Below are 56189 nucleotides of genomic sequence, written 5' to 3' on the forward strand. Positions count from 1 at the left end.
CAGCGCACCGACTTCGACAAGCTGATCGTCGACATCGAGACCAAGCAGGCCATGCGTCCCCGTGACGCCATGGCGTCGGCCGGTAAGACGCTGGTCGAGCTGTTCGGGCTCGCCCGTGAGCTCAACATCGACGCCGAGGGCATCGACATGGGCCCGTCCCCGACGGACGCCGCCCTCGCCGCCGATCTGGTGCTGCCGATCGAGGAGCTCGACCTCACCGTCCGCTCGTACAACTGCCTGAAGCGTGAGGGCGTCCACTCCGTGGGCGAGCTCGTCGCCCGCTCCGAGGCCGACCTGCTGGACATCCGCAACTTCGGTGCGAAGTCCATCGACGAGGTCAAGGCGAAGCTGGCCGACATGGGCCTGGCCCTGAAGGACAGCCCGCCCGGATTCAACCCGACCGCCGCCGCCGACGCCTTCGGCGCGGACAACGACGCCGACGGCGGCTTCGTGGAGACCGAGCAGTACTGAACACCGCGCCACCAGGCCCGTCACTCCGGTTCCGGTCTCGAACCGGGTGCACGGGTCGGCGCGGATCCCTCGTAAGGGCCTCCCCGGTCGGGTCGGGGTAGTGCCCGACCGAAGGGATTCGGGGGGTGCCCTGGTCGTCGCTGGACGCGATCGGCGTCACAGATCGAGGACCAGGCGCCCCCCGCATGAGCGGGACACACAGATGAGCATGGTGTCGCCGGCGGCACGCTCGTCCTCGGTGAGCAGCGAGTCACGGTGGTCGGGCTTGCCGTCGAGTACGTCGGTCTCGCAGGTGCCGCAGGTACCTTCCCGGCAGGAGAAGTCGACCGCGATTCCCGCCGCCTCGACGGTCTCGAGCACCGAACGGTCCGCCGGCACGGTGAGGGTGAGCCCGGAACGGGCGAGCTCCACCTCGAACGCCTCGGCCGGGGCGCCGTCCCCGTCCCCGGCCTCGGCCGTCCGGGCCGGAGCGAACCGCTCGACGCCCAGCGTGCCGGGCGGCCAGCCCGCACACTGCTCCTGAACCGCTTGCAGCAAGGGTTCGGGACCGCAGGCGTGCACCAGGGTGTCCGCCTCGGGCACGCCGAGGTGGGCGGCGAGGTCCAGCAGGCCGAACTCGTCCTGCGGACGGACGAGCACCCGGTCCCCGTACGGGGCGAGGCGGTCCAGGAACGCCATGGAGGTCCGGGTACGGCCCCCGTACAGCAGACGCCAGTCGGCACCCGCGGCCTCGGCGGCCTCGACCATGGGCAGGATGGGCGTGATACCGACGCCTCCGGCGATGAACAACTGGCGGGCGGCGGGCCGCAGCGGGAAGTTGTTCCGCGGCCCGCGGACCCGCACGGTGGCGCCTTTGCGGAGATGGTCGTGGACGTACGCCGAGCCGCCCCGGCCCTGCGGCTCGCGCAGCACGGCGATCTGCCAGGCGTCGCGGTCGGCCGGGTCTCCGCACAGCGAGTACTGACGGATCAGTTCGCCCTCGTCGCCGTTCCCGCTGGTCCCGCCGTTCAGCAGTACGTCGATGTGGGCGCCCGGTGTCCAGGCGGGCAGTGTTCCGCCGTCGGGGCGGCGCAGGGTGAGGGAGACGACGTCGTCCGCTGCGAGGGTGCGGGCGGCCACCGTGAGGGTCGTCGGGGCCGGGGGCAACTGGTCGTTCATGATGGTTCAGCTCCGGGGTTCAGGCCTGTGTCGGCACATGCAGCAACAGCGCGTCGCCCTGGCCGCCGCCCCCGCACAGGGCCGCCGCTCCGCTGCCGCCTCCACGCCGCCGCAGTTCCGCCACGAGGGTCAGCACCAGCCTGGCCCCGGTCATGCCGACCGGGTGCCCGAGCGCGATCGCGCCGCCGTTGACGTTCACCTTGTCGAGGGGGACGTCCAGCTCCCGTACAGAGGCCAGGGCCACTCCGGCGAACGCCTCGTTGATCTCGAACAGGTCCAGGTCGGCGGCCTTCAGCCTGCCGTCCCGGGACAGGGCGTCGCGGACCGCGCCGGCCGGCTGGACGAGCAGCGACGGATCGGGGCCGGCGACCGTGCCGTAGGCGCCGATCTCGGCGAGCGGGGTCAGGCCCTCCCGCCGGGCGCGTTCCGCGCTCATCACGACGACGGCCGCGCCGCCGTCGGAGAGCTGCGACGAGTTGCCGGCGGTGATGGTGCCCGCGCCGGAGAAGGCCGGCCTCAGGCGCCCGAGACTCTCGGCGGTGCTCGTCGGCCGTACGCCCTCGTCGGTGTCCACCAGCGTCTCGCCCCGGCGTCCGGAGATGGTGACGGGGGCGATCTCCTCGGCCAGCGCGCCCGACTCCTGGGCGTGGGCGGCCCGTTGGTGGGACAGCGCGCTGTACTCGTCCTGTTCCCCGCGGGTCAGGGCGAACGGCTGCTGATAGCGCTCGGTGGCCGCGCCCATGGAGACGCCGTCGAAGGCGCAGACCAGGGCGTCGCGGTCGAGGGCGTCCTCCACCGCGGCCGAGCCGTACTTCCAGCCGGTGCGGGATCCGCGGAGCAGGTGCGGGGCGCCCGACATGGACTCCATGCCGCCCGCGACGACCACCTCGTGGCGGCCCGAGGCGATCATGAGGTCGGCCAGGGCGATGGCGTGCAGCCCGGACAGGCAGAGCTTGTTGACGGTGCTCGCGGGGACGGAGAACGGAATACCGGCCTGGATCGCGGCCTGCCGTGCCGAGTTGGGACCGGCCCCGGCCTGCACGACATGGCCCATGACGACGGCTTCCACGGCCGCCGGGTCCAGGTGGACTGCGGCCAGGGCCGCGCCGATGGCATGGGCGCCGAGGTCGACCGCGGACAGGGTGCTCAGGGCGCCCATCAGCTTGCCGACGGGCGTCCTGGCTCCGGCGACGATGACGGATCCGGGCATGGCCGGGACCTCCTGGAGTGTGGGACGACTGGAATGTGGCGGGACGGTCAGGCGACCGCGTCGACGGCACGTTCGGCGACCATGTGGGCCGTCTCGTTGACCGAGTGCAGAACGATCCGGCCGCCGGGCATGCGCCGCACGCGGCTGACGGACGTGTAGCCGGGGTGGAACCAGAACATCGTGGGCAGGCCGAGCACCGTCGCCAGATAGGTGTTGGTGATGCCGCCGTGGCACACGACCGCCACCCGGCCGCCGGGTCGGGCGTCGAAGATCGTGTCCATGGCCCGCACGGCACGAGCCCGGAAGGCGTCCCAGTCGAGGTCGGGCACGAAGTCCTCGTAGCGTCCCTCGGCCAGCGCCGCCGCCCGGGGATCGTCCGTGCCGATCTGCTCCGGTGGCGTGTAGGGCTGGGACACGTCCGTGTCCCACTCGCGCAGGTCGTCGAGGACGGTGGCGGTCATGCCGGTGAGGCGTTCCAGGGGCGCCGCCGTCTCGCGGGCACGTCGGAACGGGCTGGAGTAGAGGGCGTCGATGTCCTCGTGCGCGAGCCAGTCGGCGAGGCGTTCGGCCTGGGCGGCGCCTTCCGGCGACAGCCCCGGGTCGAACACGCCCGACGTGGGGAGGCCGTGCCGGATGAGGAGGAGTTCGGTCATGGACGATCCTTCGTACAGGTCGGGGGAGGGGAAGCTCAGCCGGCGATGGTCCGTTCCGAGCTCCAGTAGGGGCGGCGCATCGCGCGTTTGTCGAGCTTGCCCATCGCGTTGCGCAGGAGTTCGGGAACGAACTCGTACGACTTCGGGCACTTGTAGGCGGCGAGGCGCTCGCGGCAGAACCGGTCCAGCTCGTCGGCCGGCGGTTCGTCTCCCGCCGCCACGACCAGCGCCCGCAGCGCCTCGCCGAAGTCCGGGTCGGGCACGCCGATCACCGCGAGTTCGACGACCGCCGGATGCTGCCTCAGGACCGCCTCGCTCTCGGCCGGATACAGGTTCACGCCGCCGGAGACCACGACGTCGGCGGCCCGGTCGGTGATGAAGATGAAGCCGTCCGCGTCGACATAGCCGATGTCGCCGAGCGTGAAGACGCCGGGGGAGAGATAGGCGGCCTTGGTCTTGGCAGGGTCCGCGTGGTAGCGGACGCCCTGGTCGTCGGGTGCCCGGAAGGCCAGCAACCCGCGTTCCCCGGAGGGCAGTTGCTCGCCGGCGTCGTCCGTGACCAGCACCTCGAACGGGGGCCGGACCCGCCCGACGGAGCCCGGGTGCGCCAGCCACTCGGTGCTGCTGATGCGGGCCACCGTTCCCGCCTCGCTGGCGCCGTACGACTCGGTCAGCACCGGCCCGAACCAGTCGATCATGGCTCGCTTCACGTCCGGGGGACACGCGGAGCCGGTGTGGGAGACCTGCTCCAGGCTGGACACGTCGTACCGGGCGCGGACCTCGTCCGGGAGGGCGAGCAGGCGCTGGAAGTGGGTGGGCACCATCACCGTCGAGGAGACCCGCCACTGCTGCACCCGGCTGAGGAACGTCTCCGCGTCGTATCTGCCGAGGACGACCACCGGCTGACCGGCGGCGAGGTGGCGCAGCGAGGTCAGCGGCGCGTTGTGCTGGAGGGGGCCGCACACCAGGTGGGCTCCCGGCGGGAATCCGGGCCGGGCGGACATCGCGGCGAGGTAGGCGGAGCTGTCGGCGACCGGGCCGCCGACCCAGCGCACCTCGGTGCCGCGCGCCCGTCCGGTGGTGCCCGAGGTGTAGACGAGCGGGGGCCGGGCGGGCCTGTCCGTCGGGAGGGAGCGCCCGGCGGGGGCGGCGGCCAGCCACAGTTCCCAGTCGAAGGCGTGCCCGGTCTCCGGGGTGCCGTGTGTCACGACCGGCAGACCCAGTTCCCGGGCCGCGTCGAGGGCGGCGCCCGCGCCGACGGGTCCGGCGATGATCCCGGTCACGCCCGCGTCGATGATCTGGTCGACGAGCTCGCCCGACGTGAGGTTCCGGGACGCGGCCACGGTCCCCACTCCGGCGCGCAGACCCGCCAGATGGGCCACGAGCGTCGGGATGGCGTTGTCACCCAGGACGGCGACCCGGTCGCCCTGGCCCGGCGCGAACTCCAGCAGCCGGACCGCAGCCCGCGCCACCTGGTCGGCGAGGGCGGACCAGGACAGCACGCCCAGGTCGTCCGCCAGGGCGGGTTCGTCGGGTGTCTCCTGGGCGCGACGGTCGAGTGGCAGCAGCGACATGGCTCCTCCGGCGGCTCCGCGGGCCTCTCCCGATTCGAGGGGAGAGGGGATGCGGAGACTGTAGCGTTTATCAAGAAAGTACGGAACACTCTGATCCCAGACGGAGGTATTCCCGCATGTTTCAGCGGGATAGGCGCGCACCGCCACTCCCCGTTACTGCATCTGTCGTCTGGTAAGTGACCGAGGAGGAGTCATGTCCCAGCCCGATCCGGACGCATGGCGAACACAGGTCCGGCAGTGGCTGGCCACCGTGCTGGAACCGGCGCGAGCACCGGAGGCCGCTGCGGAAGCCGCCGATCTCGCCGTGTTCCACAACCTCCCCGAGGACGAGGAACGCCTGCTGCTGGAGCGCTGCCGCGCCTACCAGCGGGCCCGCTTCGACGCGGGCTATCAGGCGCTGACCCTCCCGGTGGACAAGGGCGGCGCGGGCCTGACCGCCGCCCACGTGGCCGTCTTCGCGCAGGAGGAGTCCGCCTTCGAGGTGCCGCCGTCCACCGAGCTGATCAGCGTCACCGTGCGACTGGTCGCGATGGCCGTCTCCCTGTTCGGGACGGACGAGCAACTCCACGAGCACGCCCGGGCGTTCCTGCGCACCGACCTGCTGGCCTGCCAGCTCTTCAGCGAGCCCGGTGCCGGATCCGACCTCGCGGGCGTGCGCACCCGCGCTCGCCAGGAAGGGGGTGGGGGCACCTTCCGGTCGAGCGAAGCCGAGAGTGGGGGAGAGTGGGTGATCGACGGTCAGAAGGTGTGGACCTCGGGCGCCCAGTTCGCCGACTACGGCCTGCTGCTCGCCCGTACCGACCCGGATGTCGTCAAACAGGCCGGCATCACCGCGTTCCTGGTCCCGATGGACGCCCCCGGGGTGGAGGTGCACCCCATCCGGCAGATGAGTGGCGGCGCCTCCTTCAACGAGGTGTTCCTCAGCGGTGTTCGCGTCCCGGACCGGCTCCGGATCGGGCGCCCGGGCCAGGGCTGGGAGGTCGCCACCACCACCCTCGCCTTCGAACGGACCGCCTCCGGAAGCGGCAACCGACGCAAGGGCGGCACCTTCACGGACGTGCTCGCGCTCGCCCGCTCGCTCGACCGCACCGCAGACCCGCTGGTCCGCCAGCGCCTCGCCGACCTGTACGTACGTGCCGCCCTGCGCGCGGCCACCGTCGACCGGGTCGCCAGGACGAGCGCCTCCGGCGGCCGGCCGGGGCCCGAAGCGTCGTTGACCAAGCTCATGGCCTCCGACCTGCTCACCCGTACGGGACAGGTCGCCGCCGAGCTGCTGGGAGCGCGCATCAGCGCCGACACCGGGGAACCCGGCACCTTCGCCTGGACCCAGCATCTGCTCGGTGCCCCCGGCTACCGGCTGGCCGGAGGCACCGACCAGATCCAGCGCAACCTGATCGGCGAACGGGTGCTGAAGCTGCCGCCGGAGCCGCGGGTGGACCGGGCGCCGTTCTCGCAGCTTCCCGGCAACTAGAAGACTCATCTCACGAAGGAGTGACATCGATGGATCTGGGACTGACAGGCGCGAAGGCGCTGGTGACCGGCGCGAGCCGGGGCATCGGCCGGGCGATCGCCGGAACACTGGCGGCCGAGGGCTGCGCGCTGGCCCTGTGCGCCCGGGGTGAGGAAGGTCTGGCCAAGGCAGCCGCCGAACTGCGCGGCGAGGGGGCCGTCGTCTTCGCGGAGGCGGTCGACGTCACCGACCCGGCCGCGCTCGCGGGCTTCGTGGAGCGGGCGGCCGGTGAACTCGGCGGGCTCGACCTGCTGGTGTCCAATGTGTCGGCGGGCAACGTGAAGGGCCCCGAGTCCTGGGAAGCCAGCCTGCGCGGCGATCTGATCCCGTTCGCGGGACTCGTCGAGGCGGCCCTGCCGCATCTGGAGGCCTCCGACCGGGCCGCCGTCGTGGCCATCGGCACCACCAACGCCTCCGACACCGCGCGCCCGGCCGGCGCGAACTCGTACTCCGCCCTCAAGGCGGCCGTCGTCCAGCACGCCTCGGCCCTCGCACACTCCCTCGCGCCCAAGGGCATCCGCGTCAACACCGTCTCGCCCGGCCCGATCGACTTCCCCGGCGGCGCCTGGGAGACCATCCGTACCAGCCGCCCGGAGGTGTACGAGGAGGTGCTCGCCAAGCTGCCGATCGGCCGTTACGGCAGCGCGGAGGACGTCGCCGCCGCGGTGGCCTTCCTGCTCGGGCGGACCGGCTCCTTCGTTGTCGGAGTCAACCTCGTGGTGGACGGCGGGCTGCTCACCCGCGTCCAGTACTGAGCCGTGGCGGGCCCGGCCGGCCGCCTGGACGCCGTGCTCGTCTGCGGCGGCCGGTGGCACGACTTCGACCACGCGCGGCTGCGGCTGCTGGAGCTGCTCGGCGAGCATCCTCGGGTGCGCACCACGGTGTACCAGGACTACGACTGCGTGCCCGCCCTCGATCGGGCCGACCTGCTGGTCACCTACACCTGCGACGTCCGGCCCCGCCCGGCGCAACGGGCCGCACTGGCGCGGTTCGTCGAGCGGGGCGGGCGCTGGCTCGCCCTGCACGGCACCAACTCGGTGATCGAGGTGACCGGCTCGTCGACGAGTGACGGGCCGCGGGTGTTCACGACTCCACGGCTCCTGGGGGAGCTGGCCGAAGTGCTCGGCAGTCAGTTCCTCGCCCACCCGCCGATCGCGCCGTACGAGGTGCGGGTGACCCGGCCCGACCATCCGCTCGTCGCCGGGATCGGGCCGTTCACGGTCACCGACGAGCTGTACGTGTGTGAGCTGCACGGGGAGCTGGAGGTGTTGCTGCACGCCGAGTACACGGGCCCGTGCCGCGGCTTCGCCGAGGGCGACACGGCGGCGCTCGACAACGCGCCGCGACCGGTGCTGTATCTCAGGCGGCACGGTCTCGGCGAGGTCTGCTACTTCACCCTCGGCCACTGCCGGGGGCGCTACGACATGCAGGACCTGGGTGTGGGCGACACCGGGCGGGTGGATGCGGGGCCGTGGCAGACGCCGGAGTTCCTGACGGTGCTGCGGCGGTGCGTCGAGCGGGGGGTGGCGGCCGGTGGGTTTTCGCCCCCGCCGCCCCTACCCGTCCCGTCCCTGGGGGCTGCGCCCCCAGACCCCCGCTTTCGGCCCTGAAGGGGCCTCGTCCTCAAACGCCGGACGGGCTGAATATCCAGCCCCTCCGGCGTTTGAGGAGCGGGGGTTCGGGGGCAGCGCCCCCGAGGACGGGATGGGACGGGTAGGGGCGGCGGGGGCGAAATAGTCGCTGGGCCCCCGAGCCGCGCTCAACCGTGCGGCAGCACCACCGCACGGCCGTTGTGGCCGAGTGCCATCGGTAGCGGGTAGGGGAACTGCTCCTCCGGCCAGCCCATCACCGCCAGGTCGGAGTGGCAGATCCCCGCCGCCGTCACCTTCAACAGCACCTGGCCCGGGCCGGGTTCGGGCACCGGTACCTCGACGACCTCGGGGGCGTGCCCGATCCGCCGGTACTGCACAGCCTTCATCCTCAACTCTCCTTACTGGTGGCGCTGGTGTCCGGTCGGGTCCCCGTCCTGCGGCGCAGCACCGCCGGCAAGGCGATCCGGCCGCCCGTGAGGACCAGCGCCACGATGAGGACAGAGCCGGTGAACAGGCTCGCGGCCCATTGCGCGCTGGTGGCGAGGCCGAGTCCGGTGATGCCCGTGCCGAGCAGGAGGACCGCCAGGACCGTGCCCCAGGCGTTGAAGCGGCCCGCGCGCAACTGGGTCGCCCCGACGAACGCGGCGGCGTAGGCCGACAGCAGATACGGGGTGCCCGCGGTCGGTGAACCGGAGCCGACCGCGGACGCGAAGACGACGCCGGCGAAACCGGAGAGCAGCGCGGAGGCCACCAGGGTCAGGAAGCGCAGCCGGTCGGTGCGCACGCCCTGCAGCCGGGCCGCGTCGGCGTTGAAGCCGGTCGCGTACAACCGGCGCCCGGTGGCGGTGTGTTCCAGCAGGAACCAGATGGCGAGGGCGGCGAGCAGCAGATACAGCACCGGCAGGGTGACGCCGCCCACGTCCAGCTGGGCGATGCTCGCGAACGGCTTGGCGAGCAGCTGCACACCGGTGATCGAGCTGTCGTTGGTGACCATGGTGATCAGGGACTGGATCAGCGCGCCGGTGGCCAGGGTGGCGATGAACGAGTCGACGCGCAGCACCACCACCACGATTCCGTTGACGACTCCGACCAGCAGCGCGGCGGCCATCGCCAGGGCGATGGCCGTGCCGGGCCCGAGTCCGGTGGAGACCATGAAATGCGCGGTCAGCACGCTGGTGAGCGACATGGTGAAGGCGATCGACAGGTCGAAGACCCGTGCGGCCAGCGGCGGTACGACGCTGAGTGCCACCAGGCCCGCCACGGCGTTGCCGTTCAGCACCTGCTTGACCGTGATGGTGGTCGGGAACGTGTCCGGCGCCCACACGGAGAAGAGCACGACGATGACCAGCCACACGTACACGGCGCCGATGTTGCGGAACGACAGGGCAGTCACCGCCCGTCGGACCACTGCCTCGGGCATGGGCACAGCGGTGCTCTCCGGAGCGGACGGCGGGAGCTCCGCCGCCCGGGTCGGGGTGGACGTCATGTCAGCCGGTTCCTTCCAGGGCGTATGTCAGCCGGTGCGTTCCAGTACGCATGTCACTCGGTTCCTTCCATGGCGTGCACGAGGGCCGACTCGGTGATGTCCCGGCCGCTGATCTCCCGTGCGATCCGGCCGTCCCGTACCACCAGGACGCGGGTGCACAGCGCGAGCAGGTCCTGTGTGTCGGAGGACGCCACGATGACGCCCATGCCCTCGTCGGCCTGGCGCTCTATCAGGTCGTACAGCTGGAGGCGGGTGGCGATGTCCACGCCCGCCGTGGGCTCGCACAGCGTCAGTACGGGTGGGCGCTGGGCCAGACAGCGGGCCATGACGACCTTCTGCTGGTTGCCGCCGCTGAGCGTGGTGATCCTGGCCCCGCGACCGGCCGTGCGCACGCCGACCCGCCGGATCCAGTCCTCCGCCAAAGCGGACTCGCGGCGGCGGCGCAGCCGTCCGGAACGGGCGCGCAGCCGGTCGAGGAGCGGCAGGGTGAGGTTCTCGCCGACCGAGAAGTCGCCGATCACCCCCTCGCCCGCCCGGTCCGCCGGGACCAGGGGAAGGCCCAGGCCGTGGGCGTCACGCGCCTCGGTCCACCGCTCCGAGCGTTCCGGCAGCCGCAGCCTGCCGCTGACCCGCCCGGAGTGGGCGCCGCACACCGCGTACGGCACGATCTCGTGGCCAGAGCCGACCAGGCCCGTGATGCCGAGGCGCTCACCCCTGGCCAGATCGAAGCCGACGCCCCGCAGCGGACCGGCCCACAGGTCGCGGACCTCCAGTACGGGTTCGGCGGCGACACCCGAAGGAGGCGCCGGACGGTGGTCGGTCTCCATCTCCTCGCCCGCCATCAGCTCCGCCAGCGTGCGCGGAGTGAGTTCGGAGACCGGGCGGGTGGCGATCCGGCGCCCGCCGCGGATCACGGTGACCCGGTCGGCGAGCGCGAAGATCTCGTCCATCCGGTGCGAGACGTACAGCACGCCGGCCCCGGCGTCGCGGACCTCCCGCACGATGTCGAACAGCCGGGCCACCTCACCGGGGGGCAGTACGGCGGTCGGCTCGTCGAGCACGAGGACACCGCGCCGGCCCTCCCAGCCCTGGAGCGCGGCGGCGATGGCCACCACCGTGCGCTGGACGGGAGTAGCCATCGACAGGGGCCGGCGTACGTCGATGCCGAGGCCGAACCGCTCGACGAGGGCGCGCGTCCGTTTCTCCATCTCGGGCCAGCGGATGTTGCCCAGCGCCGTGCGGGCGAAGCCGTGACTGAGGGCGAGGTTGTCGATGGCACTCAACTCGCCCACCAAGCCCAGCTCCTGGTGGACGAAGCGGAGCCGGTCGTGACGGGAGGCCGTGACCTGGCCGAGGTCGAAGGGCTCGCCGTCGAGTTCGGCCACCGCGCCCGGCTCCGCGTGGTGGTAGCCGGCGAGGATCTTGATCAGGGTGGACTTGCCGGAGCCGTTGGGCCCGATCAGGGCATGGATCTCGCCGGGCGCGACCTCGAGGTCGACGTCGTCGAGGGCCTGGGTGCCGCCGAATCTCTTCGACAGGGCGGCCACCCGCAGCACCGGACCGGTCCGCACGGTCCCGGTCAACTCAGTCCCCACAGCGCCTTGAACTGCTTCTGGTAGTCCTCGACGATCGGGAAGTCGCCGTCGGCCGAGGGCAGGTTGTCCTTGGTGACGAGCAGGTTGGGCAGGGCCGCCTGCTGGTCCACGTCCATGGACTGGCCGGTGAAGTGCCGGGCCAGCGCGTCGGCCTGGAGCCACGCCGTCTCGTGCGAGTTCAGCGCCATCGCGCCGTCGGTGAGACCGCCCTGGATGTACTGGTAGTTCTGTGCGTCCCCGACGTTGACGACGATGCGCTTACCGGTGACACCGGCGGTCTTCAGCGCGGCCGGCACGCCCACGTTGAGCAGACCCAGCGAGAAGACGACATGGGTCACCTTCGGGTGCGAGCGGAGGTACGACACCACCCGGTCCGGCATGTCCTTGCCCACCGAGGTGATCGGCACGTCCACGTTGTCCAGCCCACAACCGGTGCACCACTCCTTGTACTTGGCCGCGAAGGCGTCCTTGACGGGTTTGAGGATCGTGTACGCCGGCAGATCGAAGTACACGGTGTCCGCCTTGGCGCCGCTGTTCGACACCACCCATGAAGCGAGCATCTGGCCCTGGATGCCGACGTCGTCCGGTCCGTTCTTCAGCAGCGAGATGCCGTCGCCGACCACGTCGTCGGCGTTCGACTGGATGACGGGGATGTCGGCGGCCTTCAGCTGCTCCAGTTGCTTGGCGTAGACGGCACGCGGGAAGCCGGAGGCGATGACGGCGTCCGGCTTGTCGCGCAGGGCCTGTTCGTAGGCGGCCTGGACGGACTCCGGGGTGCCCTGGGTGGCGATCTGCTTCACCTGCCAGCCGAGTTCCCCGGCTGCCTCGGTGAAGAAGTCGGCGAGATCCTTGCAGGACTGGACGCCGCAGAGGATGAAGTCGATCTTCTTGCCCTTGGGGATCGGCTTGCCGACGGGCTGGGTCACGGAGATCGCGGCCGGGCGCTCGGAGAACGTCGCCAGGGCCGCGCGGGCCGCCGTCAGGCCGGGGGAGCCCGGCGCCGCCGCCTGCGTCGAGTCGGCGGCGGGGGTGGTACCGCTGCCGCACGCCGCCAGGGTGAGCAGGGAGGTGACAGGGACGATCGCGGTGAGCGCGCGGCGGACCGCGTGGCGGGGTCTGGAACTCATCGTTGAGTACTCCCGAGGTGTGCCGCCTGCGCTGCCGAGACCCGCGTCGCTTCCGCGATGCTTCCGCGTTCGCGGCGGTCGGCTCGGTCAGGCGGACCGATTCTGTGGTGCTCCGGGCGGGAACGCCGCGGGGCTGGGCCGGGACGGAAAGAGGTCGTCCCAGGACGAGAAACTTTTGAGGCACTACAGCCTCAAGTGGGTCGGAGTGTGACACGCCTCAGTGGGCTTGGGGAGAGGGTCGCCGCAAGAAATTCCATGATTACGCTGGAATCTGGTCATGACCTCGGGGGGAGCGGGCTTCGTCACCGGCAGGAGTGTTGCTCCCGGCCGCGACTGGTAACTACACTCACTCTAAAGTTTCTGCCGGAGGAGAGATGATGGACGCAACATCGGAGCCGGCCACCGCACGGTGCCCCGGGCCCACCGTCCAGGACTACCTCGACCAGGACAGCCGCCCCGTTCCCCCCGCCCTGCGGTTCGAGCGGAACGACCACCTGGGCAGCGAGGACATCGACACCGCCCGCTTCACGTCCCGGGAGTGGGCCGAACGCGAGATGCGGCAGGTCTGGCGGCGCGTGTGGCAGTTCGCCTGCCTGGAGAGCGAGATACCCGAGGTCGGCGACCACGAGGTCTACGAGATCGGTGACGACTCCCTGATCGTCGTCCGCACGGCCCCCGACGAGATCCGGGCCTACGTCAACGTCTGTCTGCACCGGGGCCGCAAACTGCGTACGAGCGGCGGCAACGTCGGCGAGTTCCGCTGCTCGTTCCACGGCTTCGCCTGGAACCTCGACGGCACGATGCAGACCCCGCCCTGCGCCTGGGACTTCCCGCACGTCACCCCGGAGAAGTTCGCCCTCCCCGAGGCCCAGGTGGCCACTTGGCGCGGGTTCGTCTTCATCAACATGGACCCGTACGCCGAGTCCTTCGACAGCTACCGCGGCACCTTCGACGAGTACTACATCTGGCCGCTGGAGAACCGCTACAAGTCGCTGCACATCGCCAAGGTGCTGCCCTGCAACTGGAAGGTCGCGCAGGACGCTTTCATCGAGTCCTTCCATGTGATCGCCACCCACCCGCAGATGCTGCCGTGGCTCGCCGACGCCAACTCGCAGTACGACGTCATGGCGGACCAGCCGAACTGGAACCGGATGATCAACATCCAGGGCGCGCCCAGCCCGCACGTGGCGGAATCCGTCACGGAGCAGGACGTCCTGGAGACCTTCTACGACTCACGCGCGTTCTACGCCGCCGCCCAGGGCCGCGACCTGGTGATGCAGGAGGGCGAGGAACTGCCGGCGGTCCCGCCCGGCGGCACCGCCCGCCAGGTCCTCGCCGAGCGGATGCGCGCACAACTGGCGGCCACCTCGACGCAGGACTTCTCGACGACTCCGGACACCGAACTGATGGACGCCATCAACTACTTGCTGTTCCCCAACTTCAACCCCTGGGGCGGCGCGAAGTCGAACATCATCTACCGGTTCAAGCCCAACGGCCTCGACCCCGACTCCTGCACCGCCGAGATCATCTTCATGTCGTCCCCGAAGCAGCCCGGCGAGACGCCGCCTCCGGCGAAGATCCGCTGGGTACCGGAGGACATGCTCTTCGCCGACATCCCCGAACTCGGCGTGCTCGGGCCGGTCTTCGACCAGGACTGCGAGAACCTGCCCTACGTCCAGCAGGGTCTGAAGGCGATGCGCAAGCCCGGCATCACACTGGCCAACTACCAGGAGAGCCGCATCCGCCACTTCAACCGGACGCTCGACCAGTGGATGGACAAGTGACCCACCGGGTGGCGGTCAGGCCCCTGGGCGAGGAGCTCGAAGTCCTCGACGGAGAGGACCTGTTCACCGCCGCCCAACGGCTCGGCTACCGCTGGCCCACCGTCTGCGGCGGCAAGGGCACCTGCCGTACCTGCTTCGTCCAGGTGGAGGAGGGCGCCGAGAACTGTTCCCCGGTGGGCCCGCTGGAACGCGAGGGCATCGAGGCCCTGCGCAGGCCGGTGGACGGCCTGACCCGGCTCGCCTGCCGGCTCAGGGTCGAGGGCCCGGTGACCGTGACCAAGCGCGGCGTACGCCGCCGAGTGCAGGAGTGAGGCCCCCGTGCCCAAGCAAGTGATCCACCCGCTCACCGGGCATGTGTACCGGCTCACCGAGGACGGACTGGTCGAGGTGACCGACCCCGGGACCGGGGCGCAGGGCGTCTTCGACTTCCAGGCCCGGTGGCAGTCGGGCGAACTGCGCCACGCCGACCTCCAGATGGCCGGCTGGGTCGGCCGCCTCGCCCAGCGGCGTACGCCCCCGCAGCCGGAGCAGTGATCCCGTGACGCGGCCTCGTACGACCCGGGTGGTCTGTCTGGTGCGCCGGCCCGCCGGAGAACCCCTCACCACCGACTTCGCCGTCGAGGAACGACCCCTGCCACCCCTGGGCGAGGGGCAGTTGCTGGTGCGCAACCTCTACATGAGTGTCGACCCGTCCATGCGCGGGCGCCTGGAGAGCACCGAGAAGCACTACACGCACAACTTCACCCCGGGCTCGCCGCTCGACGGCCGCGCCCTCGGCGTCGTGGAGGAGAGCCGCTGCGCCGCAGTGCCGCCAGGCACCTACGTACGCCACCAGCTCGGCTGGCGGCAGCGGGCCGTGCTGGACGCGGCGGACACCGACGGCGCGGGGCGCATCGACCCCCGACTCGCCCCGCTGCCCACCTGGTTGGGGCTGCTCGGGCAGACCGGGTTCACCGCCTACGTGGGTCTGACCCGGATCGCGGAGCTGCGCCCCGGCGACACCGTGCTCGTCTCGGCGGCGGCAGGCGCCGTTGGCACCGCCGCCGGCCAGTTCGCGCGGCTGCTGGGTGCGGAACGCGTCGTCGGGACCGCCGGAGGGCCCGACAAGTGCGCCCTGCTGGTGAAGGAGTTCGGCTACGACGCCGCCGCCGACTACCGTGCCGAGCCGGTGCGTGACGCGCTGGCCCGACTGGCGCCCGACGGCATCGACGTGTACTTCGACAACGTCGGCGGTGAGCAGCTCGCCGCCGCCCTGCACGCGCTGCGCACGGGTGGCCGGGTCGCCCTGTGCGGCATGATGTCGCAGTTCGGCGGTGACCGACCGGCCGGCCAACGGTCCGCCGACATCAACCAGTTGATCCAGGCGGTCCTCAAGCGGCTCACCCTGCGCGGCTTCATCGTCCGCGACCATGACGACCTGCGGCCGGAGTTCGAGCAACGGGTCGCGGGCTGGCTCGCCGAGGGCCGGATCACCGCGCGCGAGACGGTCGTTGACGGCCTGGAGAACGCGGCGGGGGCGCTGCTGTCCCTCCTCGGCGGGGGCAACGTCGGCAAGATGCTGGTGCGGTTGGCGGACTGAAACGGCTGAAGCGGCGCCCCCATCGGGGGCGCCGCTTCAGCCGTTTCAGCGCATGGGCCGGGACTCGGCGACCGTGTGGACCTCCAACGAGACGCCCACCCGGGTCAGCCCGGCCGACGCCGCCCTGAACTCCTTCATGTGCGGGGTGCCGAAGTGCTCGTCGAGGGCCAGTTGCGAGACCCACCGCTCATACACCCTGATACGCCGCTCGTCGCCGGGGTCCGCCGTCATGGCGTAGTCGAGACAGCCCGGCTCCTCCTCGCGGGTACGGTGCCCCAGTGCGACGAGATGCCCCAGCATCGTGTCGCGGTCGCCGGGCTCGTAGTCCATCCAGCCGGCGACGATGATTTCCTCAGCCATGGGAGTCACGCGTTTCCTCTCGCGATCGTGACCGCGGACCCGCCGCTGACGGGGAAAGCAGCGACGGGCCCGCGGAGTACTCAGCTGCCGAGCGGCACCGGGACACTGTCCACGGTGACCGTGCCCCGCTCGCCGTCGACCGTGATCACCATGCCGTCCCGCAGCCGTCGCGTCCCGCTCTCGACGGAGATCACGGCCGGGATGCCCAGCTCACGGCAGACCACCACGGCATGGCTGTTGAGCGCGCCCACATCCACGACGGCCGCGCCGGCGACCAGGAACAGCGGGGTCCAGGCCGCGTCCGTGATCGGCGCGACCAGCACCTCGCCGGGCTCCAGCGCCTCGCACGAGGCCGGGTCGGTGACCACCCGCACCCTGCCGGTGTACGTGCCGTGGCTGCCGCCCACACCGCCGAGCACATCGCCCTCGACGGCCGCCGGGGTGCGTTCCTCGGCGCGGCGCGGCCAGGTGTCGACCTCGGTCTGCGCGTCCTCGGCGACGAAGAACGGCGGCTCCAGCTCGTACAGGCCCGCGTACTCCTCGAGCCGCTGTGCGATGACGGGACCGAAGGACTCCGGGGCGGCGACATAGTCGTCGAGTTCGGTGTCCAGCAGCATCATCACGTCCTCGGGCCGGGCGAAGAGCCCCGCCTCGACCCCGCGGCGACCGAGTTCCCGTACGGCCATGCGGATCTCGTTGACGACGGTGACGCAGTTCGCCTTGGTGCGCTCGCGGGCCGGGATCCACACCTGGGAGGCGTGCATGCCGGCGTCGAACATGGGCTGCGTCTCCTCGGGCAGCGCGGCCCGGATCTCCCGCGCCGTCCGCTCGCGCCCCTCGGTCAGCCGTGTCCGGCGGGCGGCCGGGGAGTCGTCGTCGGCGCTGTGCCGGATCCGGTCGACCAGGGCCAGCGCCTGGACGGGCGCCGCCTCCCAGGACAGCGCGTGGATGTCCCACTCGTTGGGGCCGCGGTCGCCGGACTCCGCGAGGAACTCCTCGAAGGAATCACGGAACGCCTTCAGGTCCCCGGTCGCGGCGTCGAGCGCCTCCTCCACCGCGGCCGTGCCACGGTCGAACAGCGCGGTCAGCTCGGCCGAGGCCGACACCTGGCGGGACAGCGTCCACAGCCCCGTCGAGGGCGAGGCGGAGTCGACGTCGCCGAGACCGCCGATCAGGTCGAGCATGGCGCCGGGGCGGTCCACGCTCGCGCACAGCGGGCCCAGGATCGCCGGTCCGACGGACGCGGGCAGTGACGACTCGACGTGCCGCTGGAAGGTCGTCTCGACCTCGTCCAGCAACGACCTTGCGTACGCCACCAGTTCGGCGTCGGACAGCGCTGTCAGGTCGGGGCGCGAGTGGCGCAGGGCGCGCAACCGGACCCGGTCCGCGTCGGCCTCCGGGAAGCCGGCCTGGCCGAGCATCCGCCCGAGCGTCGCGCCCGCCTTGCCGGTCAGCTCCTCGTCCTGGTCGTCAGGGTGCGCCACGTACACCGGTGTGTCGGAGCGCTGACCGACGAAGGCCGCGTCGATCTGGTCCGCCGTCTGGCCCATGCGGATGCCGAACAGCCGCATGTGGGACAGGTTCAGATAGAAGTGGCCGCCGAACATGCCGACGAACGGCGGCCGTGGGCCGGCCACCTCCTCCTCGCGGTAGATGCCGAACCCGACGAAGCCGTTGCGCCAGCCCTGCAGGCCGCGCCCCCAGACCAGCGTCCAGCCCAGCGGGCTGGCGGGGTCCGGCAGGGTCTCGCCCGCGTTGGCCCGGGTGTAGTGCGGCAGCCGCTCACTGCGCTGCCAGTCCGTGATCCAGCTCTTCATGACCGAGGTCTCCCGCCGTCCGTACCCGCGCCTGGCCCGTCTGCCGCTGCCCCGCCTACCACTGTGCCGTACCGCCGTCGACGCTGATCAGCGTGCCGGTGATACCCGAGCCCGCCTCGCTCGCGAGCAGCGAGGCGACCGCCGCGACCTGCTCCACCGTGGTGATCTGCTTGGTGGCGGCATGCTCGGCGAACCGGCCCAGCCACTCCTCGTACGAGATGCCCTCGGCCTCCGCCGCGGCGGGGCCCGCGGCCCGCATGAGGTCGGTGTCGACGGCGCCGGGGCAGATGGCGTTGCAGGTGATGCCCTGGGTGCCGTACTCGAAGGCGGTCGCCTTGGTCAGGCCGTGGATGGCGTGCTTGTTGGTGATGTAGTGGCTGATCGCGGGCTTGTTGGCCTGTTTGCCCTCCACCGACGAGATGTTGATGATGCGGCCCCAGCCGCCCTCCAGCATCTTCGGCAGTGCCCGGCGGGTGCCGTAGAAGTAGCCGTTGATGTTCAGGTTGAGGGCGTCGTGCCACGCCTCGTCGCTGAGCTGGTGGATCGGGGCGAAGCCGGAGCTGCCGCCCACGTTGTTGACCCAGATGTCGAGCCTGCCGAAGCGCTCGGCGGCGAAGTCGGCGAGGCCCTCGATGTCCTCCTGGCTGTTCGCGTCGCAGGGGTGGAAGACGGCCCGGTCCCCGGCGCCCATCTCCTCCAGGGCCTGCTTGCCCTTGACCTCGCTGCGGCCGCTGACCACGACCGTCGCGCCGTCGGTCAGGAAGGCCTCGGCGATGGCGCGGCCGATACTGCGCGTGCTGCCCGTGATCACCGCGACACGTCCGTCGAGGCTGCCCGTAGCCACCATGGTGTTCTCCCGCGAGTCTTGTTGGTTGCTCACCTGGCGGCTCTGGGGGCTGCTGTGACGCCACTGTCCAGGTGCTGGTGAATGGTGCGGTGCAGGTGCTGGAGTCCGGGCTCGTTGCGTCCGAAGACGAAATCGGTCCCGGCCAGGGCCTTCAGGCCCTGCTGGACTCCGTAGGTGGTCGCGTAGTCCTCGTCACGGACCACCTCGTGGAACCACTCGCCGAACCTGTCGGCGACCTGGCGTTCCTCGTCGGTGACCGCCGGTTCCCGCAGCAGGATGATCTGCTGGGTCACCGACTCGGTCGCCGTCCGGGGGAGCACCAGGGACACGGCGATCTTCTGGCGCCAGCCGCCGGCGATCGCGAGGCCCGGGAAGAGCCAGTAGATGGGGCCGACACACTCCCCGGGGTCCCGCTGGTCCGGCGGCAGGTCGACCGCCTGCGCGATGGGGCGCAGGGCGGGCGCGATGCGCTGGTGGGGGCCCCAGGTGTCGTGGGCCATCATGTTGGAGAGGTTCGTCTCGAACACCGTCTTCGGGTGCAGCGAGGCGAAGTGGTACGTCTCCAGATACCCGTCGAGGGTGACCTTCCAGTTGGGACTGGTCAGGGCGCTGGTGGAATAGTGGTGGCACTCCGCCAGCCGGAGGCCCTCGAGCAGCGGCAGCAGATCGCCCAGCCAGTCGTCCAGGTCGGGTTCGGCCGCCGGGTCCAGTGAGACGAAGACGATGCCCGCGCGTTCCCCGGCCGGGAGCCGGACGAGGCTGCGGCCCTCGCGCGGAACCTCGCCGAAGGTCTTCTCGGCGTACACGCCCCGCAGCTCCCCGGCCAGGTCGTAGGACCAGGAGTGGTACGGGCAGGTGATCCGCTTCGAGACCCCGCAGCCGGGTTCGAGGAGCTTGGCTCCCCGGTGCCGGCACGCGTTGATCATCGCGTGCACGGTGCCCTGCCGGTCGCGGGTGATCAGCACGGGGATGCCGAGCACGTCGATCGCCTTGTAGGTGTTCGGCCCGGGCAGCTCGGCCGACATGGCGAGCGGAAGGGGGACGCTCCGGTGCACGGCGTCCGTCTCGCGCTGCCAGCGGTCGGCGTCGAGGTAGTTGGCCACGGGTTCCGTCCACTGGCCGTCCGCCTCGTGCGTGGTGTTGGCGAGGTAGTGCGCCATCACCCGCTCGACGAGCTCGGCGGCCTCCCGCCGCATCGTCTCGGACGCCGCGTCGGTGGACCGGTCCTGGCTGATCCACGACGAGTATTCGGGGGTCGGGGCAGCAGACGGTGCCGAGGCCGGCGACCTGAGCTCAGTACCTGGTTCCCGAATCTCCGGCGAACTGGTCTGGACCACGATGTCCTCACAATCCTTCCAGCCGCGAGCCGGTGACCGGCTTCGGAATGCGACGGCTGGGTTGTGTCCGAAACGACAACAGGACTTAGTGTGCTCTGTCAATAGAAAGTGTCGAAGTCGTCGCCCGGTGTTCCATGGGGGTGGGTGTGATGGTCATGACCCTGCCGTTCGAGGTGGGAGTGGTGGTACGGGATGTGCGGCCGATGGAGCGCTTCTACTGCGAGGTGATCGGCTGTCGGGTCGAGCGCCGCTCACGCGTGCCGGAGTCGATCGGCGGTCCGGCCGGGCTCGGCGGCGAGCTCCTGGTGGTCTGGCTGAGGGTGCCGTCCGGGGGGTGCGTCAAGTTGATCCTTCCCCGGTCGGACCAGGCATCGGTCCCGGTCTCAGCGTATGCGCCGCCCTTGTCGGCCGGGCGTCCGGGGCTGGCGTATCTCACCTTCCATCTGGACGACTTGGACCCGGTGGTGGCTGCGCTGCGGGCCGCGGGTGCCCGGCCTCTGTCGGACCCGGTCGTCGTCCTCGCGCACGGCCGGCGGATCAGCTTCTGGGCTGATCCGGAGGGCAATGTCGTGGAGTTGGTGGACGCGCGGGGCGGCAACCCTGGTCCTGGGCGTAGTAATTAGAGACGCTGTTCAGTAAGGTGCCCCAAGCTGGTTACTGTAGACCAGCACAAGTAAGTCCGATTGCTTGGCAACCTCCCTCGGACGAAGGGGCGGACGATGGCTCAACGAGCGTCGACGGCGTCAAAGAAATCCCCGCAGGTCAACCCGCAGGTAACCCCGCAGGTGAACCCGCCGGTCAACGAACAGATCAGCCCGCGGGTCATCAAGGACCTGCACGAGCGCATGGTGCGCATCCGGCTGTTCGAGACCGAGGCGGGCAAACTCATGGAGGCGGGCAAGCTGCCCGGATTCCTGCACCTCTATGTCGGCCAGGAAGCCGTGGCCGCCGGAGTGATGACAGCCCTGCGCGACGACGACCAGATCACCTCCACCCACCGTGGCCACGGACACGCCGTGGCCAAGGGTGTCGGCTTCCGCGAGATGTACGCGGAGCTGTACGGCCGGGTCACCGGCGCCTGCCTCGGCCGCGGCGGCAGCATGCACATCAACGACCTCACCCGCGGCATGCTCGGTGCCAACGGCATCGTCGGAGCCGGTGTCCCGATCGCCGTGGGCGCCGCCTTCGCCGCCCGCTACAAGGGCGAGGACAACGTCGCCGTGACCTTCTTCGGTGACGGCGCCACCAACATCGGCGCCTGGCACGAGGGCGCCAACATGGCCGCGATCCTGGGCCTGCCCGTGGTCTTCGTCTGCGAGAACAACGGCTACGCCGAGTTCACCCCGCAGTCCGGGCACATGCTGCTCACCGACGTCGCCGACCGGGCCGCCGCATACGGCATGCCCAGCGTGATCGTCGACGGCATGGACGCGGTCGCCGTCCACCGAGCCGCCGTCGAGGCCGTCGAACGGGCCCGGCGCGGCGAGGGCCCGATGATGATCGAGGCCAAGACCTACCGCTTCTTCGACCACCAGGGCGTCAAGGGTCTGCGGCACCCCTACCGCTCGGACGAGGAGGTCGCCGAGTGGAGGACCCGCGACCCCATCGACCTGATCGAGGCCCGTGCGGTCGCCGACGGCACCGCGACCCGCGCGGAGCTGGACGACGTATGGCAGCGCACCCGCGACGAGATCGCGGAAGCCGTCGCGTACGCCGAGGCGAGCCCGCTGCCCGACCCCGCCGACCTGCTGCTCAACGTCTACTCGGGATGACCGCCATGACCGTTACGACCACCACCGACGAAGCGCCGGCCGTCGCCACGCGCAAACTCACCTACGTCAAGGCCTTCAACGAGGGCCTCGCGCAGGCCATGCGCGAGGACGAGAACGTGTTCGTCGCAGGCGAGGACGTCGCCGGATACGGCGGAGTGTTCCGCATGTTCGACAACCTGCTCGACGAGTTCGGGCCCCGCCGCATGATCGACACCCCGATCTCCGAAGCCGCCCTGGTCGGTCTCGGTGTGGGAGCCGCCGCCCGGGGGCTGCGGCCCGTCGTCGACCTGATGTTCATGGACTTCATCGGCGTCTGTCTGGACCAGATCGTCAACCAGGCGGCCAAGATGAAGTACATGTTCGGCGGCGCGCTGTCCGTGCCGCTCACCATCACCACCGCCTCCGGGGCCGGCCTCGGCGCGGCGGCCCAGCACAGTCAGAGCCTGGAGGCCTGGCTGGCCCATGTGCCCGGCCTCAAGGTGGTGATGCCGAGCGACGCGTACACCGCCAAGGGCCTGACCGTCTCGGCCATCCGGGACGACAACCCGGTCGTCGTGATGCTCAACAAGGTCCTGCTCGGCAGCACCGGTGAGGTGCCCGAGGAGATCTACGGCATCCCGCTGGGACAGGCGCACACCGCGCGGCAGGGCTCCGACGTCACCGTGATCGCCCTCGGCCGCATGGTGGGGGAGGCCCTCGCGGCGGCCGACGAGCTCGCCGCCGAAGGCGTGGAGATAGAGGTGATCGACCCCCGGACCGTGCAGCCGCTGGACACCGAGACGATGTTCGCCTCCGTCCGCCGCACCAACCGGGTGCTCGTCGTGCACGAGGCCGTCACCTTCGGCGGGCTCGGGGCGGAGATCGCCGCCCAGATCCAGGACGTGGTCTTCGACTACCTGGACGCGCCGGTCCTGCGTATCGGCGCCCCCTTCTCACCGGTCCCCTTCTCCCCGGTCCTGGAGAAGGCGTACGTGCCCGATCGCGCCCGTATCGCTCAGGGCTGCCGGCGTCTCCTCGAAAGGTCGTGACGGACGTGGCGGTCGAGGTTCTGCTGCCGAAGATCGGCCTGACCATGCAGGAAGGCACGATCGACGAATGGCTGGTGCCCACCGGCACGGTCGTCGCCGAGGGCGACGCGCTGCTGCGGCTGGCCACCGACAAGGTCGACGTGGATGTCGAGGCGGAGGCCGGGGGACTGTTCCATCCTGTGGTCCCGGCGGGCGCCACCCTGCCGGCCGGGGCACTCATCGGCTGGCTGCTCGCCGAGGGCGAGCAGCCACCGGACCCGGGGGGTACGCCGATGCCCGCCGGGTCCGGGTCCAGCGCGGACCCGGTCGCAGGTTCCGCCCTGAACGGCGGCCCCGTGGGCCTGGGCGCGCCGCCCGCCCGCGTCGGCGGTGCGGGTACGACGGCCGCGCCTGCCCCGGACGGGGGCGGCGGGGTTGCGACCGCCGTTCCTGCCGCCGGCGGCGCTGTGGGTACGGGCGCCCCGTCGCCCCTCACGAGCACGGGTGTGGCTTCCCGGACCGGCGCTGCCACCGCGGCGCCCTCCGCCAAGGGCAACGGTCACCGGCTGCTGTCCTCGCCGAACGCCCGGCGCGTCGCCGGGGCCGCCGACATCGAGCTCACCGCCGTACGCGGCACGGGGCCGGGTGGCCGGATCGTCTCCGAGGACGTGGAGGAGTTCCTCGCGGCGCTCCCCGCCGACGTCGTCGCTCCGGTCCTGCCGGGCGGCACCCCTTCCTCGCCGCTGGTCCGCAAGCTGGCGAAGGAACGGGACATCGACCTCTCCGAGGTGAACGGCACCGGGCCCGGCGGCCGGATCCGCCGGTCCGACCTCGACGCCGTCACCCCGGCGCCCGCCCGCCGTACCGCGGCGGCTCCGCAGCCCGGCGACGTCCTCCCGCTCACCGGGATGCGCGGCACCATCGCCCGCAGGATGCACGCCAGCCTCCAGGAGATGGCTCAGCTGACGCACGGCTACGAGGTGCGGATGGACGCCGTGGTGTCCCTGCGGGACCGTCTCAAGGAGGAGTGGGCCGACAGCGAACTGCCGGTGCCCAGCCTCAACGACTTCCTGCTCAAGGCCGCCGCCCTCGCCCTGCGCGAGCACCCGCTGCTCAACGCGACGGTGCGGGAGGACGGCGTCCATCTGCTCGACGGCATCCACCTAGGCTTCGCCGTGGCCGTTCCGGGCGGCCTCATGGTCCCCGTGATCGAGGACGCGGTGACGCTGCCGCTGCCCGAGATCGCCCGCCGGTCGAAGACTCTGGCCCAGGCCGCCCGCGAGGGGCGGATCTCCCCCGCCCAACTGGAAGGGGCCACTTTCACCGTCACCTCGCTCGGCGGCTACGGCGTCGACTTCTTCACCCCTGTGATCAATCCCGGCAATGTCGGGATCCTCGGGGTGGGCAGGCTCAGGGACGGTGTCGAGTGGGTGGACGACAGGCCGCTGAGGACGCGGGTGCTCACCCTGAGCCTCACCTTCGACCACCGTGCCGTCGACGGTGCACCCGCCGCCGAATACCTGCGCACGGTCGGCGAGTTGCTGAGCAGGCCCCTCCGCCTGCTGGTGTGAGCCGCAGTGTCTTGAGTATTCGAAGTATTCGAAGTATCCGCAGCCCGTGAGGCCTAGGTGGCCGGGTCGGTGATCCGCTCCGCGAGATCGCCGACCTCGCGGACGAAGGAACGGTGTCCCAGCGACCGGTACACGTCGTCACCCCGGACCTGCGAGATCGCCGCGGTCTCCAGCAGCGCCAGCAGGCCCAGGCCGATCACCGCCGCCTCGGCGTCGGTGACGGACGTGCGGGCCTTGCGGATCAGCCGTACCAGCTCCTCCAGCAACTCTGTACGGCTCTCCTGGCGGAGCGCCTCCGCGTCCTGGCTCATGCCGGCCGACGACACGAAGAACACGGTGGCGGCGGACCGGTACTCGCCCATCCAGGCCAGCAGCGTGGTGACGGACGCGCCGATGTCCGAGCCGGGTTCGTGGGCCTCCGTGATCGCCTGCAACTGCTCGCGCAGCGCGGCGGCGAACGCCCGCATGGCCGCCGCTAGGACCTGGTCCTTGGAGGAGAAGTGGTAGTACACCGCCGCCGAGGTCATCTCGGCCCGAGCGGCGATGTCGGCCACCGTCACCTCGTCCGGCGACTGCGTGGCGAACAACTCCGTGGCCGCCTCGATCACCCACTGCTTGCGCGAGGGGCGGTGAGCGGCGCGCGTTCCGGATGTCGTCATGCTGTCAAGTATGCCGGGACCTCGGGACGCCAGAGGCCAATGAGCAGCAGGAATTATGCGGACGACCCATAGGACTTACTGGATACACTGGTCAGTACGCAGCGCCCACGGACGTGGGGTCACGGCAGCCGGCAGGGAGCATGATGGCCACCACGAAGAACGGCAAGCAGCCCGCCCACCGACCCTCGCGGCGCCAGCACATCATCACCGCCGCCGTGCGGGTGTTCGGCCGCAACGGCTTCGCGGAGACCAGCATCCAGGACATCGCAGACGAGGCCCAGGTGGTGCCCACGGCCGTCTACTACCACTTCGACGGCAAGGACGAACTCCTCGAACTCGCCATGCGCCGGGTCTTCGACCAGCTGAACGCGGTCGTGGAAGCGGCCCGTCCGGAGTCCGAGCCGGGTGACGCGGAGGGCCTGGTCCGTGTCATCGACGCCGTGTGGGAATGGGTCGAGCGCAATCCTGACGAGGCCCGGCTCTACCAGGTCCAGATGGCCTCAGCCAGCGGCAACGTCAAGGTGCTGCGGGACGAGTTCGAACAGCGGCACATCCAGCGTGGCTACGACTATCTGCCCGAGGGCACCACGCGCAGCCCCCGGGCGGCGAAGGCCCGGCACGCGGCCCAGGCGCTCGCGGTGCGCACGCTGATCAGTACGACCATGCTCGTCACCGCGCTGCGAGCGGAGGGAGGACCGCTGTCCCAACTGCCCTCCCGGTCCGTCCTGGAGGCGGTCAGGGCGCTGGCACTGCGCATCGTCGCCACCGAGCAGCCGCAGTCGACGCAGCAGCCGGTCGCGCCCCGTCTCACACCGTCAGAACCGAGCACGCGCTGATCCCCGGTGCCCCGTACACATGGGTGAAGCCCACCCGGGGAGCGCCCGGCACCTGCACACCGGGCGCGCGGCCCTGCAACTGCCGTACGACCTCGTGGAACTGGCGGAGCCCGGAGGCGCCGACGGGCTCACCGCCGGCCAGACAGCCGCCGTCGGTGTTGACCGGGATCCGGCCCGTGGGATCGGTGACCCCGGCGGCCAGCAGCTCCTCCTGCTCGCCGTGGCCGCACAGCCCGGTCTCCGCCAGGTGGATCAGCTCCGAGCCGCTGTCGGTGTCCTGCAACTGGGCCACTTGTACGTCGGCGGGCCGCACCCCCGCCGTACGGAAGGCGGCCTCGGCGGCGTCGATGCTCGGGCTGTGGTGCGGTCCCGGCGGCAGCCAGGGCGAGAACACCTCGAACGAACCGAACCGCCGGGTCCGGAAGGCCAACGAGGCGAGTTTGACCGGTCGTTCGCACAGGTCGAACGCGCGGTCGCCGAGTGCCAGCACCAAGGCCGCCGCGCCCTGTCCGGGCGAGCAGAACATGTACTGGGTGAGCGGGGGACTGACCTCGGGGGAGTCGAGGATCTCCTGTTCCGTCAGCTCCTTGCGCCGCCAGGCCAGGGGGTGGTGCGAGCCGTTGCGGAAGGCGCGCGCGGCGACCATCGCCAGTGCGCGTTCCGAGATCCCGTGCTCGTACAGATACCGCTGGGTCTTCAGCGCGAAGAACTGGGTGGTGAGCATCATGCCGGTCTCGGCGTACCACTCGCCCAGGCCGTAGCGGGCCGCGGAGACGTGGAACGCGCCCCGCTCGTGCTTGTCGAACCCCACCGCCAGCCCCAGGGACGCCTCGCCCGCGCGCAGCGCGTTGGCCACCGCCAGCACGGTCGAGGCACCGGTGGCGCAGCCGTTCTGCACGTTGACGAACGGCACGCCGGTCAGGCCCAGGCGGCCCACCAGTGTGTCGGGCTTGCCGGACACGTCGGAGCCGCCGGCCGCGTAGCCGACGTCCTCCCAGCCGACACCGGCGTCGGCCAGCGCCTCGCGTACCGCACGCTCGGCCATGTCCATTCCGGTGACGCTCTCGTCGCGGCCGAAGGGATGCATCCCGCATCCGACCACATACACGTCGTCGTGCCGGCTCATCGCTCCCCGTCCCGCTCCGGGCGGAACCCGAAGGTCACCACCTCGGTTCCGTCCTCGTCCCGGTACGCGGGCACCGTGGTCAGCCGGACCGGCAGACCGATCCGGATCTCCGCGCGGGAAACCTCCAACAGTGCCTCGACCAGCACCTCACCGAGATCCACATAGCCCACGTGGTACGGCCGATGGCCTTCGGCCGGCGGCCGGTACGGCGGTTTCGGCGCGAACGCCTGGCGCGTCCACGACCACACGCGCCCGCTCACCGGCAGTACGTGTGTGGACATCGCCCCGGCCGAGCACCTGGGGCACGACTCCTGCCGGGGGAAGACGACAGTGCCGCATGCGGAGCAGCGGGCGCCCGCGAGACGTGGTGCATCCCTGTCGTCGAACGCCGGGTTCTCCAGGTTCTTCGGGTTCTCCGGGCTCTTCGGGTTCTCGAACAGCGACTCGTCGATGAGTCTGGTGGTCATGTTCCGTCCCTCCTTCCTTTCCTCCACGTCACCAGTCCAGCAGGCCGGCCAGCCGTTCCCGATGGTGTGCGGCGCCGCCCAGCAGCACCGCGTCGGACTGGGCGCGCCGGAAGTACAGATGTGCGTCGTGCTCCCAGGTGAAGCCCATCCCGCCGTGGAACTGCACGCACTCGGCGGCGACGGAGACGAACGCCTCGCCGCACCACGCCTGTGCCACCGCCGCCGCCTCGGCCAGCGCCTGCGGCGAGCCGTCGGCCCTGACCGCGCGCACCACGGCCGACCGCGCCGCCTCGACCTGGAGCAACATGTCGGCGCAGGCGTGCTTGACCGCCTGGAAGCCGCCGATCGCCCGGCCGAACTGGGTACGGTCGCGCACATGGGCCACCGTCATGTCCAACGCGGCCTGTGCGCCGCCCAGTTGCTCGGCGGCAAGCGCCACCAGGGCCACGTCCAGGGCGTGGGAGACGATGTCCGCACCCTCGCCGCCCGCGGTCAGCGCCCGGACCCGGGCACCGGAGAAGGTGACCACCGCCTGACCCCGGCTGAGGTCCAGGGTGGGCACCCGGCGCACGGTGACCCCCGGCTCGCGCGGGTCGGCCAGGAAGAGATCCACACCGTCGGTCCCGGCCGCGGCCACCACCAGCGCCTCGGCGTCGGCGCCGTCGAGGACGAACGGCGCGGTGCCGTCCAGGAGCGGGACGCTGCCCTGCCAGGAGACGCCCACCGGCACGGCGTCGGACCGCCATGTCCCGTCGGGCGCGACCACCGCAAGGGCGTGCACGGTGCCTTCGGCGAGCTTGGCCAGCGCCTTGTCGGCCGTACCGCAGCCCGCCAGTACCTGACCGGCCAGCACGGTGGAGGACAGCAGCGGTACGGGTGCCAGTGTCCTGCCCAGCTCCTCACAGACGACGGCGATCTCGGCGAGGCCGCCGATGCCTCCCGCCGACTCGGGCAGGCCCAGGGCCGCGAGGCCGACCTGCCGGCCGAGGGCGACCCACAGGTCGGCGTCGATACCGGGTGCCTCCTCGGACAGCCGCCGTACGGCGGTGGTGCCGCCGGCGTCCGCGCACACCGACCGTACGGTCTCGCGCAGGTCGTCCAGCTCGGTGTCCGACAGGGCCGTGCCGTCGGTGACGGTGCTCGTCATCGTGCGCTCCCGCTCTCGTCGTACTGCTCCCGCTCCCGCTCCCGCAGGGCGCTGTGCGCGGCTGCCATGCGGGCCACCGGCACGCGGTGTGCGGAACAGGAGACGTAGTCGAGGCCGAGGCCGTCGCAGAACGCGATCGACTCCGGGTCCCCGCCGTGCTCACCGCACACGCCCAACTTGATGCCGGGCCGTACCTCCCGCGCTCGCTCGGCCGCCAGGCGGATCAGGGCGCCCACCCCGTGCGGGTCGAGCCGCGCGAACGGGCTGGCGGTGAGGAACCCGCGCTCCTGGTAGTTGGCGAGCACCTGGCGCTCGACGTCGTCCCGGGAGAACCCGTAGGTGAGCTGGGTGAGGTCGTTGGTGCCGAAGGAGAAGAAATCGGCGTGCCCGGCGAGTTCACCGGCCAGCAGCGCGGCCCGCGGGGTCTCGATCATCGTGCCGAGCCGGTACGGGACCTCCACCCCGGTGCGGGCGGCGACCGCGTCGGCGGCACCGCGTACGTAAGCGGCTGCGGTAGCCAGTTCCTCCGGGAGGCTGACCAGCGGGATCATCACCTCCAGCTCCGGCCGGATCCCGGTGGCGGCGACCTCGGCCCAGGCGGTGAAGAGCGCCTCGGCCTGCGCCGGGTAGAGCCGCTCGTGCAGCAGCGCCAGCCGTACCCCGCGCAGCCCGAGCATCGGGTTCGCCTCGCGCAGCGCGTCGGCCCGCTGTTCCTCGGCCGCGTCCAGGGCCTGCCCGGGGGCGGGCAGGAACTCGTGCAGCGGGGCGTCCAGCAGGCGCACGGTCACCGGGCGGTTCCCCACGGCGGTCAGCAGCGCGCGGAAGTCCTCGTACTGGGCGTGTTCGAGTGCCGAGAGCGCCTCGTCGCGGGCGGTCGGGTCGGCGGCCAGGAGCACCCGGCGGATCAGCGGCAGCCGCTCGCCGAGGAACTGGTGTTCCGTACGGCACAGCCCGACACCCTCCGCGCCCAGGGCGAGGGCCGTCTCCACCTCGGCGGCCGTGTCGGCGTTGACGCGTACGCCAAGTCGGCGTGTGTCGTCCGCCCACTCCAGCAGGGTGGACAGTTCGGGCGGCGGTCCGGCCACGCTGACGCTCAGGGTCCCCGCGTAGACGGCGCCGGTACGGCCGTCCAGCGAGACCGGGTCGCCCTCGCGCACCACTCGCTCCCCGAAGCGGACCGTCCCGGAGGCCAGATCCACGCGCAGCCCTTCGGCTCCGCACACGGCGGGCTTGCCGGCACCCCGGGCAACCACGGCGGCATGCGAGGCGATGCCACCGCTGCCGGTCAGGACGGCGACGGAGGCCAGCATCCCGGGGACGTCCGCCGGAGTCGTCTCGGCGGCCACGAGCACGACCCGCGTACCGTCGGCGGCCAGTTCCAGGGCACGTTCACTGGACAGCACGACCGCTCCGGTCGCTGCCCCCGGGGAAGCGGGCAGCCCCTTCACCAGGAGCTCCTCCCCGCCGGTCAGCCGGAGCTGGGGGTGCAGCAGCTCCTGCACCTGCGCGGGAGTGATCCGGCGGACAGCCTCCTCGGGGCCGATCGCCCCGTCCCGGGCGAGGTCCGCGGCCAGACACACCGAGGCCCGTAGCGGCGGGCGGAGCTGCGCGGAGGCGGCCAGCAGCGAGATCTCATCGTCGCGCACCTCGAAGTCGACCGACACCGGCGCGCGCAGATGCCGCTCCAAAGTGAGCAGGGAGTGCTCCAGCAGAGCGGTGCCACTCGCGAGCCGGTCCAGCGGTTCACCTGTGTGCGGCGACGGGGCGCTGCGGCGCACACCCCGGAAGAAGGAGCCCTGCGGGGACAGGCGCCCGGTCTCGGGGTCGCGGCTGACGGCCGTGCCGTAGCCCGAGTGGTCCGCCGGGCCGATACGCAGAGCCTGCACATGCAGGGCGATCGGCAGCTCGGCGGGCAGCCGCTGGGATCGGCGGGATCTCCTCGCACGCGGCGAGTCCCACCGGCCGAGGAGAGCGCGGGCGGCCAGCGCGAGCTGCTGCGCCGGGTCGTCGGGAAAGGGGCGGGAGCCGTGTTCCGCCACCAGGGACAGCAGCACCTCGACCCGTGCCCGTGGCTCGGGTGCGTCCAGGAGAGCGTCGTCGAGCACCGCGCCGGGCACGGCGAGGGCGTACTCGGCGATCATGCGCACGGTGGCGGCCCACACCTCGTACAGCGCGTCCGAACGCCCGATGACGGCGCACAGGTCGTCGGCGCGGTCGGGGGCGATGCCGAGACAGGCCAGGTCGGGCGGGAGTCCGGCGATGTCGGTGGGCGCGCTCGCCGACAGACGCAGCAGCAGCGGCCGGGCCGCGTCCCCGATGCGCCGTCCCGCAAGCTGTTCGACCAGGGCCACGGCGGCTTCGGCGCTGCCGGTCTCGCACAGCGACGCGGCGGCGCCCGCGGGCACGGTGAGTCCCGGCACCACCGGCAGCCCGAGGGCCACCAGCCGGTCCATCGCGGCGCCGTGCGCACCAAGCTCGTCGGCGTCGAGCCCCCGGATCCGTCCCTGTCCGTACGGCACCAGGGTGCGGCCGGGGGGCGTGGAAGGTGCTGGGGCCCCGAGAGCGCGGGGCGTCCCGAAGGTGTCGGGCGAGCCGGCGGTCCCGGAGGTGCGGGGGGTGCTGGAAGTCGCGGGGGCTGCGGGAGTCCCGGGGGCTGCTGAGGTTCCCGAGGTCCCGGTGGCGCCAGGGGAGCCGGGAGCACCGGAGGCCGCGGAGGTGCCGAGCGTCCCGGAGGTGGCGGAGGGCGCGAGGGGAGCTCCGGGGTGTGCGAGCGGGTCCGCCTCGCGGTCGGTGACGCTCAACCCCGGCTCCCCGCGACCAGCGCCTCTTCGCGGGCTTCGTCGTCGGCCCGGCTGATTCCCAGCACGAGCAGCAGCTCCTGGTGCAGCCGCATCCACACGGTGTGGTACGAGTCGCACAGCGGCGAGGCCAGCCAGGCGGGCGCGCCGTCGTCGAAGCGGTCGAGGGCCTCCTCCAGGGCCGTCAGGTACTGCCCACTGCCCGCGAGCACCGGGTCCAGTCGGCGGAGCACGGGCTGGATCGCCTCGTGCACGTCCTCCAGCGACTCGCGCACCCCGGCGTCGTAGACGTCGTCGGAATGGTCGTTGGCGGAGCCGTCGGGACGGCACTGCCATGCCGTGCACACATCGCGGATCTTCCGGTTGACCGGCAGGAACGCCTCGTACGCCGCCAGGATCCGCTCCTCCTGCTCGGAGCCGTCGGGAACCCGAAGGAGCTGCGCGGCGGCGGCCTTGGCGCGCTCGGTCGGCAGCACCACCGGCCCCTTCACCATCGCCAGCCCGGCGTCGACCAACGGGCGGTGCTCGGACTCCGGCCGGCCACGCCACATACCCCGCAGAACGAGGTCGACGACGGCTTCGGTGAGGGGCTCGTCGGAAGCGTCCGGAAGGTCCACGGCAGCAGATTGCATCGCCACACCTTTTGCTCGGTTCTGTGTTGCCCGGAGGTTACGCCCCGGTGGGCACGTTAGTGAAGAGGAACTCAAGAAACACTTTTCGGAGCGAGGAACGAAGTCATACGGTCCTGAGCCTCCTGGCCGTCCGCCAGGGCGGCGATCGACCGCGCCTCCTCGGCGAGGTGGCGGCGCAGGTCGGCACCGGCGCCGGCCCGCAGCAGAGCCTTCGCGGCGCGCAGTGCGTCGGTGGCGCCGGCGGCCAGCTCGGCCGCGGTCCGGTGTGCCGCCTCGTCCAGTTTCCCGTCGTCCACACACCGGGAGACCAGGCCCCATCGTTCGGCGTCGTCGCAGTTCAGGACCCGATTGGTCAGGATCAGATCCGCCGCCCTGCGAGGGCCCGCCAGGCGCGGCAGGAGCCATGACGCCCCACAGTCCGGCGTGAGCCCGATCGCCGTGTACGCCAGCCGGAACCGCGCGGACCGGGCCGCCAGGACGATGTCACCCACCAGGGCGAGACCGATGCCGCCGCCCGCCGCCGCGCCGCGCACGGCGGTCACCAGTGGCACCGGCAGTTCGTACAGGGCCTGTATCGCGGCGTGCGCGGCGCTCGCCACGGCGTGCACATAGGTGCTGGTCTCCGCGCCGCGACCGGCGAATGCGCGCAGGTCACCGCCCACGCAGAAGCTGCCGCCCGACGACCGCAGCAGGACCGCGCCGCCCGGGTCCTCGGTCACCTCGGCGGTCGCGTCGCGCAGTGCCTCGGCCGTCCTGAGGTCCAGGGCGTTGCCCCGCCCGGGGTCGTCCAGTCTCACCTCGACGACCCCGTCGTGATGGCGGACGATCCGGACCGGTCCGGTGGTCACGGGGAGGCTCATGGGTGTTTCTCCTGCCGTCTTGCCGCTACAGGGTGTCTCTCTTCACCGGACGCTTTCCGTCCCGGGCGCTTCCCGGCAAGATACTAAAGACGCTATACAGTTTCTAGAACGCGACGGGAGTCGATGCCCGTACGCCCGTCGGCGGGAGGCCCCGTGCCCATTCAGTTCGATGTCGATCCGGCTGTCGCTCAACTCGCCGCGTCGACGGCCGAGTTCGTGCGCGAGGTGGTCATTCCGGCCGAGCGTGAGTGCGGCGGGAACGTGCACGACGCCCCCGAGGACCTGCGCCAGACCCTGCAGAAAGCCGCGCGTGCGGCGGGTGTGTTTGCTCCGCACGTACCGACGCGGTGGGGCGGACACGGGCTGGACCTGCGCGGGCAGGCGGTGGTGTTCGAAGCGGCGGGCTACTCGCTGCTCGGACCGCTGGCGCTGAACTGCGCCGCCCCGGACGAGGGCAACATGCACCTGTTGGAGAAGGTGGCCACCGAGGAACAGAAGCAGGCGTATCTGCGTCCGCTCGCCGCAGGCGAGGCACGGTCCTGCTTCGCCATGACCGAACCGGCTCCGGGTGCGGGTGCCGATCCCCGCTCTCTGCGGACCACCGCGACCCGGGTGCCCGGCGGCTGGCGCATCGACGGGCGCAAGTGGTTCATCACCGGCGCACATGGCGCGGGCTTCACCATCGTCATGGCCCGCACTTCCGGCAGCCCCGGCGACCCGGGTGGCGCCACCATGTTCCTCGTCGACGCCGGAACTCCCGGTATGCGCATCGTCCGGAACATCGAGACCCTCGACGAGTCGCTCTTCGCCGGGCACAGCGAGATCCTCTTCGAGGAGTGCGTGGTGGGGGAGGACCAGGTGCTCGGCGCGGTGGACCACGGATTCGAGGGTGCGCAGGTCCGGCTCGGCCCCGCCCGGATGACCCACTGCATGCGCTGGCTGGGAGCGGCCCGCCGTGCCCAGGACGTCGCGCTGGAACGGGCGGGGAGCCGGATGGCGTTCGGTTCGGCGCTGGGCGACCTCGGCATGGTCCAGCAGATGCTGGCCGACTCCGAGATCGACATCGAGGCGAGCCGCGCCCTGATCCTGCGTACGGCATGGGAACTGGACACCGAATCCGCCGCCGCCTCGCAGCTCACCTCGGTGTCCAAGACCTTCGTGGCCGAAGCGGTGAACCGGGTGGTCGACCGGGCGGTGCAGATCTGCGGGGCCCTCGGCATCTCGACCGCTGACGCCCCGCTGGCCCGCCTGTACCGGGAGGTGCGGCCGTTCCGGATCTATGACGGTCCGTCGGAGACACACCGTTTCGCCATAGCGCGCCGCGCGGTCCGGCCCTACCGGCAGCCGCGCACGGGCGCCGCCGACGGCTGATGACGACGTAGCCGTGGGCGGCTGTCGGTAGGGCCGGACCCGCCCGGGACCCGCATCAGGCGGCTGCTCAGCTCAGTTTCCGGCAGTACAGCGCATCCGGGGTCCGTGCCGAGCCCACCCGAGCCGTGTACGCGATCCCGGCCGCGTACTCGTCGTCCGCGCACTGGCCCTTGTAGTGGCCCTGTGCGAAGTCGCCGCCCTTGGCGGCCGAGCCCCTGCTGTCGCCCCGGTCGAACCAGACGGTGCGGCCTGCCGTGCCGATCCTGCCGGCCGGTGCGGCGGCGCACAGGGCGGCGGAGACGGCGGAGCCGCGGACGCTGTAGCCGGTCAGGAAGTGGCCGTCGGCGCACTGGAGTTTGGTGTACCCGGACGCCCAGTCGTTGCCCGGCCCGACATACCGCTCGTCGACGACCACCACATGTCCGCCGGCCGGGTCCCACAGGGGGCCCGCGGACACGTCCGAGCACAGCCCCCGGTTGCCGGTGTGACCGAGGCCGAGCAGCCGCTGTCCGTCGGGGCACACGGCCTTGCGGGCGCCGGAGTCCCAGTCGGGCAGGGCCCGTATCCGACGCGACTCGACGAAGTCGCCGTGATCGGGGCTGAGCATCGACCAGTCGGCCACGGGCGCCACCTGGCCGGTACGACCCCGGGCCGTGATGAGCCGGTTCCAGGCGGCGGCCCGCCAGTCGTCGCCGTCGTAGACGCCCATGCGGTGGCCCTGGGCGTCCCAGTGCAGCAGGGCCCAGCCGTTGCCCTTGCGGTCTTCGTGCCAACCGACGAGCGGCCAGTACGCGAAGTCGGCGTCGGCACGGATCAGTTGGCTGACGAAGTTCTCGAACCAGGCACGCTGCTCGACGCCCGTCTCGTCCCGGCCGCCGACACCGAACTCGCTGATCCAGACGGGCGCGGTGAAGTGCGTGTCCCTCTCCGCGCTCACGAAGAAGGCCTGGCGGTCCAGCACCTTGACCAGTTCGGCAGGGCTCAGGTCACGGTAGCGGGCGTCGCTGGTCTCACCCGTGCCTGTGGCGCCGCTGTGGTTCGGGCCCGTGTAGTCGTAGAAGTGAGCTGAGTACACGAGCTTGCCGGAGTCGACGAGCGTGTGCGAGAGGCGGCGTACGGGCTCCAGGGTGGGGCGTTCGTGGGGGAGTCCGTCGACGGGGATGCCCGTCCAGTTGATGCCCTCCACGATGATCAGGAGGTCGGGGTCGGCCTCCGTGAGGATGCGGTCACCGAGGCGCTGCGAGGCGGCGAACCAGTCGTGGTCGTCGCCGAGCCCCCAGTTGGGGTCGTCCAGAATGTTGCGGCGCACCTCGTTGTAGAGGTCGGCGCCGACGACGCGCTGGTTGTCCCGGTAGCGGCGGGCCATCAGGAGCCAGTCGTTCTCCCAGGTCCCGGCGGACTGGCTCGCGTTCCAGCGCTCGTTGCCGTCGACCCCGCAGCACCAGCGTGTGGTGTTGGTGTGGTTGTTCAGGATCACCGCGAGCCCGGCGGCGGTGAGTTCCCGTACCACGACGTCGTACACCTGCAGTGGGGTCCTGCCGCGAAGGGAGGGATTGGCGGCCACGGAGCGGTCGGTGACGGGACGGGTGTCGTGGATCATCTCGTTGGAGAAGGGCAGCCGGATGCTGTTGATCCCGATCTCCTGGAAACCGGCGATGATCTCGGCCATGGGGGCGCGGTCCAGGCCGAGCGGCATCCTGCCGGAGTTCTCTCCCGAGTGGTGGTCGGCGTCCGTGTCCGCGCTTCCCGAGCCGTTCCAGGTGCCGCTGGCCCCGTGCCAGTTGCCGGACCGCAGCTTGAAGCGGTTGCCGTTCGCGTCGACGATCCAACGACCCCGCGTACTGAGCGGCGGCGTCCAGGTCGCAGCGGGCGCGGCGAATTCGGGCGGGGCCTCCGTCTCGGTGACGGGCTGTCGGCCGCCCGCTGCCTCGGCGACGGGCGCGAGGGCCACGACGAGGAGTACGGCGGCCAGTGCGGCCCTGGCCCTGATGAAGGTTCGGGGCACGGTCACCCTCCTGGGACGTGCGCTCTGAATTGTCATGACACCGTCATCATGAAGGGTTGTGTGGCATTGGTCCAGGCCTGCGCGCGCCGGGATGAATGTCGTGCACGTCGATCGCCGACAAGAGGGAACTGACGGAGGGTCGGCCACCGGACGGGCGCACGTGAAACAAAACGCACCCCCCGTCGCATCAATACATTTGGGGGAGCGTTTCCTCCGGAACGGGAGAGAACACAATGACGGTCAGTCGAAGGATCGCGGGGCAACTGGCGGCAGTTGGGGTGATCACGATGGTGATCAGCGGGACCGCCATGGCCAGTCCGGCCGGTGGCGGGGCGTGGACGGAGACGTCGACGGGCCATGCCTCGGTGTCGACCGTGGCCCAGCTGGGCGCGTCGAAGACGTGGGCCGCCGGCACCGAGGTCGTGGAGAATCCGGAGGACGGATCCATCCGGTTCGTGCCCACCGTGTACGAGCGCGACCTCGCCCGAGGCGGGGCATGGAAGCAGACAGCGTTGCGGGGCGCCGACGCGTGGGACAGCAGAATCAACGACATGACCACCGCGGCGGACGGCTCGGCGTTCTTCGTCGGTGACCAGCGACCGGACGGCGGGGGTGTCCTGGTCGGACGTTATGTGGCGGGCTCCTGGCAACTGACCGAGGACACAGGTCTGCCTTCCGGCACGGTCAACGCCACTTTGGAGTCGGTGAGTTCGGTCTCCGGCCGCGACGCCTGGGCGGTGGGCCAGGGCTACACGGAGGACACCTTCACCCAGATCCCGGTCGTCCAGCACTGGGACGGCCGACGGTGGCGGTCCGTGCAGATCCCGGGGTCGGCGAACTGGGGCCTGCACCAGGTCAAGGAGTTGGCGCCGAACGACGTCTGGGTGGTCGGCGTGGACAACGAAACCGGTCAGTCCGTCGCCGTGCACTGGGACGGCCACCGGTGGACCCGGACGCCCACCCCGGCGTTCCCCGACTCGGCCGTCCTCATGGACGTCGTCGCCCGTACACCGACCGACGTCTGGGCGGTGGGGTGGTCCCGCGACACCGAGAAGCAGCGTCCGGCGGGGCTGGCCCTGCACTGGGACGGCACCTCGTGGACCCAGGTGCCCCTGCCCGCGGGCACCTTCATGCTGCAGGCCGCGACCCTGCGGCCGAACGGCGGGCTCGCCGTCGTGGGCGGCAAGGACGACGCGGTTGTCGGTCTGACCTGGACACCCGCTGAGGGCTGGCGGTCGCTCGGCCTGCCCGAGGGCGATCCGAAGTTCCCCCTCGGGGTCAGCTCCGTGGCGTCCTCCGGCACGCATCTGACCGTCGGTGGCTGGCACTACCGGTCCAGCGGCGATGGCGGCTCCGTCAGCAACGGCGCCATCTTCACCAGGTAGAGCGGTCCTGACCACCTCGGAACTGTGCGGGGACGACCTGTCCCCGCACAGTGCGGCACATCTGCCGTCTCCGGGGTGCGTCGCACGCGGGCAGGACGCCTTCGACGTCGCAGCGTCCGGCTTCCTGCCCGCAGGGGGCTTCGTGGCACAGCCGTCGCGGGCCGAAGCGCGAGCAGGTCGGTGACCTCCTGGTGGGGAGAGTGCCTCCGCGTCAGCGGCCGGTCTCGTCGCGACGGCAGTGCAGGAAGAGGTGGGGCTCGGGCTCGGCGCCGGGGTGGTCCGGGGAGAAGAGGGTGCTGTGCCGGGCCAGGACCGTCAGCCCCGCTGTTTCCGCCATGCCGATGAAGTCGTCCTCGGCGAAGCTCGTGGCGCGGACCGGTTGGCCCATGAAGACCACGTCGAGGTCCTCCACGTCCGCAGGCACGGTGGCCAGCACCAGATGCCCGCCGGGCCGAAGGGCCAGGGCCAGGCGCCGTGTCAGAGCCGACTGCTCGGCGCGGGTCATCTGCAGCAGGGAGAAGAACACGCACACGCCGTCGAAGGAGTCCGCGTCGAGCGGGAGCTCCCGGATGTCGCCGCAGCGGAACTCGGCCTCGGGGACCTGACGTGTGGCGAGTTCGACCATGACGGGCGAGACGTCGACACCCAGCACCGTGTGCCCTGCCTCGATGAGCGCGGCGGCGGTGGGCCGCCCGGTGCCGCTGCCCACGTCCAGCGTTCGCGCGGCGGGCGGCAGCCGCTCGATCAGCCAGTCCAGCGCGGCCAGGTGCGCGGGCGCCTGGGCGAACGCCTTCTCGTAGTCGGGCCCCAGGACGTCGAACAGCACAGCGGCAGGCGGCCGTTGGTCCTCGTGACTCACGTCGGTGTCCCCTTCATTCGCCGATGTGCATCGTCGCACCCGCCGGGCGCGCGCCACAACGGCCGCCCGGTGGGCGTCCCGGCGGGCCGGACGGGGGAGAATGGGGCACGTACTCAACGGTCGACCCTTGCGGAGGAGCGGGAAATGCAGGACGCGCGAGCGGGACAGGTCGCCGGCCCCGAAGACCTCATCGATGTGGCCCGTCTGGTCACGGCGTACTACGCGCTGCACCCCGACCCGGCCGAACCCGGGCAACGGGTGGCCTTCGGCACCTCGGGCCACCGCGGCTCGTCCCTCGTGGCGGCGTTCAACGAGGACCACATCGCGGCCACCAGCCAGGCCATCTGTGAGTACCGCGCCGCCCAGGGCACCGACGGCCCCCTCTTCCTGGGTGCCGACACCCATGCCCTGTCCGAGCCCGCGCGGATCACGGCGCTGGAGGTGTTCGCCGCCAACGACGTGACCGTCCTCATCGACCTGACCGACGGCTACACGCCCACCCCGGCCGTCTCGCACGCCATCCTCACCCACAACCTCAGCCGCACGTCCGGCCTCGCCGACGGCGTGGTGGTCACCCCCTCGCACAACCCGCCCGCCGACGGCGGCTTCAAGTACAACCCGCCGAACGGCGGCCCCGCCGGTTCCGAGGCGACCTCCTGGATCCAGGACCGCGCCAACGAGATCATCACCGGCGGCCTGAAGGACGTACGACGCATCCCCTACACCCGCGCCCTGGCCGCGTCCGGCACCGGCCGCCACGACTTCCTCGGCAGCTATGTCGCAGACCTGCCGAACGTGCTGGACCTGGAGGCGATCAGGTCCGCCGGCGTGCGGATCGGCGCCGATCCGCTGGGCGGTGCCTCCGTCGCCTACTGGGGCCGTATCGCCGAACAGCACCGGCTCGACCTGACGGTGGTGAACCCGCTCGCCGACCCCACCTGGCGCTTCATGACGCTGGACTGGGACGGCAAGATCCGCATGGACTGCTCCTCGCCGTACGCCATGGCGTCCCTCATCGAGCAGCGCGACCGGTTCGACATCGCCACCGGCAACGACGCCGACGCAGACCGGCACGGCATCGTCACGCCGGACGGGGGCCTGATGAACCCCAACCACTATCTGGCCGTGGCGATCTCGTACCTGTTCTCGCACCGGGACCAGTGGCCCGCGGGCGCCGGGATCGGCAAGACGCTGGTGTCGTCCAGCATGATCGACCGGGTCGCGGCGGACGTCGGCCGGCAGCTGGTCGAAGTCCCGGTCGGATTCAAGTGGTTCGTGGACGGCCTGTCCGACGGCACGCTCGGCTTCGGCGGCGAGGAGTCGGCGGGCGCGTCCTTCCTGCGCCGTGACGGCTCGGTGTGGACCACCGACAAGGACGGCATCGTCCTGGCCCTGCTCGCCTCCGAGATCACGGCGGTGACGGGCAGCACCCCGTCGCAGCACTACGCGCGGCTCACCGACCGTTTCGGCGCTCCCGCCTACGCGCGCGTCGACGCCCCGGCCTCCCGCGAGGAGAAGGCGCTGCTCGCCAAGTTGTCCCCGAGCCAGGTCACCGCCGACACACTCGCCGGCGAACCGGTCACCACGGTGCTCACCGAGGCCCCCGGCAACGGCGCCGCCCTCGGCGGGATCAAGGTCGCCACCGCCAACGCCTGGTTCGCGGCCCGGCCTTCGGGCACAGAGGACGTCTACAAGATCTACGCGGAGTCCTTCCTCGGCGCGGACCATCTGCACCGCATCCAGGAGGAGGCCAAGTCGGTGGTGCTCGCGGCACTGGGCACCTGACGCGGACGAGACCCTGACACGCCGCCGATCGCCGCCGAGGCTGCGACCGGCGGCGGCGCGCCTACCGGGGCGCTCGCTGTCGCTGTCGCGAGCGGCAGCCTGGGCGGCTGGACGGTGCGTTCCGTCTCGGCCTTGGGACCTGTCGTAGCCGGAGTTGCCGCGTGTGGTGCGCCCAAGGCCCAAGCTGTGTACGGCCAGGCGTCCGGCGATGACGGGCGTCAGTCGACGACGTGAGCAGGAACGTCCCGCCATGGGACGCCTTTCCGCAGCACGTGGACAGTTCCCGCAGGGCATCAGGGGCAGGACCGGCGGACATTCCGCAGATCCTGCCCCGGTACACCATCAGCCGGAAGTCGCGATATCGACAGATGCCTGAAGCGACCGGCTCGCCCCTCGGTTCGCGAAAGCCGGATAGCCCGGCAGCGGGGCCACGTCCCAGCCCCCGGCCACCTGGTGCAACAACAGCCGCATGGTCTCCGCGAGCGCCGGGAACTCCTGCAGCGTGCTCGCCATCTCCCAGCGATGCCTCAGCACCTGGCGCCGCGTCGGAACCGGACGCCGCGTCCGGTGCAGCGGCCCGTCCTCCACGGTGCGGGGCAGCAGCCTCACCGTCACGTCCACCGTCCAGACCGCTATGGCCTGCCTGATGCCGGCCTGCCACACCTCGTCGTCGGCCAGTGCCGGGTACACACCGACGACCTCCGCGCGATACGCCTGCTCGATCTCCGCGGCCACCTCGGCAGGCAGGGTGAAGACGCACCAGCAGCTGGAGAACGGCATCCGACAGTACGCGGCCGTGAGGAACACCGACTGGTAGCAGGCCGCCTCGAAGTCGATCAGCCGCAGCCCCTCCGAGGTGAGCAGGTTGTTGTCGGGACAGGTGTCACCCGGGGTGAAAGCGGGATACTCCTCCCCACCCGCTGTCCCGATCAGGGCCAACTCCTCGGCAAGGCCGGGCGGTGTCGCGATTCCGGCGCCGTCGAGCAGGGCAAACAGATCAGTGGCCCGCTGCGCGATCCATGGCTCGTCCCCCCAGGACGGCATGCCCTTGTCGTACTGGGACCACAGCCGCGTGAGATCGGCGCGCCGGTGCAACGATTCGGCGGCCAGCCGCCCGAGCCCGCGGGCCCAGGCCAGCAGCCCGCTTTCCGCGACCGTCGGATCGCTCCCGAGCAATACGTCCGCCAGGGTGGGCGCGTTCCCGAGATCCGCCATGACCACCAAGGGAACCTGGGGGTCCACACCCAGCACCTCGGGACCGGCGATCCCAAGAGACAGCCCGGCGGCCTCAGCGGTGAAGGCGCGCAGGGACTCCGGCTCGTTGCTGAACGCCTTGACGATCACACTGCCGCCACCGGCCGTTTCACATCGCAACACGGTGCTACGTGAGCTGCCACCCAGGTCGACCGGGCCGGAGAGCTCGACATCCAACAGTTCGCCGGCGGCACGCAAGATCGACTCCACCCCGGCATTCTGCCACCGGTACCCCGGGCCCCACAGGTCGCTGTGTGAACGCCAGCCATCTCAAAGGCCAGTACTCGATCGCTGTCCCCGGACAAACCCCGGACAAATGACCACACGGCCCGGACCAGGCGTTGTGGCAGGGGGTGACTCCTGTGGACGTCAAGTCGCCTGTCGACGCAGACGACGTCGGAGGGAAGGCGGCGTTCCGCAGCTCAGGTCGATCTCCAGGCCCGAGCCGTCGGACAGGGAGCCTGAGCAGATCAGGTCGCCAGGCTGCGGGTTGTCGTTGATGGAGCCGTGGGCGAGCAACTCCCGCTGGGGGAGCGGACCGTCCTGGATCGGCCCTCAGTAGCGGTAAGGCTGGGACGGCTGGGACGGCTGTGCTGATTGCTGTACGGGAGAGTCGGCACCGGTTCCGTAGGGCGTGTACGCCGGCCGGTCCCATTCGTCGTCGCCGAGCATCATGTCCGGGTCGAACATGACGATCGCGCCGGCGATCAGGAGCACGATGAGCGGGCCGGCGAGCATGGCCAGGAGGAACGACATCAGGCTGGTGGCCGACTGGGAGACGGCGGACTGGCCGGTGAGGTGGACGGAGACCGCGGCCATCCCGGTGTAGTGCATACCGGTCACGGCCACACCCATGACCAGGCTCGCGCCCAGGCTCGCCCACAGCTTATGGATGGAGACGGCTGCCCACAGTGCCGCGGTGGCCGCCGCGACGGCGATCGCGACGGACAGCGCAACGGTCCCCACGTCGTAGTGCAGGCCGCCGTTGGTGTGGATGGCGGCCATGCCGAGGTAGTGCATGGCCGCGACCCCGATCCCGGTGACCGTGCCCGCGACACCCAGGTTCACCGGTGAGCCGCCCCGGTAGCCGACGAGGAAGACGCCGATGGCGACCACGGCGATGGCGACCGCGAGGCTGAGGAGTGTTTTCGTCGGGTCGTAGCTGACCAGGGCGCCCTGGACGCTGAAACCGATCATGGCGATGAAGTGCATGGTCCAGATGCCGCAGCCGATCGATACGGCACCCAGCGCCAGCCAACCGGCTCTTCGGTGAGGGCGCCGCAGTGACCGTGTCGTGCACCGCAGCCCAAGTGCCGCACCGAGGCAGGCCATCAGGTAGGCGGCCACGGGGGTCACGGCACCGTAGTGAAAGTTGGAGACGGTGGCGTTCATGCGAGTTCCCTTCACGTGCGCGAGGGCAGGCGGCACCGTCGGCTCGTTGTGACGCACACCCCCGCCCGGCCGCTGGCGGAAATGATCACGGCACGGCAGTCCTGCCGGAGACAGCGGGCCGGAGCGGCCGGGCAATCAGATCAAGCCATTTGGCCAAGTTGTGCATGATTCAATCACACCAAGCACACACCTCTTCCACATTGCTCACAATCCTTCGCCGAATCGATACTTCGCCATCCTTCGCCGCAAAGCATCCCGTTCGGCAGCAGGCATGACACCCGAACCACCGGGCGCGTCAATCCGGCGTCAGGAAACGCTTCCCGCAGATCAAGGGACCGTCAGTGGCCAGGAGTTGTCCGGCATTCCGGTCGTGGCGTCGTAGCGGCCCCTGATCGGGGGCACCCCTCCCCACACCCAGACAACGGGCTCACCCGCCCGTTCCGAGGCGACGACGAGCATGACGACCACTGTGCCCGGCATCACCACTCCTGCGGCCGGGCCGGTCGGCAGCCGACGGACCGATGCCCGCGAGAACGACATCATGCGTTTCCGCACGGTGTCCGGACCCGATCTGACCACCCGCAACGAGGCCTACCTCGCCTGGTGGCTCGACCGCCGACAAGCGGACCTGTGGCCGTACTTCCGCCGCTGCGAAACCGGCCTGAGCACCCGGGCCACCGTCGTGTCGGACACCGGTGTGGTCACCCGCGGTCCCAACTTCGGTGGCCAGGACTGATGGGGGCGCCCGAGTCAGCCGGTGTGGACGCGGGGGCGGCGGGCGCGGTCCGGTTCCGCCTCGCGCAGGACCTCTCGGGTGACCGGGGCGACCTCGCCCTGGCCGAAGAGGAAGAAGCGCAGGAAGTTGGCGAAGGGGCCGCCCTCGGTCCATTCGAAGTAGATGTGCGGGATGCAGCCGGTCGTGTCGCGGACGTGGAGGAGGAGCGCGGCGAGGGCGTTGGGGATGGAGGAGGACTCCAGGGTCAGGACGCGGTAGCGGTCGTGCAACACCTCGCCGCGTACCGTCAGGCCCGCCTCGAACTCGGAGGGGTCGGTGACCGTCACCTCGACGAAGACGAAGTCCTCCTGTTCCGGCATGTCGTTGTCGGCCCGGATCTGCTCGATCTTGTCGCGGTACTCGGCCTTGTCGCGCTGGTCGGGCTCGTTGGCGATGAAGCGGATCTTGCGGCTGGCGATGTCCCGGATGAATCGTTCCGCCATCGGGTCGAGCGTGAGACTGGTGACGCGGAGTTCGAAGGCGCGGGCCAGCCGGGACAGCAGCGAGACCAGGATGATGCCGGCGATGAAGCAGGCGCCGATCTTGACGCCGTCGGGGCGCTCGATGACGTTCGCGACGGTGACGTAGAGGAACACGGCCGAGATGACGGCGAAGCCGATCGTCCAGCCCCGCTGGCCGGCCTTGCGGGCGGCGATGGTCACGGCGATCGCCGCCGAGCTGATCAGCACCAGCACGCCGGTGGCGTACGCGCCGCCCTGCTTGTCCACGTCCGCGTCGAAGATCCAGGTGACGAGGAAGCCGATGAGGGTGAAGACGATGACCATCGGGCGTACGGCCCGTGCCCAGTGGGGGGCCATGCCGTAGCGGGGCAGGTAGCGGGGCATCAGGTTGAGCAGGCCGGCCATCGCGGAGGCGCCCGCGAACCACAGGATCGCGATCGTCGACGCGTCGTAGACCGTGCCGAAGGCGTTGCCCAGGTACTCGTGGGAGAGGTAGGCGAGGGCGCGGCCGTTGGCCTTGCCGCCGGACTCGAACTCCTTCTCCGGGATGAGGAGGGTGGTGATGAAGCTGGTGGCGATGAGGAAGACGCTCATGACGACCGCGGCGGCGGTCAGCAGTTTCTTGGTCTCCCGGATACGGCCCTTCGGGCTCTCCTCCGTGTCGCTGTCGTCGCCCTTCACGTGCGGCATCACCGCGACGCCGGTCTCGAAGCCGGACAGGCCGAGCGCGAGCTTGGGGAAGACGATCAGTGCCACGCCGATCATGACGAAGACGTTGCCGTGTTCGGCGGTCAGGGCGGTGGACCAGTCGGTGATGACATGGCCCTCGGTGACGACGTGCCACAGGCCGACGGCGACCACCACGACGTTCAGCCCGAGGTAGACGGCGACCAGGACGACCGCGACGCCGATGGCCTCCAGGAAGCCCTTGAGGAAGACCGCGCCGAGCAGGGCGACCAGGATCAGGGTGATCAGGACCTGCTTGTCGTGCAGTGCGCTGGTCAGGTGCGGGTTCTCGACCAGGTGGGTGGAGGCGTCTGCGGCGGAGAGCGTGATGGTGATCAGGAAGTCGGTGGCGGCGAAGCCGAGCAGGGTCAGGACGAACAGCTTGCCCTGCCAGAAGGACAGCAGCCGTTCCAGCATCGCGATGGAGCCCTCGCCGTGCGGGCTCTCCTCGGCGACGCGGCGGTAGACGGGCAGGGCGCCGGCCAGGGTGACGATGACGAGGACGATGGTCGCGACGGGGGAGAGCAGGCCGGCCGCGAGGGCGGCGATGCCGGGCTGGTAGCCGAGGGTGGAGAAGTAGTCGACGCCGGTCAGGCACATCACCCGCCACCACCGCTGGCCCTTGTGCGGAGGCTCGGGCTTGGCGTGCGGGCCCGTGAGGCCGCCCTCCTTGCCCATGTCGGACAGGCCCTGAAGCATCCACGTCCGCAGCCGGCTCGACGGCGGGTGTTCGGTGGTGGCCATCGGCGGTGCTCTCCCGGTGTGCGGCTCAGCGTGGGGCTTCGGCCATCACGGGGACGGCGGCACCAGCGTATGCAGAGAGTGACGTACGGGCCGAGGGGTGGATCACAGTCCGGCGTCAAGCTTGCGTTAAGACCGGCCGCGCGGACGCCGGTGGCACATCGGAGAGCGGATGTTTCGGCGGACCGGGTGAGGACTGGGCCGTACGGGGGAGGGTGGGCCTGCGGTGGGCGGTGCCCGTGCGGCCCTCGTTGCCGCGCGTGGGGGATCCTCAGCCGTCCGAACGCGCGTCACACGCCCGTCAAGGTTGCGTCAAGGTCGGCCTGGGCTGGGGTTTCGCGGTGGCCGGGACGAAGAAGGTCGTACGGAGTCAGGGAGAGCCGAACGGAAACTGAAAAAGTTCGAAAGTTCGAGGCATGCGGCTCGGCAACCGGGGTACACGCGAGCGTGTCGGTCGAAGGACCGGCCGAGACGAGACCGATCGACCGGGAAGGGCGCATCATGACGACGACCACCGTGCAGACCGCCGAGCAGAGGGTGGACGTTCCCGAGATCGCGGACCCTTCCAAGGTCGCGCCGAAGGACGCGCGCGAGTTGTCGAAGGTGTTCTTCGACCAGCTGACGGGGCTGGAGGAGGGCACGCCCGAGTACCAGTACGCGCGCAACACGCTGATCGAGATGAACATGTCCCTCGTCCGCTACGCGGCCGGCCGGTTCCGCAGCCGCGGTCCGGAGGAGATGGAGGACATCGTCCAGGTCGGCATGATCGGCCTGATCAAGGCGATCGACCGCTTCGAACTGTCCCGTGAGGTCGAGTTCGCCTCCTTCGCCGTCCCTTACATCGTCGGAGAGATCAAGCGGTTCTTCCGCGACACCTCCTGGGCGGTGCATGTGCCCCGGCGCCTGCAGGAAGCCCGCGTCCAGCTGGCGCGCGCCAACGAGGAACTGAACACCCGGCTGGGGCGGACACCGACGATCAGTGAACTCTCCGAGCTGATGAGCCTTCCGGAGGAGGAGGTCGTCGAGGCGCAACTGGCCTCCAACGGCTACCGGTCGGCCTCGCTGGACGCGGCGATCAGCGGCAGCGAGGACGGCGAGGCCGCACTGGCGGACTTCATCGGCGACGAGGACGCGGCTCTCGGACTGGTCGAGGACTTCCACGCTCTCGCACCGATGATCGCCGAACTGAGCGACCGCGACCGCCAGATCATCCACTGGCGCTTCGTCGACGAACTCACCCAGGCCCAGATCGGTGAACGCCTCGGCGTCTCCCAGATGCATGTCTCGCGACTGATCACGCGCCTCCTGGCCCGTCTGCGCGAAGGCATGCTCAGCACCCACTGACGACTGACTGTCGGTCACTGACCCAGCGGGATCCTGCCGGTCGGGCAGGATCCCGCGATCATTCCTCGTGTACAGGTGCAGGTTTCGCCAGCTCCGCGTTGAACTGGGCGCCGACCAGAAGTGCCAGGTTGGACAGCCACAGCCAGATCAGGAAGACCACGATGCCGGCCAGTGAGCCGTACAGACGGTCGTAGGTGCTGACATGCGAGGTGTAGAGGGCGAAGCCGAGTGAGACGGCCAGCAGGAGTACCACCGCCAATGTGCCGCCGGGTGCCATCCGGCTGACCGGGCGGGCGCGTGACGGACCCGAACGGTACAGCACGAGCACCAGGGCGACGGCGACAGCGGCTATGACCGACCACCGCAGTGTGTCCCAGGCGGACTGGGGTCCGGTACCCAGATCCAACGCCCTCGCCAGACGCCGGGCGAGGTTACCGGTGAGCAGCAAGGCGAGGGTCGACGTGAGGAGCAGGGTGATCAGGACCAGGGCCGTGACAGCGATCCGCGGAGCGGTACGCCAGACCGGCCGGTCCGCGTCGATCCGATGCATGGCGTACATCGCCCGGCGGAAGACACTCAGATAACTCCATCCCGACCACAGGGCTCCCGTCCCTCCGACGAAGATCAACGTCCAGGCCGTCGACGACTGTCCGGCCATCTCCCGCAGGGTGCTGCGCAGCAGAGCGCGGGACTCGGCCGGGACGGCCTGCGTCATACGGTCGATGACCTCGGGCTTGGCCGTGGGCACGGTCAGACCGAGGATTGAGAGGATCACCAGCAGCAACGGGAACAGGGCCAGTACCGCGTAGTAGGTCAGCGCGGCGGCCCAGTCCGTGACGTCGTCGTTCCAGACGGCCACCGGCGTCCGGCGCAGCGCCGCCCACCAACGAGTCGTATGCCCGTCTGCATCATCCATGGCGCGGATCCTCCCCCCTCCGTCCTCGCGGCTCACCTCGTCCCCGAAAGGGGCCTTCCCGAAATCATGCCCGGGCCGGCCCCCCTTTCGTGGTTCTCGGTGGAGAAGGCGCAGTCAGCGCTTGAAAATGTCCTTCATCTTTTCCTTGGCCTCACGGGCATCACCCGTAGTCTTTTCCGCCTGCCCCTCAGCGGCCATACGGTCGTTACCGATGGCCCTTCCCGCAGCTTTCTTGGCCTTGCCCTCGACCTGCTCGATCTTTGCCTTGGCCTTCTCGCCGGCAGTCATGGAAAAGCACCTCCTGCTAGATCGTGTGCCGCGGTCGCGGTAACTCGCGAGTGCCCCGGAGTTCCCTTCACAAACAGGGCTTCATCGGTGAATGACCGCGGAATTGCAGGGAAGTCGATGATGTAGGAGGTTGATAAACATGGTTCCCCTGCTGATAGTTCTGCTCCTCGCCCTGCTCCTCTTCGGTGCGGGCTTCGCCGTCAAGATTCTCTGGTGGGTCGCCGTCGCCGTCCTGGTGCTGTGGCTTCTCGGCTTCGTCATGCGCTCCAGCACCGCCGGTGGCAGCCGAGGCCGCTGGTACCGATGGTGACCTGATCCGCATGCGCGCATTTCGTCCCGGGGCCCGGCCGATTCGTCGGCCGGGCCCCGTCGTGTGCCGGCCGCGGAGGTGACCAGGCTCGGAGGAGGCCATACCGCGCGGAGGCGTTGCAATCGGCGGCAGGGGTAGTCGTGCTGCAGTCGGGGGCGGGCCGGGCACGCGTGATGGAACCCGCGCGACCTCCTGCCGTGTACCCGTCCCCGGCCTCACCGCCGTCTGTGCGTCCAACCGGGCGCGGTGACGCCGTCAGGGGGAGAGGGCCCCGCGCCTGTGCTCACAGGAAGCGCCGGATCGGGACGACTGCGGCTTCCTTGACGCGTTGCAGCGTCGTTCGCCGTCTCCACCGTGTGACGTCGATGTCCACACTGTTCTTGAGGTCCGCCTCGTAGTCCCGTTCGAGCGCGGCAGTGAACTCCTCGTCCAGTACGGCGAGCATCACCTCTTCGTCGTGGTCCATGGACCGACGGTTGAAATTGGTGGATCCGATGAGAGAGGCGACCGAGTCCACGGTGATGATCTTGGCGTGCATCATGCTCGGCTGGTACTGACGGATGTGTACACCGGCCTCCAGCAGACGCGTGTAGTGGTGTTGTCCGGCGAGCTGACAGGCGCGCTGGTCGGTGTGCGGGCCGGGCAACAGGATCTCGACACGCACGCCGCGCTGAGCGGTTTCGCACAGCAGGTCGATGAAGTAGGGATCCGGAGCGAAATAGGCCGTGGCCAGCCGGAAGCTCTCCTCGGCGGAGCCGAGCATGACCCGGATGAGGGTCTGCATGTCCTGCCAGCCGATGCTCGCGGAGCCGCGAACGACCTGTACCACCGACGAGCCGGCCTGTGGGTGTTCCGTGAAGCGGTCGCGGTCGTCGAAGAGTTCGTCGTGGCACTCGGCCCAGTTCTGCGCGAACGCGGCCGCGATGCCGTCGACAGCCGGACCGCGCACCCGGACGTGGGTGTCCCGCCACTCGGCAGGGTTGCGCGCGTTGCCGCACCATTCCTCCGCGATGCCGACGCCGCCGGTGAAGGCGGTGAGCTCGTCGATGATGAGGGCCTTGCGGTGGCAGCGGTGATTCTGCTTGAACGGCGACAGCCAGGCGGGTTTGCGGAACCAGGCGACTTCCACTCCCGCGCTGGTCATGAGGTTCAGTAAACGTCGCTCGATCCTCTTGGCGCCGAAGCCGTCGAGCAGCAGTCGCACACGCACGCCCTCGCGGGCGCGGTCGGCCAGAGCGGCGGCGAAGTCGTGGGCGATCTGGCCCCGCCAGTACACGAACGTCATCATGTCGATGGTGTGTTGAGCCGAATGGATCGCCCCGAGCATCGCGGGAAAGATCTCGTCGCCGTTGCGCAGGGGCACCAGTTCGTTGCCCTCCGTGGCGGCCACGCCGATCAGTCGCTCCAGGCGACGGCGTAGGCGCCGCTTGCGCGCTTCTGTGTCAGGCGCGGTGTCGCTGGCAGGGGGTGCGGGTATGCCGCCGAGTGTCACGCCGAATCTCCTACTGGACCATGAGTGCGGAACGTCATGGGCTGCTGCGCGAGCCCGAACAACCACGTTCCCGGTCGGCGCCGCAGTACTCCAGCCGTCTGCCCGGACCGGACAGTGCCATCGGCTTGAATGGAGGCCATCTATTTCCCAGGCCGACTCCAGTTCCTCGTCCCGGACTTCGGTCGGTGTGGCCGCCGATTTCATCGCGGACTCCGCTACGGTGGCGCCGGACAGGGAGACCGCCGGAATCTCTCGCGCAGGCTCAGTACATTCTGCCTGGCGTCGATCGAGGTGGTGTAACGGGCTTTACTCGAGCTGACGCGCATTGACGTTGGAAAGCCCGATCCGCTCGATTTTCCACGCCGACCGAAATCCGGGGCTACGCGTCAGTCCCGGTCGGCATATGGGAGCGCGGGGTTCTACAGCTTCCGGAAGTCCCAGGAGACGGTCTTCGAGGGTGTCAGGCGGATCCACGCATGCCGACCGTCGTGCGGCATTGCCTCCAGGCCGAAGTTCTTGCGGGCGAACAAGGGTTCCAGTGCGTTGAGTTCGGTGCACGGTTCTCCGGTGCGGGGGATCTCACCCACGAACTCCACGGTGCCTGACAGCTCGGCCCCGCGCAGCTCGCCGTACCCCTCGCCGGAGTCGACGACTATCGCGACGCGCGGGTCGTGGCGAAGATCGGCCCATCGCTTGCTGTGCACGATGGAGTACAACCACAACGAGGTGCCGTCCCACGCGAACCAGAGGGCACTGACATGCGGAGCGCCGTCGCTCGAGACGGTGGCGACTCGGCACATGCGCTGGGTACCGAGGAACTCGTCCAGCTCCTCCGGCGTCATCATTATTCTGCGGCTCCTGCGCTGAGTTGCAGCCATGCGGGGCCTCTCTTCTCTTGCGTCAGGGGGCCAGGTAGGAGGGTGTATCTGACGCAGCGTCAGAAGCATGGGTCATTTTCCACAAGCCTGCAATGGTTGAGAGACCCCTCCGGCTTCCGGTGGGCCACAGGTCCGAGCGCGGGTGTCGTCCGGATCTGTCTGTGCACAGCAAGAAGCCCCGACTGGACGGGGGAGACCAGCCGGGGCGGTGTGGTGGTGGCGTGCGGAGGGGCGGTCGCCTCGCGGCGAAAGGCTCCATGGGGCTTCAGCCGAGCGATCTTCCCCATGGGCTATGGGTGAGGCCCGGGGACACTGTCCCCTCCGCAGCCACATACAGATGAACGGTCAACCACCTCTGGATGGCGGTGGTTGGATTGGCGACAGTGAACTGCCGCAGCGGCCCGAAGTGCGCCTCGATTGAGTTGGCCCAGGACGCGTATGTCGGCGTGAAGCACAGCTCGACGCGGTTCTTCTTCGCCCAGCGGCGGATCGTCTCGCCCTTGTGGGCGGACAGGTTGTCCAGGATGACGTAGACGGGGGCGCCGTCCGGTCGGGCAGCCCGGACCGATCTGAGCGCGGCCAGCGTGTTCGCGGCGCCCTTCTTGCGGCGGCTGACGCCCCAGAGCGAGTCGTCACCGACCGAATAGCAGCCGTGGAAGTACCTGGCGCCATGCGTGCGGTGGTAGGTCGCCGGGTGCTGCTCGGGGTGGCTGGCCGGGACCCAGCCCGTACCGCTGGTGGGGCGGATGCCGAGCGGGCCGAACTCGTCGAACGCAAAGACCCGGTCCGGGAAACGGTCCAGGACCTCCTCGATCCGGTCCAGCTTTGCCTCGCGGTCGGGGTCCGGGACTCCCTCCACGTCTTGGTGCGCTGGAAGGTGATGCCGCGGCGGCCGAGCATACGGCGCAACGCCTGACGGCCGATGCGGATGACCCGCCCATGGACTTTCCGCAGGTGGGCCAGCAGTGCAACATCCAACCGCCCCGACCACCAACCCGGCGAACCAATGTGGTCAGAGCAGTGGGCCGGGATCCTGACCGCGCTGCAGGCCAGGGCCGATGCTGCGGGCCACCGTCGTGGCGCCCGGCGAAGGAGTCGCGCTTCTCAGCCCCCGGGGCACCGACTACGTCATCGGTTTCCTCGTCGCGCACAGGGCCGGCGCGGTCGCCGCCCCCTACTCGTTGCCGGGCGGAACGGGGAACGTGATGCCGCACAGTCTGCGGATCTCGTCCATCGCCCGGAGTGTGACGACGGATTCGCCCAGAGGGCGCAACGGGGTCTCCCGCAGGCCCGCGGCGATGCACCGGGCCGCCTCGGCGGCCTCGAAGTGCAGAGCGTCGTGGGCGCTGCGGGGCTCGGAGCGGATCAGCGGGGTGCCGCCGCCGGCGGGGGCGAGGACGAGGTCGCCGGGCTGGTAGAAGGGGCCGGGCAGGCTGAGGGTGGCCCGGGTGCCCGCGATGGTCGCGGTGGTGGGAGTGTCGCTGAAGAGGGTGGTGTGGACGACGGCCTGGTTGCCGTGCGGGTCGTGGAGGATCGCGGACGTCTGGCCGTTCACCCCCGAGGGGTGCGGCTGGCCGGAGGCCTGCACCCGCGCCGGTGCGCCCAGGACCCAGGTGGCCAGTGAGACGGGGTAGGTGCCGAGGTCCAGCAACGGCCCGCCGGCCAGCTCCGGGCGCAGGATGCGGTGCCCCGGGCCGAAGTGCTCGCCCAGATCTGCCAGGACGGTATGGACGTCGCCGAGGACACCCGATTCGAGGATCTGGCGGACGACGTCGAACTTGGGCAGGAAGAAGGTCCACAGGGCCTCGGCGCAGAACAGGCCCTGCGCGGCAGCGAGTTCGGAGATCTCGGCGGCCTGGGCGGCGTCCAGCCCGATCGGCTTCTCCACCAGTGTGTGCTTCCCGCCCTCCAACGCCAGCCGGGCGCAGGCGAGATGGGCGGTGTGCTCGGTGGCGACGTACACGACGTCGACGTCCTCGGCGGCGACCAGGTCCTCGTACGAGCCGTAGGCGCCGGTTATGCCGTGGCGGTCCGCGAAGTCCTTGGCGCGGGCCGCGTCGCGGGAGGCGACGGCCGTGAACCGCTGGCGGGTGTGGCGCTGGACGGAGTCCACGAAGCGCTCCGCGATCCAGCCGGTGCCGAGGACACCCCAGCGCAGGGCGGGGGCGTCCATCGGGTCGGGGGTGCGGGGGAGGGGCAAGGTGGTAGGGAAGGCGGTCATCGTTCAGACCTCCAGGACCGGGGCGCTGGGGGAGCCGGACATCGGTCAGACCTCCGGGACCTGGACGGGGACGGTCCGGCCGCCGTCCTTCATGGACGCGATGACGGCCTCGGCCACCGCGGAGGCCACCAGCCCGTCGTACGAGGTGGCCAGCGGCGTCGGGTGGCCCGCGGTCACGGCGTCGGTCCACGCCTGGAGTTCCAGGCGGTAGGCGTCGGCGAAGCGGGGACGCCAGTCGGCCGGGTATCCGGTGGAGCGGGCGCGGGCCGAGTCGGTCACCAGCCGTGCCGGGTCGGTGAGGGCGAGTGTGCCGTGCTCGCCCGCCACCTCGCAGCGAATGTCGTAGCCGTACCCCGCGTTGAGGAACACCTCGGCGGTGGTCAGGACACCGTCGGCCGTGCGCAGCAGCATCAGTTGGGGATCGCGGAGTCCGGCTGTCACCGAGGTGGTGCGCCCCGTGTGCCAGCTGACCTCGACGATCGGCGAGTCGAGCAGCCACGGTACGGTGTCGAACTCGTGAATGGCCGATCCGGTGACGCTGAACTCGTCGGTGCAGCCGGGTGCGGAGGACACGCCCCGGCTGACGCAGTGCACGAGCAGGGGAGCCCCGCAACTCCCCGCGGAGACGGCGGATTTCAGCTCGGCGTACGCCGGGTCGAAGCGGCGCATGAAGCCCAGGGAGATGAGCCCGCCGCCGGCCTGCCGCTCCTCCCGGACGACCCGTAGGCACGCGTCGAGTGCCGGGGCGAGCGGCTTCTCGCACAGCACCGGCTTTCCGGCCCGTACGGCGGCGACGGACAGATCCGCGTGGGTGGAGTCGTGCGAGGCGATGACGACAGCGTCCACGCCCGCGTCCGCGATCAGCGCGTACGGGTCGTCGGTGGCTCGCGCGCCGGGAACCGTGCCCGCGACGGAGGCCGCACGCTCCTTGTCGATGTCGGCGACCAGCACGACATCGGCACCGGAGACCTGACGGTGCAGGGTGGCAACATGGTCGGCGCCCATGTTGCCCGCGCCGATCACACCGATCCGCAGGGTGCTCATACCAGGTTCACCCACGTTCCGCTCTCCACGGACCGCGTCATGGCGTCCACCACGGCCGCGCTGTGCACGGCGTCGTCCAGCCTGGCGCCGTACGGCTTGCCCTCGGCGACGGAGCGCAGGAAGCGGTACGCCTCGATGACCTTCAGGTCGTCGTAGCTCATGCTGGAGGCCGCGCCGGGCTGGAAGGCGGCGTACTCGCCGGCGCCGGGGCCGACGTACAAGGTGCTGACGGGCTGGTCCTGATAGCTCGTGCCACGGCTGATGCCCAGTTCGTTCATGCGGCGGAAGTCCCAGAAGACCGCTCCCTTGGTGCCGTGCACCTCGAAGCCGTAGTTGTTCTGCTCGCCGACGGAGACCCGGCAGGCCTCCAGGACACCCCGGGCGCCGGAGGCGAAGCGCAGCAGGCAGTTGACGTAGTCCTCGTTCTCGACCGGGCCGAGTTCGCCGCCGGTGGCCAGCGTGTGACCGGCGGTGGCGCCGGTCGGGCGGGCCCGCTCCGGAATGAAGACGGCGGTGTCCGCGGTCAGGGAGGCGATGTCGCCCAGCAGGAAGCGGGCCAGGTCGGCGCCGTGCGAGGCGAGGTCGCCCAGCACGCCGCTGCCGCCGCGGTCCCGTTCGTAGCGCCAGGTCAGGGCGCCGTCCGGGTGGGCCGCGTAGTCGCTGAAGAGGCGGACACGGGCGTGGGTGACCGTCCCGAGTTCGCCGGAGGCGATCAGCTCGCGGGCCGCCTCGACGGCGGGCGCGTTGCGGTAGTTGAAGCCGACCGTGCCCTGCACGCCCGCCGTGGCGATCGCACCGGCGACCGCACTCGCGTCGGCCGTGGTGAGACCGACCGGCTTCTCGATCCAGATGTGCTTGCCCGCCTCGGCCATCGCGACGCCGATCTCCCGGTGCAGGAAGTTCGGCGCGGTGATGCTCACCGCCTGCACGCGCGGGTCAGCGACGATGTCGCGCCAGTCACGGGTCGTCGAGGTGAACCCGAACTGCGCGGCGGCCTCCTCGGCCCGGCCCGGCACCTCCTCGGCGACCGTCACGAGTTGTGGCCGCACGGCCAGCTGCGGGAAGTGGTGCGGGATCCGCGCGTACGCCTGGGTGTGCACCCGCCCCATCCATCCGAAACCCACGACGGCGACACCGAGCGAAGTCACTGTGACTGCCTTTCTTTGGACCGGTCCATAAACTGTCTCGGTCACCCTGAGACCCATAATTCCTGATGTCAAGACCTTTGACAGTGAATCCGTCGTATGGAACGGTCCATCCATGAGACCTCCGACCATCCGTGACGTGGCCGAACGGGCCGGCGTGTCGAAATCGCTGGTCTCCCTGGTGCTGCGCGGCTCCGACCAGGTGCGCCCCGAGAGACGGCAGGCCGTGCTGACCGCCGTCGAGGAACTCGGCTACCGACCGAACGCCGCCGCCCGCAGTCTCAGCGAGCGTCGCACCCGCTCGGTCGGCGTACTGCTGCACGACATGCGCAACCCTTGGTTCGTGGAACTGCTCGACGGACTCAACTCCCGCCTCCACGACAGCGGTCTGCACATGCTGCTGGCCGACGGTCACCTCAACCGCCGCCTCGGCGACGATCTCACCCGAACCTTCACGGAGCTGCGGGTCGACGGCCTGATCGCCGTCGGCACACTGCCGCCCTCCGAGGCGCTGCGCGCGGCTGCGGCGCAGATTCCCACGGTTGTCGCGGGCGCCCGCGAACCGGCGCTGCCGCGGGTGGACATCGTCGCCAACGACGACGAACACGGCGCCCGCCTCGCCACCGAACACCTCATCGGCCTCGGTCACCGGCGCATCGCCCACATCGCCGGTCAGGGCGTCGTCGGCGAACTGCGCCGACGGAGCTTCGAGACGGTCATGCGAGAACACGCACTCGCCGGTCTCGCGACCGTGGAGCAGGGCGATCTGACGGAGGAGGGCGGCTACCGGGCGATGGTGCGGCTGCTGAATGCCCCGCAGCG

At 70.6% G+C, this 56189-nt stretch carries 51 protein-coding genes and 2 pseudogenes (2 of these 53 cut by a window edge); 20 read left to right on the forward strand and 33 right to left on the reverse strand.

Annotation, left to right across the window (positions count from 1 at the left end):
* A protein-coding gene (locus G3I56_RS27365) for a DNA-directed RNA polymerase subunit alpha (RefSeq protein ID WP_055531818.1) crosses the window boundary here: on the forward strand, positions 1-471 show its 3' portion. It extends 552 nt beyond the left edge of the window; 471 of the gene's 1023 nt are visible here — the last part of the coding sequence; the start codon falls outside the window, past its left edge; its stop codon occupies positions 469-471.
* 156 nt (positions 472-627) lie between these two features.
* On the opposite strand, the gene G3I56_RS27370 is transcribed toward G3I56_RS27365, so the two are convergent.
* The 4 genes from G3I56_RS27370 to G3I56_RS27385 are packed head-to-tail and all read right to left on the reverse strand — an operon-like array spanning position 628 to position 5066.
* The gene (locus G3I56_RS27370; protein ID WP_164413399.1) at positions 628-1629 is read right to left on the reverse strand and encodes a PDR/VanB family oxidoreductase; all 1002 of its coding nucleotides are present in this window, start codon (positions 1627-1629) and stop codon (positions 628-630) included.
* A 19-nt stretch (positions 1630-1648) separates the two neighbouring features.
* The gene (locus G3I56_RS27375) at positions 1649-2839 is read right to left on the reverse strand and encodes an acetyl-CoA C-acyltransferase (protein ID WP_164413401.1); all 1191 of its coding nucleotides are present in this window, start codon (positions 2837-2839) and stop codon (positions 1649-1651) included.
* 47 nt (positions 2840-2886) lie between these two features.
* Entirely contained in the window at positions 2887-3492 is a 606-nt protein-coding gene (locus G3I56_RS27380) for a histidine phosphatase family protein (RefSeq protein WP_164413403.1), read from the reverse strand.
* 35 nt (positions 3493-3527) lie between these two features.
* Positions 3528-5066, reverse strand: coding sequence for an AMP-binding protein (locus tag G3I56_RS27385; protein ID WP_164413405.1), 1539 nt, complete (start codon positions 5064-5066; stop codon positions 3528-3530).
* A gap of 193 nt (positions 5067-5259) precedes the next feature.
* On the opposite strand from G3I56_RS27385, the gene G3I56_RS27390 reads away from it, so the two are divergent.
* Genes G3I56_RS27390 through G3I56_RS27400 form a run of 3 tightly spaced genes read left to right on the forward strand, consistent with a single transcriptional unit; the run spans position 5260 to position 8186 of the window.
* Positions 5260-6537 (forward strand): acyl-CoA dehydrogenase family protein, encoded by a 1278-nt coding sequence (locus G3I56_RS27390; RefSeq protein ID WP_164413407.1) that lies wholly within the window; start codon positions 5260-5262, stop codon positions 6535-6537.
* 29 nt (positions 6538-6566) lie between these two features.
* On the forward strand, positions 6567-7331 hold the full coding sequence (locus G3I56_RS27395; RefSeq protein WP_164413409.1) for an SDR family oxidoreductase: 765 nt from the start codon (positions 6567-6569) through the stop codon (positions 7329-7331).
* Positions 7332-7334: 3 nt separating this feature from the next.
* Positions 7335-8186 carry a ThuA domain-containing protein gene (locus G3I56_RS27400; RefSeq protein WP_343240062.1) on the forward strand — a complete coding sequence of 284 codons (852 nt, stop codon included), beginning with the start codon at positions 7335-7337 and terminating at the stop codon, positions 8184-8186.
* Between the two features lie 176 nt (positions 8187-8362).
* Here the strand turns inward: G3I56_RS27400 and G3I56_RS27405 are convergent.
* The 4 genes and pseudogenes from G3I56_RS27405 to G3I56_RS27420 all read right to left on the reverse strand — a co-directional run.
* Positions 8363-8554, reverse strand: a pseudogene (locus tag G3I56_RS27405) (alcohol dehydrogenase catalytic domain-containing protein); the annotation flags it as partial.
* Positions 8555-8556: 2 nt separating this feature from the next.
* Positions 8557-9654 (reverse strand): ABC transporter permease, encoded by a 1098-nt coding sequence (locus G3I56_RS27410; RefSeq protein WP_164413411.1) that lies wholly within the window; start codon positions 9652-9654, stop codon positions 8557-8559.
* Positions 9655-9707: 53 nt separating this feature from the next.
* A complete protein-coding gene (locus G3I56_RS27415; RefSeq protein ID WP_203690782.1) occupies positions 9708-11237 on the reverse strand; it encodes a sugar ABC transporter ATP-binding protein in 1530 nt (509 codons plus the stop codon).
* On the reverse strand, positions 11234-12376 hold the full coding sequence (locus G3I56_RS27420; RefSeq protein WP_164413415.1) for a substrate-binding domain-containing protein: 1143 nt from the start codon (positions 12374-12376) through the stop codon (positions 11234-11236). Before G3I56_RS27420 ends, G3I56_RS27415 begins: the two co-directional genes overlap by 4 nt.
* A gap of 374 nt (positions 12377-12750) precedes the next feature.
* Between G3I56_RS27420 and G3I56_RS27425 the strand changes: the two genes are divergently transcribed.
* From G3I56_RS27425 to G3I56_RS27440, 4 genes are read left to right on the forward strand one after another with little or no spacing between them, the layout of a single operon-like run.
* Positions 12751-14160: an aromatic ring-hydroxylating dioxygenase subunit alpha gene (locus G3I56_RS27425; RefSeq protein ID WP_164413417.1), complete on the forward strand. Its 1410-nt coding sequence runs from the start codon at positions 12751-12753 to the stop codon at positions 14158-14160.
* Positions 14145-14471, forward strand: a complete 327-nt coding sequence (locus tag G3I56_RS27430) for a 2Fe-2S iron-sulfur cluster-binding protein (protein WP_229695357.1) — start codon at positions 14145-14147, stop codon at positions 14469-14471. The genes G3I56_RS27425 and G3I56_RS27430 overlap by 16 nt, the downstream gene beginning before the upstream one ends.
* A 7-nt stretch (positions 14472-14478) precedes the next feature.
* Positions 14479-14694: a transposase gene (locus G3I56_RS27435; RefSeq protein ID WP_164413419.1), complete on the forward strand. Its 216-nt coding sequence runs from the start codon at positions 14479-14481 to the stop codon at positions 14692-14694.
* Positions 14695-14698: 4 nt separating this feature from the next.
* Complete coding sequence (locus G3I56_RS27440; protein WP_164413421.1) at positions 14699-15739, forward strand: NADP-dependent oxidoreductase; 1041 nt, start codon at positions 14699-14701, stop codon at positions 15737-15739.
* A 45-nt stretch (positions 15740-15784) separates the two neighbouring features.
* Here the strand turns inward: G3I56_RS27440 and G3I56_RS27445 are convergent, their stop codons facing one another.
* The 4 genes from G3I56_RS27445 to G3I56_RS27460 all read right to left on the reverse strand — a co-directional run bounded on the left by G3I56_RS27445 (position 15785) and on the right by G3I56_RS27460 (position 20100).
* The gene (locus G3I56_RS27445; protein WP_164413423.1) at positions 15785-16099 is read right to left on the reverse strand and encodes a putative quinol monooxygenase; all 315 of its coding nucleotides are present in this window, start codon (positions 16097-16099) and stop codon (positions 15785-15787) included.
* 80 nt (positions 16100-16179) lie between these two features.
* Positions 16180-17916, reverse strand: coding sequence for a PEP-utilizing enzyme (locus tag G3I56_RS27450; RefSeq protein WP_164413425.1), 1737 nt, complete (start codon positions 17914-17916; stop codon positions 16180-16182).
* A 55-nt stretch (positions 17917-17971) separates the two neighbouring features.
* Entirely contained in the window at positions 17972-18796 is an 825-nt protein-coding gene (locus G3I56_RS27455) for an SDR family NAD(P)-dependent oxidoreductase (RefSeq protein ID WP_343240063.1), read from the reverse strand.
* A complete protein-coding gene (locus tag G3I56_RS27460; protein ID WP_164413426.1) occupies positions 18793-20100 on the reverse strand; it encodes an aromatic ring-hydroxylating dioxygenase subunit alpha in 1308 nt (435 codons plus the stop codon). Before G3I56_RS27460 ends, G3I56_RS27455 begins: the two co-directional genes overlap by 4 nt.
* Positions 20101-20255: 155 nt before the next feature.
* On the opposite strand from G3I56_RS27460, the gene G3I56_RS27465 reads away from it, so the two are divergent.
* From G3I56_RS27465 to G3I56_RS27480, 4 genes are all read left to right on the forward strand, one after another.
* Positions 20256-20723, forward strand: coding sequence for a VOC family protein (locus G3I56_RS27465; RefSeq protein WP_239135118.1), 468 nt, complete (start codon positions 20256-20258; stop codon positions 20721-20723).
* Between the two features lie 96 nt (positions 20724-20819).
* A complete protein-coding gene (locus G3I56_RS27470; protein ID WP_239135119.1) occupies positions 20820-21872 on the forward strand; it encodes a thiamine pyrophosphate-dependent dehydrogenase E1 component subunit alpha in 1053 nt (350 codons plus the stop codon).
* Between the two features lie 5 nt (positions 21873-21877).
* On the forward strand, positions 21878-22900 hold the full coding sequence (locus tag G3I56_RS27475) for an alpha-ketoacid dehydrogenase subunit beta (RefSeq protein ID WP_164413428.1): 1023 nt from the start codon (positions 21878-21880) through the stop codon (positions 22898-22900).
* A gap of 5 nt (positions 22901-22905) precedes the next feature.
* Positions 22906-24450, forward strand: a complete 1545-nt coding sequence (locus G3I56_RS27480; protein ID WP_343240064.1) for a 2-oxo acid dehydrogenase subunit E2 — start codon at positions 22906-22908, stop codon at positions 24448-24450.
* A gap of 53 nt (positions 24451-24503) precedes the next feature.
* Here the strand turns inward: G3I56_RS27480 and G3I56_RS27485 are convergent, their stop codons facing one another.
* On the reverse strand, positions 24504-25109 hold the full coding sequence (locus tag G3I56_RS27485; RefSeq protein WP_164413433.1) for a TetR/AcrR family transcriptional regulator: 606 nt from the start codon (positions 25107-25109) through the stop codon (positions 24504-24506).
* Positions 25110-25249: 140 nt separating this feature from the next.
* Here G3I56_RS27485 and G3I56_RS27490 point away from each other — a divergent pair, with 140 nt between their 5' ends.
* Complete coding sequence (locus G3I56_RS27490; protein ID WP_164413435.1) at positions 25250-25945, forward strand: TetR/AcrR family transcriptional regulator; 696 nt, start codon at positions 25250-25252, stop codon at positions 25943-25945.
* On the opposite strand, the gene G3I56_RS27495 is transcribed toward G3I56_RS27490, so the two are convergent.
* From G3I56_RS27495 to G3I56_RS27520, 6 genes are all read right to left on the reverse strand, one after another.
* Positions 25917-27071, reverse strand: a complete 1155-nt coding sequence (locus tag G3I56_RS27495) for a thiolase family protein (RefSeq protein ID WP_164413437.1) — start codon at positions 27069-27071, stop codon at positions 25917-25919. The genes G3I56_RS27490 and G3I56_RS27495 overlap by 29 nt on opposite strands.
* Positions 27068-27538, reverse strand: coding sequence for a zinc ribbon domain-containing protein (locus tag G3I56_RS27500; RefSeq protein ID WP_164413439.1), 471 nt, complete (start codon positions 27536-27538; stop codon positions 27068-27070). Before G3I56_RS27500 ends, G3I56_RS27495 begins: the two co-directional genes overlap by 4 nt.
* A gap of 28 nt (positions 27539-27566) precedes the next feature.
* Positions 27567-28685, reverse strand: a complete 1119-nt coding sequence (locus G3I56_RS27505; RefSeq protein WP_164413441.1) for an acyl-CoA dehydrogenase family protein — start codon at positions 28683-28685, stop codon at positions 27567-27569.
* A complete protein-coding gene (locus G3I56_RS27510) occupies positions 28682-31486 on the reverse strand; it encodes a putative PEP-binding protein (protein ID WP_239135120.1) in 2805 nt (934 codons plus the stop codon). The genes G3I56_RS27505 and G3I56_RS27510 overlap by 4 nt, the downstream gene beginning before the upstream one ends.
* Positions 31483-32115 carry a hypothetical protein gene (locus G3I56_RS27515; protein ID WP_203690785.1) on the reverse strand — a complete coding sequence of 211 codons (633 nt, stop codon included), beginning with the start codon at positions 32113-32115 and terminating at the stop codon, positions 31483-31485. Before G3I56_RS27515 ends, G3I56_RS27510 begins: the two co-directional genes overlap by 4 nt.
* A 71-nt stretch (positions 32116-32186) precedes the next feature.
* Positions 32187-32975 (reverse strand): enoyl-CoA hydratase/isomerase family protein, encoded by a 789-nt coding sequence (locus G3I56_RS27520; protein WP_164413443.1) that lies wholly within the window; start codon positions 32973-32975, stop codon positions 32187-32189.
* Between the two features lie 153 nt (positions 32976-33128).
* Here G3I56_RS27520 and G3I56_RS27525 point away from each other — a divergent pair, with 153 nt between their 5' ends.
* Positions 33129-34346: an acyl-CoA dehydrogenase family protein gene (locus G3I56_RS27525; protein WP_164413445.1), complete on the forward strand. Its 1218-nt coding sequence runs from the start codon at positions 33129-33131 to the stop codon at positions 34344-34346.
* 67 nt (positions 34347-34413) lie between these two features.
* Here the strand turns inward: G3I56_RS27525 and G3I56_RS27530 are convergent, their stop codons facing one another.
* Complete coding sequence (locus G3I56_RS27530; protein ID WP_164413447.1) at positions 34414-36387, reverse strand: cellulase family glycosylhydrolase; 1974 nt, start codon at positions 36385-36387, stop codon at positions 34414-34416.
* A 197-nt stretch (positions 36388-36584) separates the two neighbouring features.
* Here G3I56_RS27530 and G3I56_RS27535 point away from each other — a divergent pair, with 197 nt between their 5' ends.
* Positions 36585-37736, forward strand: a complete 1152-nt coding sequence (locus G3I56_RS27535) for a hypothetical protein (RefSeq protein WP_164413448.1) — start codon at positions 36585-36587, stop codon at positions 37734-37736.
* Positions 37737-37947: 211 nt separating this feature from the next.
* Here the strand turns inward: G3I56_RS27535 and G3I56_RS27540 are convergent, their stop codons facing one another.
* The gene (locus tag G3I56_RS27540) at positions 37948-38595 is read right to left on the reverse strand and encodes a class I SAM-dependent methyltransferase (protein WP_164413450.1); all 648 of its coding nucleotides are present in this window, start codon (positions 38593-38595) and stop codon (positions 37948-37950) included.
* A gap of 144 nt (positions 38596-38739) precedes the next feature.
* Here G3I56_RS27540 and pgm point away from each other — a divergent pair, with 144 nt between their 5' ends.
* Positions 38740-40380 (forward strand): phosphoglucomutase (alpha-D-glucose-1,6-bisphosphate-dependent), encoded by a 1641-nt coding sequence (gene pgm / locus G3I56_RS27545; protein ID WP_164413452.1) that lies wholly within the window; start codon positions 38740-38742, stop codon positions 40378-40380.
* Positions 40381-40722: 342 nt separating this feature from the next.
* Here pgm and G3I56_RS27550 read toward each other — a convergent pair whose 3' ends face one another.
* From G3I56_RS27550 to G3I56_RS44805, 3 genes are all read right to left on the reverse strand, one after another.
* A complete protein-coding gene (locus G3I56_RS27550) occupies positions 40723-41844 on the reverse strand; it encodes a hypothetical protein (RefSeq protein ID WP_164413454.1) in 1122 nt (373 codons plus the stop codon).
* A 345-nt stretch (positions 41845-42189) separates the two neighbouring features.
* Positions 42190-43026 carry an MHYT domain-containing protein gene (locus tag G3I56_RS27555; protein ID WP_164413456.1) on the reverse strand — a complete coding sequence of 279 codons (837 nt, stop codon included), beginning with the start codon at positions 43024-43026 and terminating at the stop codon, positions 42190-42192.
* Positions 43027-43353: 327 nt separating this feature from the next.
* Positions 43354-43485, reverse strand: coding sequence for a hypothetical protein (locus tag G3I56_RS44805; RefSeq protein WP_275406838.1), 132 nt, complete (start codon positions 43483-43485; stop codon positions 43354-43356).
* Between G3I56_RS44805 and G3I56_RS27560 the strand changes: the two genes are divergently transcribed.
* Positions 43484-43762 carry a hypothetical protein gene (locus tag G3I56_RS27560; RefSeq protein WP_239135121.1) on the forward strand — a complete coding sequence of 93 codons (279 nt, stop codon included), beginning with the start codon at positions 43484-43486 and terminating at the stop codon, positions 43760-43762. The genes G3I56_RS44805 and G3I56_RS27560 overlap by 2 nt on opposite strands.
* Before the next feature lie 14 nt (positions 43763-43776).
* Here G3I56_RS27560 and G3I56_RS27565 read toward each other — a convergent pair whose 3' ends face one another.
* Entirely contained in the window at positions 43777-45732 is a 1956-nt protein-coding gene (locus G3I56_RS27565) for an APC family permease (protein WP_164413458.1), read from the reverse strand.
* 498 nt (positions 45733-46230) lie between these two features.
* On the opposite strand from G3I56_RS27565, the gene G3I56_RS27570 reads away from it, so the two are divergent.
* Positions 46231-47073, forward strand: a complete 843-nt coding sequence (locus tag G3I56_RS27570) for an RNA polymerase sigma factor SigF (protein WP_164413459.1) — start codon at positions 46231-46233, stop codon at positions 47071-47073.
* 58 nt (positions 47074-47131) lie between these two features.
* Here G3I56_RS27570 and G3I56_RS27575 read toward each other — a convergent pair whose 3' ends face one another.
* Both G3I56_RS27575 and G3I56_RS27580 read right to left on the reverse strand, forming a co-directional pair.
* Positions 47132-47989 carry a YihY/virulence factor BrkB family protein gene (locus G3I56_RS27575; protein WP_164413461.1) on the reverse strand — a complete coding sequence of 286 codons (858 nt, stop codon included), beginning with the start codon at positions 47987-47989 and terminating at the stop codon, positions 47132-47134.
* 114 nt (positions 47990-48103) lie between these two features.
* Positions 48104-48277, reverse strand: coding sequence for a CsbD family protein (locus tag G3I56_RS27580; protein WP_164413463.1), 174 nt, complete (start codon positions 48275-48277; stop codon positions 48104-48106).
* Between the two features lie 139 nt (positions 48278-48416).
* On the opposite strand from G3I56_RS27580, the gene G3I56_RS27585 reads away from it, so the two are divergent.
* Positions 48417-48587 (forward strand): hydrophobic protein, encoded by a 171-nt coding sequence (locus G3I56_RS27585; RefSeq protein ID WP_164413465.1) that lies wholly within the window; start codon positions 48417-48419, stop codon positions 48585-48587.
* A gap of 283 nt (positions 48588-48870) precedes the next feature.
* On the opposite strand, the gene G3I56_RS27590 is transcribed toward G3I56_RS27585, so the two are convergent.
* From G3I56_RS27590 to G3I56_RS27615, 6 genes and pseudogenes are all read right to left on the reverse strand, one after another.
* Positions 48871-50079 (reverse strand): phospholipase D-like domain-containing protein, encoded by a 1209-nt coding sequence (locus G3I56_RS27590; RefSeq protein WP_343240065.1) that lies wholly within the window; start codon positions 50077-50079, stop codon positions 48871-48873.
* Positions 50080-50498: 419 nt separating this feature from the next.
* A complete protein-coding gene (locus tag G3I56_RS27595) occupies positions 50499-50957 on the reverse strand; it encodes a pyridoxamine 5'-phosphate oxidase family protein (protein ID WP_164413467.1) in 459 nt (152 codons plus the stop codon).
* Positions 50958-51222: 265 nt separating this feature from the next.
* Positions 51223-51923: pseudogene (locus tag G3I56_RS27600) on the reverse strand (transposase); the annotation flags it as partial.
* A 208-nt stretch (positions 51924-52131) separates the two neighbouring features.
* The gene (locus tag G3I56_RS44810; RefSeq protein ID WP_164413469.1) at positions 52132-53178 is read right to left on the reverse strand and encodes a Gfo/Idh/MocA family oxidoreductase; all 1047 of its coding nucleotides are present in this window, start codon (positions 53176-53178) and stop codon (positions 52132-52134) included.
* A gap of 45 nt (positions 53179-53223) precedes the next feature.
* Complete coding sequence (locus G3I56_RS27610; RefSeq protein ID WP_164413471.1) at positions 53224-54222, reverse strand: Gfo/Idh/MocA family oxidoreductase; 999 nt, start codon at positions 54220-54222, stop codon at positions 53224-53226.
* Complete coding sequence (locus G3I56_RS27615; RefSeq protein ID WP_239135134.1) at positions 54219-55331, reverse strand: Gfo/Idh/MocA family oxidoreductase; 1113 nt, start codon at positions 55329-55331, stop codon at positions 54219-54221. The genes G3I56_RS27610 and G3I56_RS27615 overlap by 4 nt, the downstream gene beginning before the upstream one ends.
* A 151-nt stretch (positions 55332-55482) precedes the next feature.
* Between G3I56_RS27615 and G3I56_RS27620 the strand changes: the two genes are divergently transcribed.
* On the forward strand, positions 55483-56189 hold the 5' portion of the coding sequence (locus G3I56_RS27620; RefSeq protein WP_164413472.1) for a LacI family DNA-binding transcriptional regulator. Its footprint extends 316 nt past the window's final position; the window shows 707 of its 1023 coding nt (coding positions 1-707); its start codon is at positions 55483-55485; its stop codon lies off the right edge, out of view.

Source organism: Streptomyces sp. SID12488 (assembly GCF_010548275.1).
In the GTDB taxonomy this organism is placed as follows: domain Bacteria; phylum Actinomycetota; class Actinomycetes; order Streptomycetales; family Streptomycetaceae; genus Streptomyces.

Excerpts from the sequence above, each read along its gene's own strand:
- G3I56_RS27370 (WP_164413399.1), bottom strand. The coding sequence starts at position 1,629 with ATGAACGACCAGTTGCCCCCGGCCCCGACGACCCTCACGGTGGCCGCC.
- G3I56_RS27375 (WP_164413401.1), bottom strand. The coding sequence starts at position 2,839 with ATGCCCGGATCCGTCATCGTCGCCGGAGCCAGGACGCCCGTCGGCAAG.
- G3I56_RS27380 (WP_164413403.1), bottom strand. The coding sequence starts at position 3,492 with ATGACCGAACTCCTCCTCATCCGGCACGGCCTCCCCACGTCGGGCGTG.
- G3I56_RS27385 (WP_164413405.1), bottom strand. The coding sequence starts at position 5,066 with ATGTCGCTGCTGCCACTCGACCGTCGCGCCCAGGAGACACCCGACGAA.
- G3I56_RS27390 (WP_164413407.1), top strand. The coding sequence starts at position 5,260 with ATGTCCCAGCCCGATCCGGACGCATGGCGAACACAGGTCCGGCAGTGG.
- G3I56_RS27395 (WP_164413409.1), top strand. The coding sequence starts at position 6,567 with ATGGATCTGGGACTGACAGGCGCGAAGGCGCTGGTGACCGGCGCGAGC.
- G3I56_RS27410 (WP_164413411.1), bottom strand. The coding sequence starts at position 9,654 with ATGACGTCCACCCCGACCCGGGCGGCGGAGCTCCCGCCGTCCGCTCCG.
- G3I56_RS27420 (WP_164413415.1), bottom strand. The coding sequence starts at position 12,376 with ATGAGTTCCAGACCCCGCCACGCGGTCCGCCGCGCGCTCACCGCGATC.
- G3I56_RS27425 (WP_164413417.1), top strand. The coding sequence starts at position 12,751 with ATGATGGACGCAACATCGGAGCCGGCCACCGCACGGTGCCCCGGGCCC.
- G3I56_RS27445 (WP_164413423.1), bottom strand. The coding sequence starts at position 16,099 with ATGGCTGAGGAAATCATCGTCGCCGGCTGGATGGACTACGAGCCCGGC.
- G3I56_RS27450 (WP_164413425.1), bottom strand. The coding sequence starts at position 17,916 with ATGAAGAGCTGGATCACGGACTGGCAGCGCAGTGAGCGGCTGCCGCAC.
- G3I56_RS27465 (WP_239135118.1), top strand. The coding sequence starts at position 20,256 with ATGACCCTGCCGTTCGAGGTGGGAGTGGTGGTACGGGATGTGCGGCCG.
- G3I56_RS27470 (WP_239135119.1), top strand. The coding sequence starts at position 20,820 with ATGGCTCAACGAGCGTCGACGGCGTCAAAGAAATCCCCGCAGGTCAAC.
- G3I56_RS27475 (WP_164413428.1), top strand. The coding sequence starts at position 21,878 with ATGACCGTTACGACCACCACCGACGAAGCGCCGGCCGTCGCCACGCGC.
- G3I56_RS27485 (WP_164413433.1), bottom strand. The coding sequence starts at position 25,109 with ATGACGACATCCGGAACGCGCGCCGCTCACCGCCCCTCGCGCAAGCAG.
- G3I56_RS27490 (WP_164413435.1), top strand. The coding sequence starts at position 25,250 with ATGATGGCCACCACGAAGAACGGCAAGCAGCCCGCCCACCGACCCTCG.
- G3I56_RS27495 (WP_164413437.1), bottom strand. The coding sequence starts at position 27,071 with ATGAGCCGGCACGACGACGTGTATGTGGTCGGATGCGGGATGCATCCC.
- G3I56_RS27500 (WP_164413439.1), bottom strand. The coding sequence starts at position 27,538 with ATGACCACCAGACTCATCGACGAGTCGCTGTTCGAGAACCCGAAGAGC.
- G3I56_RS27505 (WP_164413441.1), bottom strand. The coding sequence starts at position 28,685 with ATGACGAGCACCGTCACCGACGGCACGGCCCTGTCGGACACCGAGCTG.
- G3I56_RS27515 (WP_203690785.1), bottom strand. The coding sequence starts at position 32,115 with ATGCAATCTGCTGCCGTGGACCTTCCGGACGCTTCCGACGAGCCCCTC.
- G3I56_RS27520 (WP_164413443.1), bottom strand. The coding sequence starts at position 32,975 with ATGAGCCTCCCCGTGACCACCGGACCGGTCCGGATCGTCCGCCATCAC.
- G3I56_RS27530 (WP_164413447.1), bottom strand. The coding sequence starts at position 36,387 with ATGACAATTCAGAGCGCACGTCCCAGGAGGGTGACCGTGCCCCGAACC.
- G3I56_RS27535 (WP_164413448.1), top strand. The coding sequence starts at position 36,585 with ATGACGGTCAGTCGAAGGATCGCGGGGCAACTGGCGGCAGTTGGGGTG.
- pgm (WP_164413452.1), top strand. The coding sequence starts at position 38,740 with ATGCAGGACGCGCGAGCGGGACAGGTCGCCGGCCCCGAAGACCTCATC.
- G3I56_RS27555 (WP_164413456.1), bottom strand. The coding sequence starts at position 43,026 with ATGAACGCCACCGTCTCCAACTTTCACTACGGTGCCGTGACCCCCGTG.
- G3I56_RS27560 (WP_239135121.1), top strand. The coding sequence starts at position 43,484 with ATGACGACCACTGTGCCCGGCATCACCACTCCTGCGGCCGGGCCGGTC.
- G3I56_RS44805 (WP_275406838.1), bottom strand. The coding sequence starts at position 43,485 with ATGCTCGTCGTCGCCTCGGAACGGGCGGGTGAGCCCGTTGTCTGGGTG.
- G3I56_RS27565 (WP_164413458.1), bottom strand. The coding sequence starts at position 45,732 with ATGGCCACCACCGAACACCCGCCGTCGAGCCGGCTGCGGACGTGGATG.
- G3I56_RS27570 (WP_164413459.1), top strand. The coding sequence starts at position 46,231 with ATGACGACGACCACCGTGCAGACCGCCGAGCAGAGGGTGGACGTTCCC.
- G3I56_RS27575 (WP_164413461.1), bottom strand. The coding sequence starts at position 47,989 with ATGGATGATGCAGACGGGCATACGACTCGTTGGTGGGCGGCGCTGCGC.
- G3I56_RS27580 (WP_164413463.1), bottom strand. The coding sequence starts at position 48,277 with ATGACTGCCGGCGAGAAGGCCAAGGCAAAGATCGAGCAGGTCGAGGGC.
- G3I56_RS27585 (WP_164413465.1), top strand. The coding sequence starts at position 48,417 with ATGGTTCCCCTGCTGATAGTTCTGCTCCTCGCCCTGCTCCTCTTCGGT.
- G3I56_RS27595 (WP_164413467.1), bottom strand. The coding sequence starts at position 50,957 with ATGGCTGCAACTCAGCGCAGGAGCCGCAGAATAATGATGACGCCGGAG.
- G3I56_RS44810 (WP_164413469.1), bottom strand. The coding sequence starts at position 53,178 with ATGACCGCCTTCCCTACCACCTTGCCCCTCCCCCGCACCCCCGACCCG.
- G3I56_RS27610 (WP_164413471.1), bottom strand. The coding sequence starts at position 54,222 with ATGAGCACCCTGCGGATCGGTGTGATCGGCGCGGGCAACATGGGCGCC.
- G3I56_RS27615 (WP_239135134.1), bottom strand. The coding sequence starts at position 55,331 with ATGGGGCGGGTGCACACCCAGGCGTACGCGCGGATCCCGCACCACTTC.